We start from the raw sequence: 57,671 nt of genomic DNA on the forward strand, positions 1-57,671 counted from the left end.
CAGAGATCACTGTGGGAGCGGGCTTGCCCGCGATGGCGTCAGCGACAACACCATCAAACCGAGGTACGCCTCCTCCCGCTGCAACGCCCGCGCCTGAACCACACCCGGCACAGCACAGCCCTCATGCACAGCTGTCATAAAATATTCAAGTGGGGGATACCGAAGGCTCACAGGTAGCAGCTGATATACAGCATTAGGTTCCTGGGTAATTTCATCATTGCGAGACGTTCAATTGCCGTGATTTGCCTGGCGGTCAGAAGATGGCTCGCCATGGCATCCTCTTCCTTATGCCAGGCCATTATCGGCATCAGGACATCCGTGGTAACGGTCGGGGGCAAATCGGTTTCGAATACCGCCAGGTCGCTGGCTTCTTCTCTTCCGTAAATCTGAAACTTCAAATCATATTTCATGGTTCGACCTTCCTGGTTATGTTTGCTGGCTTTGTCTGCCGGGTATTCGAGTTCAAACTACTAGGACGCTTAGGCGCTGGAGCTAGGACTATTCCCGATTGCGGTGTCGAAATTTCCTATTCTTTGATAGGACCGGGAGCCGCGACGGTGCCTCCACAAGGGGATCTGTGGTGTTGGCTGATTTGTGTGTCACGCCCGGTTCACACGGTCATGTTTTAGTTTTCCTTTTTCAGGGAGAACACCATGAGCGAATTCAACCTCGGTCGCCGTCGTGTCATGCAAGCGGTCGGCGCCGGGATTCTGCTTCCCGGCCTCGCGCCGGCGGTGATTGCGTCGGTCAAGGACCGGCCGCAACTCACCGATGGCGTGCAGTCCGGCGACGTGCTGGGCGACCGGGCGATGGTCTGGAGCCGCAGCGATCGTGCGGCGCGGATGGTGGTGGAATGGGACACCCGCAGTCTGTTCAGCAACCCTCGGCGTTTTGTCTCGCCACTGGCGGATGCCCGCAGCGATTTCACAGCACGGGTCGAGCTTACCGGTCTGCCCGCCGACCAGGCGATTTTCTATCGCGTGCATTTCGAAGACGCTCAGAGTGGCGTCGCCAGCGAACCCTGGTTCGGTCACTTGCGCAGCGTGCCGCAGGCCCGGCGCGACATCCGCTTTGTCTGGAGCGGCGACACCGTCGGCCAAGGCTTCGGCATCAACCCGGACATTGGCGGCATGCGCATCTATGAAGCCATGCGTTTGCGCCTGCCAGATTTCTTTATCCACAGCGGCGACACCATCTACGCCGACGGTCCGGTCCCGGCGCAGCTGACCACCGAAGGCGGTCGCGTGTGGCGCAACATCACCAGCGATGCCAAGAGCAAAGTCGCCGAAACCCTCGATGAGTATCGCGGCAATTACCGCTACAACCTGATGGACGACAACGTCCGTCGCTTCAACGCTGAAGTGCCGCAGATCTGGCAGTGGGACGACCACGAAGTGGTGAACAACTGGTCGCCGGGCAAGCAACTCGATGAGCGCTACAAGAGCAAGGATATCCACAGCCTGGTAGGCCGCGCACGTCAGGCGTGGCTGGAATATGCACCGATGCGGTTGCAGAGCGCCGACGGTGGCGGGCGGATTTATCGCAAGCTCGGTTATGGGCCGATGCTGGATGTGTTTGTACTCGACATGCGCAGTTATCGTGAGGCCAATGATGACAACCTCGGCGCAGCCAAACCCTTTCTCGGGCGTGAGCAACTGGACTGGCTCAAGCGTGAATTGAAAGCCTCCAGTGCCCAGTGGAAAGTCATTGCCGCCGACATGCCGATCGGCCTCGGCGTGCCCGATGGCGAAGTCAGTCCTGGCGTGGCGCGCTGGGAGGCGGTTGCCAACGGTGATCCGGGCGCCGCTCAGGGGCGTGAACTGGAAATCGCCGAACTGCTCGGTTTTTTGCGGGCGCAACAGGTGCGCAATTTTCTGTTCCTGACCGCGGATGTGCATTACTGCGCGGCGCATCACTATCATCCGGATCGTGCCGCGTTTCAGGACTTCGAACCGTTTTGGGAATTTGTTGCCGGGCCGTTGAATGCGGGGAGTTTCGGACCTAATCCGCTGGATAAAACCTTCGGTCCTGAAGTGGTGTTCGAGAAGGCACCGCCGGCGCAGAACACCTCGCCGTTTGCCGGGTTTCAGTTTTTTGGCGAGGTGAATATCGAGGGGGCGACGGGGGAGATGAGTGTGGTGTTGCGGGATCTGGATGGGGTCAGTGTGTTTGAGCAGAAATTGCAGCCGCTAGAAGGGTAACGGACGACGCCTGGATCCTGTGGGAGCTAGCTAGCTAGCTTGCTCGCGATGTCGGTTTTACATTCAACAGGTCTGTTGGATGTTGCACCGCAATCGCGAGCAAGCTCGCTCCCACAGGGACTGGGGGGTGTCAGTAAACGTCGCGGCGGTAGCGACCTTGCTCGATCAGGCGGTCCACCTCTTCAATCCCGAGCACTTCGTTGAGCACGTGATCCACCCCTGATGCCATCCCCTGCAAGCTGCCGCAGATGTAAATCACGGCACCGTCGGCCAGCCATTGCTTGAGCAGATTGGCCGATTCACGCAAGCGATCCTGCACATAGATCTTCTCGGCTTGATCCCGCGAAAACGCCAGGTCCAGACGCTCGATGTCCCCGGAGATCAGCCACTCTTCCAGCTCGGCGCGACACAGGTAGTCATGCTCGCGATTGCGCTCGCCAAACAGCAGCCAATGGCGAGTCTGCCCATCGGCAATCCGCGCCTTGAGCAAACTGCGCAGCCCGGCAAGGCCCGTGCCGTTGCCCAGCAGGATCATCGGCAACGGTTCGACCGGCAGATGGAAACCGCTGTTGCGTCGCACGCGCAAGCTGATGGTGCTGCCCAGCGGCGCGTGTTCGGTCAGCCATCCGGAGCCGATACCCAGGCGGCCGTCGGGATGCAGTTCCTGGCGTACGATCAGTTCCAGCACGCCGTCGGCGGCAATCGAGGCGATGGAGTATTCGCGCATGGCCAACGGCACCAGCGCGTCCACCAGCGCTTGCGCGTGCAGACCGACAAGGTGCGTGCGGTTCTCGGGCAATTGTCGAGTGGCGAGTGCTTGTTCCAGCGATTGCGACAAGCCATCGAGCACCACCGCCGCCCGCCCGTCAATCCCAAGGCCATCGAGGAAATGCTCGATCGCCCACGAGCAGTTACGCGGCAACACTTCCACCAGATCACCGGCCAGCCAACTGCTGGTGGTCGGCGCGCTGAGGCCCAACAGGTACACCGGCGAACCGCTGCTGTCCGGGTTCATCAAGTCGCGGCGGCTCAGCGTCCAGTTGTCGTAGCTCGGCGCTTGCCAGGTGTCCACGGGCGCCTTTCCGGTCAGCAGACCGAGTTGCTGCTGCCAGTGACGCAAGGCGTAAGGGTCGCCGCAGTCGACTTCCACCGGCGCAAACAGGTGCTTGCCACCGTGTTCGCCGAGCCAGGCATGCAAGCGTCGGGCGAAACCACAGAAGTGCTGGTACTGGCGATCGCCGAGTCCGAGTACCGCGTAATTCAGGCTTTCCAGGCTCAATGCCCGGCCCAGCACCTTGCGTTCAAAACCGCGAGCGCTGTCCGGCGCTTCGCCGTCACCGAAGGTACTGACTACGAACAGCGCGTTACTGGAATCACGCAGATCTTGCTCGCTGACATTGGCCAGCGGCTGAACCTTCACCGGCAGGCCTGCTGCTTGCAGTTGGCCGGCGGTCTGCCACGCCAGTTGTTCCGCAAAGCCACTTTGGCTGGCGAAGCCGATCAGCCACGCCGGAACATCGCTGTCCGGTTGTTCAAGGCCTTTGCGGGCGTCCTTGATGTGTTTTTTCTTGCGTCGACGATCCAGGTACAGCAACCAGCCAGTGATGAAAAACAGCGGCATGGTCAGCGCGCTGAGCGTCAGGACGATCCGTCCGACAATCCCGAAGTAACTGCCGACGTGCAGCGCGTAGATGCTCGTCAGCAGTTGCGCCTTGAAGCTTTTGTCGCTGTAGCGGTCATGGCGTTTGACGAGGCCAGTGGCCGGATCGAGGGTGATCTGGTTCAGCGCGCGGTCGTGTGGCGAGGAGTTCAGCAGGTAAAACACGGTCGCCGGTTGCCCGGCCACTGGCGGCATGCGGATGTTGTAGGCGCTCAGTGCCGGACCGGCAGCGCTGTAGATGCTGCTCCACATCGCGGCGTAATCGGCGGTCGGTGCCGGGCCTTCTGGCGCCGGGCCACGATTGCGAACCCGCTCGTTCTGCGGTGAGTCGGAGAGCAATCGGGTCAGGCCCTTGTTGTACCACTCGTAAGACCAGGACAACCCGGTCAGCGCCGCCAGCAGGTAAAACACCAGACACCAGGTGCCGGCCACCGAGTGCAAATCCCAGTTGAAGCTGCGGCCCGTTTTCTTCCAGTCGAGGGTCAGCCAGGCGCGCCAGCTTGTCCATTGGCGCGGCCAGCGCAGGTAAAGGCCGGACAGGCAGAAAAACACCAGGATCAGCGTACAGGCGCCGGTGATTTGCCGACCGGTATCGCCCATGGCGAGGAAGCGGTGCAGTTGCAGCATCAGGCCGAAGAAATCCTGGCCGGTGGCGTCGCCCAGGAACTCGGCGGTGTACGGATCGAAGTAGCGCATCTCACCGCGACGCTCGCCCGGTGGCGGGGTAAAGGACACCCGCGCGGCGTTGCCACTGTCGGTGTCGACCCAGATCATCGCGACTTTCTTGCCCGACGCGCCTTCGATTTTTTCCACCAGTTCAGCCGGCGGCAGCACGCCGGCGACCTGTTTCTCGACCTGCAACACCGACGGGTTGAGTGCGCGCAGGATTTCATCCTCAAACGACACTGTCGCCCCGGTGATGCCCATCAGGGCCAGGACCAGCCCGGCACTGATACCGAAAAACCAGTGCAACTGGAACAGGGTTTTCTTCAACACGTCACTCGCCTTGTTCGTTCAAAAATTGTCATCACGGCGCGCATTATGCCGTGGGCTGTCGAGAAGCATTCTTTTTTACGCACAAAAGCCCCGTTCATGTGGATGAACGGGGCTTTGATCTCACACTTGCATCAGAAGTGGAAGTTGGCGCTCAGCAGGGCAGTACGGCCCGCCGCCACGTGGGCGTAGTGCGTCTGGAACACCTGGTCGAAGTAACGCTTGTCGGTCAGGTTCTGCACGTTGAGTTGCAGGTCGACGTTTTTGGTCAGGCGGTAGCTGGCCATCGCGTCGTAGCGCCAGTAGGAAGGGATCTCTACCGAGTTGGCGATGTTGCCGAACTGCGAATCGACGAACGTGGCGCCGGCACCAATGGTCAACTTTTCCGGAACCACGTCATAGGTTGACCACAGGGTGAAGTTGTTTCGCGGGGTGCTCGGCATATGGTTGCCTTCATCGGCGGCGAGGGTGGTTTTGACCACTTCGCTTTCCATGTAGGTGTAGCCGCCATAGACCTTCCAGTTACGGGTCAGCTTGCCGGTGTACGTCAGTTCCAGGCCGTTGACCTGCTGCTCGCCGTCCAGCACTTGGGTGGTGGCGCCGTCCGGATCGTCGATGCGGGCGTTGGTTTTCTCGGTGCGGAACAGTGCCGCGGTCAATGACAGGTCATCTCCGAAGAAGTCCCACTTGGTGCCGATCTCGTAGTTGCGGTTCTTTTCCGGGTCGAGGTCGCTGTTGTTGGCGGCCAGTTCCAGGCTGCCATTGCCGCTGGTTTCGCCTGCGGGGTTGCTGGAGGTCGAGTAAGCCGCGTAAATGCTGCCGTTTGGCAATGGGTTGTAGACCACGCCGATCTGGTAGTTGATCAGGTCGCTGGTGTTCTCGCGATCGAAGCTCCCCGCCCGTGTGGTACGGCCAGCATTAGCGAAGCCGCTGGATTGGGTCTTGTAGTTGTCATACCGCAGACCCAGGTTCAGCGACCATTGTTCGTTGAACTTCAGCGTGTCGAACACGTAGGCCGCGGCGGTTTTGGTGTCGGTGTCGGTGAACGCGGCGCTGTCGGTAATCGTGCCGTTCCAGTTGTCCCCAGGCGTCGGGTTGTACAGGCTGGTGCAGTCGCCGGAGCGGAAAAGTGCCGGGTTGCACGTCGTGCCGCTGGCGGCCGAAGTCAAGATGTACGGGCGGTTGTGGGTGTCTTGATAAGAGAACTCAAGACCGGTCACCAGGCTGTGTGCGATGGCGCCAGTGTCGAATTTGGCGCTCAGGTCGGTCTGGTTGACCCAGCCGCTGGACGTCGAATTACGGTTCTTGGTGCCACGGTACACACTGCCCTTGGCGACGTTGCCCTTGCTGTCGTCCGGGTTGGTAACGATGTAGTCCAGGGTCGAACGGGACATGCGGAAGCTGTTGGACACGGTCAGGTCTTCATTCAGATCGTGCTCGATCTTGAAGGTGCCGCTGTCATTGGTGGTTTCGCGATAGTCGCGATTGCTCACGCCGTAGAAGTTGTCGCGGTCGACATGCACCGGTTTGTCGACGTTGTACTTGCTGCGGGCCGGGTTCAGGGTCAGCGGAATGCCGTAGTCCGGCATGTCGTCGGTTTCGACGTGGTAGTAGCCGAGGGTCACGCGGGTATCGGTGCCCAGGCCGAAAGCGAACGTCGGCGCCACACCCCAGCGGCTGACATCCACGGTATCGCGCCCGGCGACATTGGCTTCGTGCTTCATCAGGTTCAGACGGAAAGCCGAGGTGTCGGTCATCTGCTGGTTCAGGTCGAGGGTGGTGCGCTTGGTCTGATCCGAGCCCCAAGTGAAGCCGCCATTGTAGAAACTGCCCAGTTTGGCGGTCTTGCTCACCAGGTTCAGGCTGCCACCGGTGGAGCCGGCGCCGGTGAAGGCCGACCCCGGGCCTTTGCTGACTTCGATCGATTCAACGTTGAAGATTTCGCGGCTCTGGGACGCCGGGTCGCGCATGCCGTCGACGAACGTGTCGCTTTCAGCACTGAAGCCACGAATGATCGGACGGTCGCCCGCCGGGTTGCCGCCTTCGCCAGCACCGAAGGTAATGCCCGGTGTGGTGCGCAAGGCGTCGACCAGGCTGGTGGCGCCCGTGTCGCGGATCACCTGCTGCGGAATCACGGTGACACTTTTCGGTGTTTCGCGCAGCGGTGCGGTGTATTTCTTGTTGGTCGAGGTGTCGGTCTTGTAGGAGGTATCGTCCTGGGCTTCGCCGGTGATGGCAGTGGCGTCCAGGGAAATCGCATTGTTTGGCGCTTTTTCGGTCTTTTCGGCAGCGAAAACCATGTGCCCCGCAGAGCCGGCGGTGATTGCCACGCCTATCGCAGAAGCGAGCAAACGCGGTGAACTGACAGGTAATTGTGGTTGTTGGCGTGACATGTGAATTCCCCTCCCCAAGGATTTGAGGCCGCGGAATATAGGGTAATCGAGTATTCTTATCAATTGCGAAATATTGCTATTCGCACTGAATTTACAATCTTTACAATTTTCCCTTACGGTTTTTGCTGTTTCATTCGTCGCAGGGGTTTTACAGCGCCAATAAGAATCAATACCATTAGCGCCTCTTTGTCTTCAGGTGTATTCCCATGCTGCTGCACATCCCCGGCGTGTTCGCGAAAGAAGAAGTGCAGCGCATCCGTGAGGCTCTGGAGCGGGCGGATTGGGCTGACGGCAAGATCACCGCCGGCTACCAGTCAGCCAAGGCCAAACACAATCTGCAGCTGCCGGAAGGTCATCCGCTGGCCAAGGAGGTTGGCGCGGCGATGCTTGAACGGTTGTGGAAAAATCCGCTGTTCATGTCGGCGGCGTTACCGCACAAGGTTTTCCCGCCGTTGCTCAACTGCTACACAGCGGGCGGCAGTTTCGATTTTCATATCGACAACGCCGTGCGTCAGCCCAAAGGCAGCATCGAGCGTGTGCGCACGGATCTGTCGGCGACACTGTTCTTTAGCGAGCCTGAGGATTACGACGGCGGTGAACTGGAAATCCAGGACACCTACGGCACCCAGCGTGTGAAGTTGCCCGCCGGCGACATGGTGTTGTACCCCGGCACCAGTCTGCACAAGGTCAATGCCGTCACGCGCGGCACACGGTTCGCCTCCTTCTTCTGGACCCAAAGCCTTGTCCGCGAAGACAGCCAGCGCGCCCTGCTGTTCGAGATGGACGGGGCGATCCAGCAACTGACGCAGGACATGCCCGACCATCCCTCACTGATCCGCCTGACCGGCACTTATCACAACCTGTTGCGTCGCTGGGTCGAGGTATGAGTTTTCAACTGCGCCGTGAAGAAGTGCTCGACGGCGATCACCTCAAAGCCATGCTTAATGACAGTCCGGCACGTGCTGCTCAGGCGATCCTGATCGCTGCCCGCGAAGGGGTTCTCGATGCCCAAGCCTTGCTCGGCCAGATTCTGCTGGACGGCCAAGGGATCGAGCAGGACCAGCCGCTGGCCGTGCGCTGGTTCGAGATAGCCGCCCAGGGCGGGCATCTGATGGCGCGCAACATGCTCGGTCGTTGTCATGAACATGGTTGGGGGTGCTGCGCAGATGCCACGGTTGCAGCGCGACATTACCGGGTTGCAGCAGAAGCGGGTCTGGATTGGGCGATGTACAACTACGCCAATTTGCTGGCCACCGGGCGCGGGGTGGTCGAGGATCAGTTGCAAGCGCTGGAGCTCTACCGTCGCGCTGCTGAGCTGGGGCACGCGAAGTCGATGAATCTGCTCGGGCGTTATCTGGAAGAAGGGCGGGTTTGTCCGGCAGATCCGGTTGGCGCTGTCGATTGGTACCGACGTTCTGCGGTCGGCGGGGATTTTCGCGGGCAGTTCAGTTATGCCGCGGTGCTGGCGGATGAAGGGAAAATAAACGAGGCGCTGGAATGGTTGCGCAAAGCATTGGCCGGGGGCAATCTGAATTTTCTGCGGGTGGCGAGTAAGGCGCTGTTGAGCGCAACCGATGCGCAGATTCGCGACCTGGCGACCGATTATGCCCGTCGATACGCCGAACTGGAGCAGGAACTCCCGGCCCTGTAGGCGCTGCTCTTGAGACCATCGCTGGCAGGCCAGGTCCCGCAGGGAACTGGGTGCAATCCAGACAAAAAAAGCCCATGACACGTCATGGGCTTTTTGATGTCTGCGTGCAGCGTTTTACACGTAGAACGACTTCAGCGGCGGGAAGCCATTGAATTCGACGGCGCTGTAACTGGTGGTGTACGCACCGGTCGACAGCCAGTACAAGCGATCACCGATTGCCAGGTTCAGCGGCAGACCGTACTTGTAGTTCTCGTACATGATGTCGGCGCTGTCGCAGGTCGGGCCGGCGATAACCACTTCTTCCACTTCACCTTTCTTCTCGGTCCAGATCGGGAACTTGATGGCTTCGTCCATGGTTTCGATCAGGCCGGAGAACTTGCCCACATCCGTGTACACCCATCGCTCTACAGCGGTGCGGGATTTACGCGCAACCAGTACCACTTCGCTGACCAGGATGCCGGCGTTGGCGATCAGCGAACGGCCCGGCTCCAGGATGATTTCCGGCAGGTCGTCGCCGAAGTCTTCCTTGAGGAAACGGATGATTTCTTCAGCGTAGGTTTCCAGGCTGTTGGTGCGGGTGATGTAGTTGGCCGGGAAGCCGCCGCCCATGTTGATCAGCTTGAGGTGGATGCCGTCTTCTTCTTTCAGACGCTCGAAGATCACTTTGACCTTGGCGATCGCCGCGTCCCAGACACTGATGTCGCGCTGTTGCGAACCCACGTGGAACGAGATGCCGTAAGGCACCAGGCCCAGGTCGCGAGCGAGGATCAGCAGGTCCATGGCCATGTCGGTCTGGCAGCCGAATTTGCGCGACAGAGGCCAGTCAGCGGTGGTCGAGCCTTCGGTGAGGATGCGCACGTAGACTTTCGAACCCGGTGCAGCCTTGGCGATGTTGCGCAGGTCGGCTTCGGAGTCGGTGGCATACAGACGCACGCCCTTCTCGTAGAAGTAGCGGATGTCCTTGGATTTCTTGATGGTGTTGCCGTAGCTGATGCGATCCGGGCCGACGCCCTGGTTCATCACTTTGTCGAGCTCGTAGATCGAAGCGATGTCGAAGTTCGAGCCTTTCTCTTTGAGCAGGTCGATGATTTCGACGGCCGGGTTGGCCTTGACCGCGTAGTAGACCTTGGCGAATTCGAAGCCGGCGCGCAGATCGTCATAGGCCTGGCTGATCATCGCGGTGTCGATCACCACGAACGGGGTTTCTTGTTTGTCGGCGAAGGCCTTCATTTTGTTGAAAGTATCGCGCGCGAAATAGTCTTCGACGTTGATCGACATGCTGGGAACTCCTACTGGCAAACTAGATTAATCAATGGGTGCAAATGAACGTCCTCCGTATCCCCACTTTGGTTCGCCTACTTCCCAAGGCATGTCGCCGAAAGCAAAAAGGCCACGGGAGGCGGTGCTTCCCTTGGCCTTGCTGTCTCGTCGTCAGTACTTGAGCCGGATGGATCGTTTCCAGCATGGACGTTCGGCGCGAACTTTAGGGCGTGAGGGGCTTGAGATCAACAAAAAATGTCGCGTTTTTGCACACTTCCGTCGTGCGGTCCCGGACAGTTACTGATGTAACCGACCTGCATGACAGTGTGATGTTCCCCCGGCAGGGAGATTTCGGGTGTGTCAGGCGGGAGTTGTGTTTGCCCCAATCGCTAGCAGGCTAGCTCCCACAGGGGATTTGTGTTGTTGCACAGATTGCATGCACACCACAGATCCAATGTGGGAGCTAGCCTGCCAGCGATAGCGTCAGATCAGGCGACAGCGGTCTCGGCTGGCGAAACAATGCTGGTCTTGCCGCCACGGGACTTGCCTGAACTCAGATACTCGGCAATCGATTCCTGGGTCACTTCCCCGAGAAACACCCGCTCCGCATCCATCACCGGCAACCACGAGCGATTGAACTCGTACATCCGCGACAACAGAATGCGCAGATGCTCGTCATACGCCGCCGTGGCGTTGAACTCGCGCAGGTATTGCGCGCAAGTGCCGGTCTGACGGTGCAGGTCGCGACGTCGTACGTAACCGAGCGCTTTGTTCTCACCATCAGTGACCACCACGTAACGACGGTCCAGTTCGTCCATCAACTCCAAGGCCTCGGCCACCGGCGTTTCCGGGCTGACGGACGGCGCGTTGTCCGCCGCGTCTTCGGCCTTCACCAGCAACAGGCGCTTGAGCGTGCTGTCCTGGCCGACGAAGTTGCTGACGAAATCGTCCGCCGGGTGCGCGAGCAACGTGTCCGGGTGGTCAATCTGCAACAGCTTGCCGGCGCGGAAGATTGCAATCTTGTCACCCAGTTTGATGGCTTCGTCGATGTCGTGGCTGACCATGATCACGGTCTTGTTCAGCGCCCGTTGCATCTCGAAGAATTCGTTCTGGATCATCTCGCGGTTGATCGGGTCGACCGCGCCAAACGGTTCGTCCATCAACAGCAACGGCGCATCGGCCGCCAGTGCGCGAATCACGCCGATCCGCTGCTGCTGACCGCCAGACAGTTCACGCGGATAACGATTCAAATACTGCTTGGGCTCAAGCTTGATCATGCTCATCAACTCGCGGGCGCGGTCGTGGCACTTCTGTTTGTCCCAGCCCAGCAGGCGCGGAACGATGGTGATGTTTTCCTCGATGGTCATGTTCGGGAACAGACCGATCTGCTGGATCACATAACCGATGTTGCGGCGCAGAGTCACGGCGTCGAGGTCAGTGGTGTCCTCGCCGTTGATCAGAATCTTGCCCGAGGTCGGTTTGATCAGGCGGTTGATCATCTTCAGCGTGGTGCTTTTGCCGCAGCCCGATGGCCCGAGGAACACGCAGATTTCGCCTTCATTGACGGTCAGGCTGACCGAGTCCACGGCTTTCACATCTTTGCCGTTGCTTTGGAAGGTCTTGCTGAGGTTTTGAAGTTCGATCATTTCAGGAGTCCTTTTGGAGTCAGCGTGCGTTGCAGCCATTGCAGAAGCAGGTCGGCGAAGATGGCCAGGAGGCTGACCAGCACGGCGCCGACGATCAGCATCGACATGTCGCTGCGGCTGATGGAAGCGAGAATGAGTACACCGAGGCCGCCGGCGCCGATGGTCGCGGCGATGGTCATGACACCGATGTTCATGACCACGGCAGTGCGCACGCCGGCAAGAATTACCGGCACGGCAATAGGCAGTTCGACCATGCGCAGGCGCTGGCCGAAGGTCATGCCGATACCGCGTGCGGCTTCGCGAATGCCCGGTTCAACACCGGTCAGGGCGAGGTAGGTGTTACGCATGATCGGCAGCAGCGAGTACAGAAACACCGCGGTGATCGCCGGCATCGGACCGAGGCCCTGGCCGAATTTCGAGTAGAACGGCAAGAGCAAGCCGAACAGGGCAATCGACGGCACGGTCAGCAGCACCGTGGCGCTGGCCTGCAAGGGGCCGGCGAGCGTCGGGAAACGCGTCATCAGAATGCCCAGCGGCACGCCGACCAGAATCGCCAGGGTCACGGCGATGCCGACCAGGGTGATGTGCTGCCAGGTCAGGTGCAGCACCAGCGGCCAGTCGAGATGGGAAAAGGCGTTGAGAAATTCCATGGCTTTTCCTCCTTAGTTGATGGGGTGCTGGCGCAGGAAATCGGCGGCAACGGATGAAGGGCTTTCGTGATCGACATCAACCCGCGCATTGAGCGCGCGCATGGTTTCGTCATCGAACAGCTCGGCCAGCGGTTTGATTTCTTCCGCCAGTTTCGGATGGGCATCGAGGTAAACCTGGCGCACCACCGGCGCGGCGGTGTAGTCCGGGAAGTAGTGCTTGTCGTCTTCAAGCAACTTGAGTTTGAAGGCGTTCAGGCGACCGTCGGTGGTGTAGACCAGACCGGCAAACACTTGGCCATTGCGCAGTGCGGTGTAGACCAGCCCGGCATCCATCTGCCGCGTGTTTTTGCGGGTCAGGTTCATGCCGTAGAGCTCGACCATGCCGGCCATGCCGTCGGAACGGTTGGCAAACTCGGTGTCCAGGGCGACCAGGTGGTTGGTCTTCGCCTCAGCTTGCATCACCGTGTTCAGCTCGCTGATGGTGTTGATCTGCGGATAAGCCTTCGCCGTGGTTTCCGGTAGCGCCAGAGCGTAGGTATTGCTGAATTTCGACGGGGTCAGCCAGACCAGGCCTTTTTTCGCGTCGAGTTCTTTCACCTTGGCGTAGGACTGGGCACTGTCGAGCTTTTCAGTGATGTGGTTGTAAGCCACCAGCGACACGCCGGTGTATTCCCAAATCAGATCCAGTTGGCCGCTTTCCTGAGCGCTGCGAGCGAGGTTGCTGCCCAGACCGCCCGTGACCTGGGCGTCGTAACCCTTGGCGCGCAGGTACTGTGAAGTGATTTCCGCGAGCAGGGTTTGCTCGGTAAACACCCGGGCACCGATGCGGATCACGGGTTTTTCAGCGGCTTGGGCAAATCCTGCGAACAGCAGGGCGCAGCCTAAAAATAAGCATATTTTTTTCATGAGTCTTCCTTTGCCGAGGCTTAAGACGGGCGCAAGCCGCGTTCGAGCCAGAGGCGGCTGGCGAGTGTCACCAGTCCGTCGAGCAGCAAGGCCAGCAGGGCGGTGCAAGCGGCGCCGAGCAGCAGTTGCGGCTGATTGTTCAGGGCGATGCCGGGGAAAATCAGGCTGCCCAGGCTGTTGGCGCCGATCAGGAACGCCAATGGCGCGGTACCGACGTTGATCGCCAGCGCCACGCGCACGCCGCCGATGATGATCGGCACGGCGTTTGGCAATTCAACCCGCCACAGCACTTGTGTCGGCGTCATGCCGATGCCGACGGCCGCTTCCTTGAGTGAACCCTGGACGTTTTTCAGGCCTTCATAGGTGTTGCGCACGATCGGCAACAACGAGGCGAGGAACAGCGCAAAGATCGCGGGGCCGCTGCCAATGCCCAGAATCCCCAGAGCAATGGCCAGTACGGCGAGAGGCGGCACGGTGTTGCCGATGTTGAAGATCTGCATGAAGCGTTCGGCGCGTCCAACCATGGTCGGGCGGCTGAGGAAGATGCCGGCGGGGATGCCCACAACAAGGGCGGCCAGCATGGAAACGAGGACGAGAATCAGGTGAGCTTGCAGGTAAAACAACAAATCGTCGCGGTAATGTTCGATCGTGTTGATGCCAATCCAGTGGACCAGCAGGGCCAGAAGGGCGACGACAACCGCACCTCCTATCAGCCCTTTGCCATAGCGAATAGCCACAGGCGGACTCCTTTTTTCTTTGTCGGCGAACGCAGTCCCGAGTGGCAATGCCATTCCTGGCTGCCGGGATTATCAACGTTCGCGAGAAGCAGCTCTTCATGCTGATGCAACCGCATGAGATCGAGCCATAAGCGCAGCCTCGTCAGGCTAACTTGCAGGTTCTTCAAACCCTGCTACGAGAGCTGTAACAGGGGAGTGGACGTCTCTACCTTTTAAAAGGTTCCATATTTAACAGCAGATAGCCACCCTTGATGTCCGATCACGTCCCTGTAGGAGCCGGTTTGCTGGCGATGGGCGCGCCTCGGTCTGCCAGATACACCGAGGTGATGCCATCGCCAGCAAGCCGGCTCCTACAAAGTTCCTCGCGTCCGGGCGGGCGGTGGTCCGTGACAGTCGGTTTGCGCTATACTCGCCGCCCTTTTTTGAATCACCGCCAGGCGATTTCCCATGACCAAACAGGCCGCCGAAGTCGCGAAACGCCGCACTTTCGCCATTATTTCCCACCCCGATGCCGGTAAAACCACCATCACCGAGAAGCTCTTGCTGATGGGCAAGGCGATTGCGATTGCGGGCACGGTGAAGTCTCGCAAGTCCGACCGCCATGCCACCTCCGACTGGATGGAAATGGAAAAGCAGCGGGGTATCTCGATTACCACGTCGGTCATGCAGTTCCCGTATCGCGATCACATGATCAACCTGCTCGACACCCCGGGCCACGAAGACTTCTCCGAAGATACCTACCGCACCCTGACGGCGGTCGACTCGGCATTGATGGTCCTCGACGGCGGTAAGGGTGTAGAACCACGGACCATCGCGCTGATGGACGTTTGCCGTCTGCGTGACACGCCGATCGTCAGCTTCATCAACAAACTCGACCGTGACATCCGCGACCCGATCGAACTGCTCGACGAAATCGAAGCGGTCCTGAAGATCAAGGCTGCACCCATCACTTGGCCGATCGGTTGCTACCGCGACTTCAAAGGCGTTTATCACCTCGCCGACGACTACATCATCGTGTACACCGCCGGTCACGGCCATGAGCGCACCGATGTGAAAATCATCGAGAAGCTCGACTCCGATGAAGCCCGCGCGCACTTGGGCGACGAGTACGATCGCTTCGTTGATCAACTGGAATTGGTGCAAGGCGCCTGCCACGAATTCAACCAGCAGGAATTCCTCGACGGCCAACTGACACCGGTGTTTTTCGGTACCGCGCTCGGCAACTTCGGTGTCGATCACGTGCTCGACGCCGTGGTCAACTGGGCGCCGAAACCGTTGGCCCGGGTCGCCAACGAGCGCACCGTGGAACCGGTTGAAGAGAAATTCGCCGGCTTCGTGTTCAAGATCCAGGCGAACATGGACCCGAAACACCGCGACCGTATCGCCTTCATGCGTATCTGCTCCGGCAAATACGAGAAGGGCATGAAGATGCGCCACGTGCGCACCGGCAAGGATGTACGGATCGGCGATGCGCTGACCTTCTTCTCTTCCGAGCGTGAGCAACTGGAAGAAGCGTTCGCCGGCGACATCATCGGCCTGCACAACCACGGCACCATCCAGATCGGCGACACCTTCACCGAAGGCGAAGTCCTGGGCTTCACCGGCATCCCGCACTTCGCCCCGGAACTGTTCCGTCGTGTGCGTCTGCGTGACCCGCTGAAATCCAAGCAACTGCGTCAAGGTTTGCAGCAGTTGGCGGAAGAAGGCGCGACCCAGGTGTTCTTCCCCGAGCGCAGCAACGACATCATCCTCGGCGCCGTCGGTGTGCTGCAGTTCGATGTGGTCGCCAGCCGCTTGAAAGAGGAATACAAGGTCGAGTGCTCTTACGAGCCGATCACCGTGTACTCCGCACGCTGGATCGATTGCGACGATAAGAAAAAGATGGAGGAATTCCGCGTCAAGGCTGTGGAAAACCTCGCAGTCGACGGCGGTGGTCACCTGACCTACCTGGCCCCGACCCGCGTCAACCTGGCACTGATGGAAGAACGCTGGCCGGACGTGAAATTCCGTGCGACGCGTGAACATCACTAAGCGCTGAGCTGCAAAACCCAAAAGCCCCGGTCGCGAAAGTGCCGGGGTTTTTTCATGCTCGCCACAATCCCCTGTGGGAGCCAGCCTGCTGGCGATAGCGGAGTGACATTCAACACAATCATTGAATGAAAGAATGCCATCGCCAGCAGGCTGGCTCCCACAGGGATCAGCGTTGTTGGTGGGTTTGGGTATAAACATTATTCCAAACCAGTCTTCCCATTCACGGCGTTTCCCGCGCATCGTCAGGGTCTATCTGGAGAACGCGCCCCATCGGAACCGGATGTCTATCAGTGCCGTCGGGCTTCCACGTTTCACCTGCAAAAGGATGGAATCGGCCATGAGCATTTTTCAACGCATTGTGTTGTTGCTGAAGGTTTTGGTAATGCTGTCGGTTGGCATGTCAGCGGCTAGGGCGGAATGCCCGGATCACGGTGAACAGGCGTCGAGCGGGCAGGTGACGCACACCGGGCTGATGATCGCCGCGTCCGAATCGGAACCCGGCGACCAAGGCCAGGGCGGCAGCGCGGACGATGATGACTCGACCACCGAAGATCCCGATGCCGATACCGATGAAGATGAAGGGGCTTAAGTAGCAGGCAAAAGAAAACCCCTTCTCCCCTGACAGATGCGCAGCCAGGGCAGAAGAGGTTTTGAACAGTTCACCTGTCCCATGTGGGAGCGAGCTTGCTCGCGATGGCGGTGTGTCAGTGTCAGTTATGCTGATTGACACTCCGCCATCGCGAGCAGGCTCGCTCCCGCAGGTTTTTTCAGATCACTGTCATGCCGCGCCGTCGAGGAACTGCTCGGCGTAGTGGCATGCCACCTGGCGGTTATCAAGAGGGCGCAGGGCCGGCTCTTCCGTGCTGCAGCGCTCGGTCGCGTACGGGCAACGCTTGTGGAAAGCGCAGCCCGACGGCGGGTTCAACGGGTTGGGCAACTCGCCGACGATCTTGATTTTCGGCTTGTTGGGATCCGGGTGAATGGTCGGCGTGGCCGACAGCAAGGCCTGGGTGTACGGGTGCAGCGGACGGGCATAGATGTCGTTCTTCGGTCCCATTTCCACCGGGCGACCGAGGTACATCACCATCACGTCATCGGCAACGTGTTGCACCACGGCCAGGTTGTGGGAGATGAACACGTAGGCGGTGTTGAACTCTTGCTGCAAATCCATGAACAGGTTCAGCACCTGCGCCTGGATCGACACGTCCAGCGCTGAGGTCGGTTCGTCCGCCACCAGCACTTTTGGCTGCAACATCATCGCGCGGGCGAGGGCGATCCGCTGGCGCTGACCGCCGGAGAACATGTGCGGATAACGCTGGTAGTGCTCTGGGCGCAAACCCACCTGCTTCATCATTGCCTGCACTTTCTCGCGACGTTCCGAGGCGCTCAGGCTGGTGTTGATCAGCAGCGGTTCGGCGAGTTGGTCACCGACTTTCTGCCGAGGGTTCAATGAGGCGTACGGGCTCTGGAACACCATCTGCACGTCTTTGCGAAGTTGCTTGCGTTGAGCCTTGTCAGCACCGGCAACTTCCTGCCCGGCGATTTTCAAGGAGCCGGAGGACGGCTCTTCGATCAGCGTCAGGGCGCGGGCCAGGGTGGATTTGCCGCAACCCGATTCGCCCACGACGGCGAGGGTCTTGCCGGCTTCCAGTTCGAACGACACGCCGTTCAGGGCGCGGACGGTCGCATGGCCCTTGAACAGGCCACGGGACACTTCGTAGTGACGGGTGAGGTCGCGGGCGGTAAGTACGACGGCCATTACGCCACCTCCTGGTTCAGCGGGTAGAAGCAGCGGGCGAGGCTGTTGCTTTTCGGGTCGAGGGCCGGACGTTGCGCACGGCAGTTGTCCTGCACATACGGGCAGCGCGGCGACAACAGGCAACCTTGCGGACGGTCATAACGACCGGGAACGATGCCCGGCAGGGTCGACAGACGCGTGGCGCCGAGGCTGTGTTCCGGAATCGCCTTGAGCAGCGCTTCGCTGTACGGGTGCGCCGGAATATCGAACAGCTGCGGCACCTGACCGACTTCGACCGCCTGGCCGGCGTACATCACGCACACGCGCTGGGCGGTTTCGGCCACGACCGCGAGGTCGTGGGTGATCAGCACCAGGCCCATGTTCTGCTCTTTCTGCAACGCCAGCAGCAGGTCCATGATCTGCGCCTGAATCGTTACGTCGAGGGCGGTGGTCGGTTCGTCGGCGATCAGCAGTTTCGGCTCGCCGGCAATCGCCATGGCGATCGCAACACGCTGGCTCATACCGCCCGACAATTGATGCGGGTAGGCGTCCATACGGCTGGCGGCGCCCGGGATTTCGACTTTTTCCAGCAGTTCGATGGCGCGGGCGCGGGCTTGCTTGCCGGACATTTTCAGGTGCAGGCGCAGCACTTCTTCGATCTGGAAACCGACGGTGTAGCTCGGGTTCAGCGCGGTCATCGGGTCCTGGAAGACCATGGCCAGGTCTTTGCCGACAATTTGCCGACGCTGACGGTTGCTGAGCTTGAGCATGTTCTTGCCGTCGAAATTCAGGGCGTCGGCGGTGACGATCCCCGGATGTTCGATCAGGCCCATCAGCGCCATCATGGTCACGGATTTACCCGAACCCGACTCGCCAACGATGGCCAGTACTTCGCCCTTGTCCACGGAAATGTCGAGACCGTCGACCACCGGAACGGCGTTCTTGTCGCCGAAGCGAACGTTGAGATTCTTGATTTCTAACAGTGACATTTGAATCTCCTCAGGCGGCGTTCTTGAGTTTCGGGTCCAGCGCATCGCGCAGGCCGTCGCCCATCAAGTTGATTGCCAGCACGCTGAGCAAAATGGTCAGACCAGGCAGGCTTACCACCCACCAGGCGCGTTCGATGTAGTCGCGAGCCGAAGCCAGCATGGTGCCCCACTCAGGGGTTGGCGGTTGTACGCCAAGACCGAGGAAACCCAGGGCCGCGGCATCGAGAATCGCCGAGGAGAAACTCAGGGTGGCCTGAACGATCAGCGGCGCCATGCAGTTGGGCAGCACGGTGATGAACATCAGGCGCGGCAGCGTTGCGCCGGCCAGGCGCGCGGCAGTCACGTAGTCGCGGTTCAGCTCGCCCATCACCGCAGCGCGGGTCAGACGAACATAGGACGGCAGGGACACCACGGCGATCGCGATCACGGTGTTGATCAGGCCAGGGCCGAGGATGGCGACGATCGCCACAGCCAGCAGCAGCGACGGCAGGGCCAGCATGATGTCCATCAGACGCATGATGGTCGGGCCGAGCAGGCGCGGGAAGAACCCGGCGAACAGACCGAGCAGGATGCCCGGGATCAGCGACATCACCACCGACGACAAGCCGATCAGCAACGACAGGCGCGAACCCTGGATCAGGCGCGACAGCAGGTCGCGACCCAGTTCATCGGTGCCGAGCAGGAACTGGATCTGCCCGCCTTCCAGCCAGGATGGCGGGGTCAGCAGGAAGTCACGGTATTGCTCGCTCGGGTTATGCGGGGCAACCCACGGCGCGAAGATCGCGCAGAAGATCACCAGCAACATGAACATCAGGCCGGCGACGGCACCTTTGTTCTTGGAAAACGCTTGCCAGAATTCTTTGTACGGGGACGGGTACAGCAGGCTTTGATCGACTGTTACCGCTTGATTTGTAGTTGAAGCTGGAGTGGTCATGGTCATGATCTCAGCGCTGGTGACGGATGCGTGGGTTGGCGAAGCCGTAGAGGATGTCCACGATAAAGTTCACCAGAATCACCAGGCAGGCGATTAACAGGATGCCGTTCTGCACCACGGGATAATCCCGTGCGCCAATGGCTTCGATCAGCCATTTGCCGATGCCGGGCCAGGAGAAGATGGTTTCGGTGAGGACCGCACCGGCCAGCAATGTGCCGACTTGCAGGCCGACCACAGTCAGTACCGGAATCAGCGCGTTGCGCAGGCCGTGCACGAACACCACGCGTGATGGCGACAGGCCTTTGGCGCGGGCGGTACGGATGTAGTCCTCACGCAGCACTTCGAGCATCGACGAGCGGGTCATCCGCGCAATCACCGCCAGCGGGATAGTGCCGAGCACGATGGCCGGCAGGATCAGGTGATGCAGGGCATCGAAGAACGCTCCGACGTCATCGGCCAGCAGCGTGTCGATCAACATGAAGCCGGTGCGCGGCTCGATGTCATAGAGCAGGTCGATCCGCCCGGACACCGGGGTCCAGCCCAGGGACACCGAGAAGAACATGATCAGGATCAGGCCCCACCAGAAGATCGGCATCGAATATCCCGCCAGGGAGATGCCCATCACCCCATGGTCGAACAGGGATCCTCGCTTGAGTGCCGCGATCACCCCGGCCAGGAGGCCCAGGATGCCGGCGAACAACAGGGCGGCCATGGACAATTCCAGGGTCGCGGGGAATAGAGAGCTGAACTCGTTCCACACGCTTTCACGGGTACGCAGGGATTCTCCGAGATCGCCGTGAGCCAGTTTACCGATGTAATCCAGGTATTGGGCATACAGCGGTTTGTTAAGACCTAGGCGTTCCATTGCCTGAGCATGCATTTCGGGGTCGACTCGTCGTTCGCCCATCATTACTTCCACGGGGTCGCCAGGAATCATGCGAATCAACGCGAAAGTCAGCAAGGTGATGCCGAAGAACGTGGGGATCAATAACCCCAATCGGCGGGCAATAAAACTAAACATCGTGTGGTGTACCTCATCAGCCGGTTAGGCGTGCCTGGTGTCCCTGGAGTCAGGGACACCGGGAGTTTTCTTATCTACTTCACCTGGGTGGTGGCGAAGTTATTAGTGGTGAGGGGGCTAATGTGATAGCCCTCTACGTTGTTGCGCATTGCGGTGAACATTCTAGTGTGCGCCATGCTGATCCATGGCTGGTCCTGGTTAAAAATAACCTGAGCCTGTTCATACAGCGCTGCCCGCTCGGCCGGATCGGTTTTTTCGCGAGCCTGGTCGATCAGCGCCTGGAACTTGTCATTGCACCAGCGCGCGTAGTTTTCGCCGTTCTTCGCGGCTTCGCAACTGAGCATAGGCGTCAGGAAGTTATCCGGGTCGCCGTTATCGCCCGCCCATCCGGCGGAAACCATATCGTGCTCGCCGTTTTTCGCGCGTTTGAGCATTTCGCCCCATTCCATCACGCGGATGTCGATCTTGATCCCGACCTTGGCCAGGTCAGCCTGCATCATCTGTGCGCCGAGCATCGGGTTCGGGTTGGTCGGGCCGCCACCGTTGCGGGTGAACAGGGTGAAGGTGGTGCCTTCCGGTACGCCGGCTTCCTTGAGCAGGGCGCGGGCCTTGTCCAGGTCGCGGGGTGGGTTTTTCAGGCTGTGGTTGTAGCCCAGCAGCGTGTCCGGGAACGGGTTGACCGCCACGGTCGCATTGCCTTTACCAAACAGCGCGTTGACATAAGCCTCTTTGTCGAAGGCGATGTCGATGGCTTTGCGCACCCGCACATCACTCATGTATTTGTGCGTGGTGTTCATGGCGATGTACGAAACGGTCATCGCGTTCAGTTCGTCGACGCTCAGCTTGGCGTCTTTCTTGATGCTCGGGATGTCATCCGGCTTCGGATACAGCGCGACCTGGCACTCGTTGGCCTTGAGCTTTTGCAGGCGCACGTTGTTGTCGGTGGCGATGGCCAGGATCAACGAGTCCGCCGGCGGCTTGCCACGGAAGTAATCCGGGTTGGCCTTGAAGCGAACCTGAGCGTCCTTGGCGTAACGCTGGAAAATGAACGGGCCGGTGCCGACCGGTTTGTTGTTCAGGTCACCGGTCTTGTTCGCCTTGAGCAACTGGTCGGCGTACTCGGCAGGGTAGATCGAGGAAAACGCCATGGCGATGTCGGCCAGGAACGGCGCTTCGCGGCGGGTCAGGGTGAAGGTGACGGTGTTGTCGTCGATCTTCTCTACGCTTTTGAGCAGTTCCTTGAAGCCCATGCTTTCAAAGTACGGGAAGCCAACGCTCGACAGTTTGTGCCACGGATGATTCGGGTCCAGCTGACGCTGGAAGCTCCAGACCACGTCGTCGGCGTTCATGTCGCGGGTCGGCTTGAAGTATTCGGTGGTGTGGAACTTGACGCCTTTACGCAGGTGGAACGTGTAGGTCAGGCCGTCGTCGCTGATATCCCAGGACTCGGCCAGCGCCGGAATCACTTCCGTGGTGCCGGGCTTGAAGTCCGCCAGGCGGTTGAAGATGGTTTCGGCCACCGCATCGGCTGTGACTGCAGTCGTGTACTGAACCATGTCGAAGCCTTCCGGACTGGCTTCGGTGCAAACCACCAGGGGTTTGGCCGAGACGCCAACGGCAACACTCAGCAACGCGGCAGCGATGGCCGCACGTAGGGGAAGCATTTTCATCAAGAACCCTCTGCAATCGGTTGAACAGGAAAAAACCGAACGGCCGACTCCTCATGAGTCAGCCGTCGGCTGGCGCTTTTTACAAAATTTTGAACGGGATGGTGGTCACGAGACGGAACTCGTTGATGCTGCCGTCAGCCTGGTTATCGCTGGCGCGGTGGGTGGTGTAGGTCGCGCGGACTGTGGTGGCCTTGAGCGGGCCGCTCTGTACGGCGTACGAGGTACCGATGCCGTATTCATAGTGGTTCTCGCCGTCCATATTACGTACGTCGTAGGCGGTACCGGTGTAGTGCGTACCGTCGATGCCCCAGCCGCGAGCCTGGTAGATGTTGAACTTCAGCCCCGGCACGCCGTATTCGGCCATGTTGAGGCCGTAGGCGATCTGGAAGGACTTCTCGTTCGGGCCGTTGAAGTCGGACAGCAGGGAGTTGGCCAGGTAAATGCCGTTGGTTTCATGCAGGTAGTCGAAGTACTCGTTACCGTTCACTTCCTGATAAGAGAACGTCAGGCTGTGGGCGAGGTGAGTCAGGCCCAACGACAGCGAGTAAGTGTCGTTGTCGATCTCACCCATCAACTTTTTGCCTTCGTCGACGGTTTTGTAATAGTTCAGGCCGGTGGTCAGGCTCAGGATCGAGCTGTCCCCCAGTTCGTGAGTCGCGCCAAAGTAGTACTGGTTCCAGAAGTCTTCGACGTTGCTCGCGTACAGGCTGGTTTTCAGGCTTTTCAGCGGCTGATAGTTCAGACCTGCGGTGTTTACGTGGTCGGTTTCAGCGCCATTTGCCGAGTACTCGGACGTGAATTTGGTCAGGCTCTGCTCGGTACGAGGCGATACGCGGTCGAAGGTGCCGAGGTCGAACGACAGGTTGTCGAACTCTTCGCTGTGAATGGCCACACCTTCAAAGCTCGAAGGCAGCGGACGGTTGCCGATGACGTCGACGATCGGGCTGCTGAAGTTCTGGCGGCCGGCGGTCAGGGTGGTGTTGGAGATACGCGCCTTGACGTTGGCCAGGCCCAGTTTGCTCCACTGATCTACCGCGTCGCCGTTGGTGTGAGCCAGGGTACGGTTGGAACCGCCCTTGATGTCTTCACGGCTACGATCAAGCGCAATCGCGTTGTACGCCGCCACTTCAGTGCTGAAACCCACGGTGCCTTGGGTGAAACCCGAGGTGTAATTCAGGATGGTGCCCTGAACCCAGTTGATACGGCGCGTGCCGTTCAGGGTCTCGCCGTGGCGCTCGTATTTGTAGGTAGCGCCTCGCTGTTTATCTTCGTTGGCGTACCAGTTACGGGTGCTGCCCGACAGGCTCTGGCCATCAATGAAGCCCTTGGCTTCCGACTGTGCATTGGTGCTTGCCAATTGGGTCGGAACGAAGTCCTGGCTCTGGGATTCTGCGTAGGCCGTGGCGGTAACGCTGCTGATGGCCAGGGCCAATAACGCGGTGCTGCTCAGTTTCATGGGTGAAGCTCCTTTCTTTCTTTTTTAATGCCGGTCTTTTTTTGTGATCCGGCTATTGGTTTTGAAACGCATACAAGGCTTCGCAAACGTTTGCTTTCGGCCTGATCGGCAAACAACGGCAATACGCTTGCGTGAGGGCGGAATCCGCCCCCAGCGTTTTTGGCTAATCGGTTATTGGTCGATACTGACGCCCGAGAACACGTTGCGGCCGAAAGGACTCACCTTGAATCCTTCGACTTTGGCGCTCAACGGCTGGTTGACCGTCGAGTGGGCGACAGGCGTGATCGGCACTTGCTGCTTGAGCAACTGCTGAGCCTGTTTGTAGAGCACGGTGCGCTGGTCACGGTCGGTGACGACCTTGGCCTGCTTGATCAGCTTGTCGTAAGCCGGATCACACCATTGGGAGTAGTTGTTGCCGCCAATGGCGTCGCAGCTGTAAAGCGTGCCGAGCCAGTTGTCCGGATCCCCGTTGTCACCGGTCCAGCCAATCAGGCTGACGTCGTGCTCGCCATTCTTGGTGCGCTTGATGTACTCGCCCCATTCGTAGCTGACGATCTTGACCTTGAGGCCGATCTTCGCCCAGTCCGCCTGAAGCATCTCGGCCATCAACTTGGCGTTGGGGTTGTAGGGACGCTGAACCGGCATCGCCCACAAAGTGATTTCGGTGCCTTCCTTCACGCCGGCAGCCTTGAGCAGTTCCTTGGCTTTTTCCGGGTTGTAGGCGGCGTCCTTGATGGTGTCGTCGTAGGACCATTGGGTCGGTGGCATGGCGTTTTGCGCGAGTTGCCCGGCCCCTTGGTAAACGGCATTGAGAATGCCTTGCTTGTTTACCGCCATGTCCAGCGCCTGGCGCACTTCGAGCTGGTCGAATGGTTTGTGGCGCACGTTGTAGGCGATGTAACCGAGGTTGAAGCCGGGCTTCTCGATGAGCTTGAGTTTTGCGTCGTTCTTCAGCGCTTCGACATCGGCAGGACGTGGGTGCAGGGTGATCTGGCACTCATTGGCCTTGAGCTTCTGCACCCGCACAGAGGCGTCGGTGTTGATGGCGAAAATCAGGTTGTCGAGTTTGACCCGGCTCGGGTCCCAGTACTGCTTGTTGCCGCTGTAACGGATGTTGGAATCTTTCTGGTAGCTCTTGAACACGAACGGCCCGGTGCCGATCGGCTTCTGGTTGATGTCGCTCGGTTTGCCTTCGGCCAGCAGCTTGTCGGCGTACTCGGCGGACAGGATGGCGGCGAAGCTCATGGCGATGTTCTGGATGAACGCGGCGTCAACGCTGTTGAGCGTCATGACCACGGTCAGCGGCCCGGTCTTCTCGACCTTGGCGATGTTCTTGTTCAGGCTCATCCCGTTGAAGTACGGGAATTCGGTTGGATAAGCCTTACGGAAAGGTTGCTGCGGATCGAGCATGCGGTTGAAGGTGAACAGCACGTCGTCAGCGTTGAAATCACGGCTCGGCGTGAAGTACTTGGTCGTGTGAAATTTCACCCCTTCGCGCAGGTGAAAGGTGTACTTGAGGCCGTCCTCGGAAATATCCCAGCTTGTTGCCAGGCCTGGTACGACGTTGGTGGCGCCTTTTTCGAACTCTGCCAGTCGGTTGTACAACGGCTCGGCGGCGTCGTTGTCGGTCGCGGTCGTGTACTGCGCAGTGTCGAAGCCAGCCGGGCTGCCTTCAGAGCAGAACACCAGGCTGTTGTTGGCGGCCTGGCTGATGGAAGTGGCGGCCAGCAGGCCGGTGCCCAGTAATGCGGATAAAACCAAGGTATGGCGCATGACGCTCCCTTTTCTCTTTCGCTAAGTGTTTTCAATGAGCCGCTCCCGTCCGGGGACGTGGAGGCATCACTGATCTCAAGCCATGGCGTGCAACAAAACCGAGAGCCCACACATGAATTGGTCAGATCCCGACGGTATGAGCCGTGGGTCTGGCAGTAAATGCGTAAAGTCCTAAAGACTCGTAGGAAAGTTCAACGCATCCGACACCGCCGTCGTAATACTCGGCGGAAATGGATGTAGGCTGTTTCCTAATTTCTCGGCAGAAAAAAGCAACGGCGACGTCAAAAACGTCGCCGTTGCCAAATCTTATTTGCTGACGCTAACGCCGTAGAAGGAGTTCAAGCCGAACGGGCTGATCTTGAAATCCTGCACTTCGTTGCGCATGGGTTGGAACACCGTCGAGTGAGCGATAGGTGTCATCGGAACAGCGTCTTTGAGGACGTGCTGCGCCTGCTTGTACAGTTCGGTGCGCTTGCCCTGATCGGTCGTGCGCTTGGCTTCTTTGACGATGCCGTCGAACTTCTTGTCGCACCACTTGGAGAAGTTGTTGCCTTCCAGCGAGTCGCAGCCGAACAGCACGTTGAGCCAGTTGTCCGGGTCACCGTTGTCGCCGCTCCAGCCAATCAGCATCGCGCCGTTTTCGCCGCCTTTGGAGCGCTTGATGTACTCGCCCCACTCGTAGGTCACGATCTTGGCCTTGATGCCGACCTTGGCCCAGTCGGACTGCAGCATTTCAGCCATCAGTTTGGCGTTCGGGTTGTACGGACGCTGCACCGGCATCGCCCACAGGTTGATCTCGGTGCCTTCCTTGACGCCCGCTTCCTTGAGCAGCTCTTTGGCTTTCTCAGGGTTGTACGGCGCATCCTTGATGGTGGTGTCGTAAGACCACTGGGTCGGCGGCATGGCGTTGACCGCCAGTTGACCTGCACCCTGGTAAACCGAGTCGATGATCTGTTGTTTGTTGACGGCCATGTCCAGTGCCTGACGCACTTTCAGTTGGGCCATCGGGTTCGGCTCGGTGCTGCCCTTGATCTTGTCCATCACGTTGTAGGCGATGTAACCCAGGTTGAAACCAGCCTGGTTAGGCACCTTCAACGTCTTGTCTTCCTGCAGCGCCTTCAGGTCGGCCGGACGCGGGAACAGAGTGATCTGGCACTCGCCCTTTTTCAGCTTCTGAATACGTACCGACGGGTCGGTGGTGATGGCGAAGATCAGGTTGTCGATCTTGACGTCTTCAGGCTTCCAGTAGTCCTTGTTCCCGGTGTAGCGGATGTTGGAGTCTTTCTGGTAGCTCTTGAACACGAACGGACCCGTGCCGACCGGCTTCTGGTTGATGTCGGCGGCTTTGCCTTCTTTCAGCAGTTGAGCGGCGTACTCGGCGGACTGCACCGAGGCGAAGCTCATGGCCATGTTCTGGATGAACGCGGCATCCACTTCTTTCAACGTGAACTTGACGGTGTGGTCGTCGACTTTATCGATCTTGGTGATGTTGGTGTCCATCCCCATGTCGGTGAAGTACGGGAATTCGGTCGGGTACGCCTTACGGAACGGATCATCCTTGTTAATCATGCGATTAAAGGTGAACAGCACGTCGTCGGCGTTGAACTCGCGAGTCGGTTTGAAATACGGGGTGGTGTGGAACTTGACGCCTTCACGCAGGTGGAAGGTGTAAGTCAGGCCATCAGCGGAGATGTCCCACTTGGTCGCCAGACCAGGAATAACGGCGGTGCCGCCGCGCTCGAACTGGGTCAGACGGTTGAACATGGTTTCTGCAGAGGCGTCGAAGTCGGTTCCGGTGGTGTACTGACCAGGATCAAAACCAGCCGGGCTCCCTTCGGAGCAAAACACCAGGTTAGTCGCCGCTTGGGCGAAAGGTGCGGCAGCTAACAAGCTGGCGCCGACTAAAAACGGAATGACCGCGTGTTTAAGCATGTTGGCCTCATGATTTGTTGTCATTTTTGGAATTAGAGGACGACCTCGTGAGCCGTGCCTGCGGATACTTATGCAGGGGCCATACCCAATGCAAGATCCTGAACGACCACAGGCCTTAAACAGTGGCACGAACGTACCTTAATGTCGCATATGTATAAATTCACGCGCATTTGATCGTTTGCGCAGGTTTTTTTCAGTGCAAATCGCGCACCGGTGAGGGGCAACCGGGGCGCGTGGCGCACCCGGTTGGAGCGTGGTGTTACTTATTTATACCCACACCATAGAAGGGCGTGAGGCCGAACGGGCTGATCTTGAAGTCGGTGACTTCCTTGCGCAGAGGCTGGAACACCGTGGAGTTGGCGATCGGCGTGATAGGTACTTGTTGCTTAAGGATTTGTTGTGCCTGTTGATACAGTTTGACCCGCTGCTGTTTGTCCGTGGACACCTTGGCTTGCTGGACGAGTTTGTCGTAAGCCGGGTCGCACCACTTGGCATAGTTGCTGCCCTTCACGGCCGCGCAGCTGTAGAGCACGCCGAGCCAGTTGTCGGGGTCGCCGTTGTCGCCGGTCCAGCCGTAAATCATCGCGTCGTGTTCGCCATTTTTGGCGCGTTTGATGTACTCGCCCCATTCATAGCTGACGATGTTGGCCTGGATACCGACCTTCTCCCAATCCTGCTGGATCATCTGTGCCGACATCCGCGCGTTGGGGTTGGAGGCACGCTGCACGGTCATGGCCCACAAATTAATGGTCGTACCGGGTGCAACCCCTGCTTCTTTCAGTAGCGCCCTGGCCTTTGTCGGATCGTGGGGCGCGTCCTTGATGTTCGGGTCATACGACCATTGCGCCGGTGGCAGTGCGTTTTGCGCCAGTTGCCCGGCGCTCTGGTAGACAGCTTTGATGATCGCCGGTTTGTCGATCGCCATGTCCAGGGCCTGACGCACCTTGAGCTGGTCCAGCGGCGGGTGCGTCACGTTGTAGGCCAGGAAGCCGAGGTTGAACCCGGCCTGTTTGAGCACGCGCAGGTTCGGGTCCTTCTCCATCACTTCGATGTCGGCCGGACGCGGGTAACCGCTGACCTGGCATTCGCCGGTCTTGAGTTTCTGCAAGCGCACGGCGGCGTCCGGAGTGATCGAGAACACCAGGTTGTCGATTTTCACGTCCTCGGCTTTCCAGTACGCCTTGTTGGCGACATAGCGGATCTGCGAGTCCTTCTGATAGCGCTTGAACACGAACGGGCCGGTGCCGACAGGTTTCTGGTTGATGTCGGCTGCCTTGCCTTCCTTTAACAGTTGCGCGCCGTACTCGGCCGATTGCACCGAAGCGAAACTCATCGCCAGGTTCTGGATGAAGGCGGCGTCAATGTTGTTCGGGCTGAAGCGCACGGTGTGCTCGTCGATTTTGTCGACGCTCTTGATCGTTTTGTTCAGGTCCATGTCGGTGAAGTAGGGTGATTCGGCGGGATAGGCTTTGCGGAAGGCGTTTTCCGGGTCGAGCAGGCGCTGGAAGGTGAACAGCACGTCGTCGGCGTTGAAATCCCGGGTTGGAGTGAAATAGTCGGTGGTGTGGAATTTCACGCCGTTGCGCAGGTGAAAGGTGTAGCTGAGGCCGTCAGTCGAGACATCCCAGCGTGTGGCCAGGCCGGGTTCGACTTCGGTGCCGCCGCGTTTGAATTGGGTGAGGCGGTTGAAGACGGTTTCGGCCGAGGCGTCGAAGTCAGTGCCGCTGGTGTATTGGCTGGGGTCGAAGCCGGCGGGGCTGGCTTCGGAGCAGTAGACCAGGGTGGTGGCGGCTTGGGCGAATGGGGCGGTGGTGGCGATGGCCAGGGCGAGCAGGAGTGGTTTGACGGTGGTTCTTTCCATGGAGTCCCCGAGGGTTTGGGCGGTGATGTTTTCCGCAGAGTAGCGTCGTAGACGGGGTGGGCGGAAATATCTGTTTTTGAGGTCGACCCCTCTATCTCGGTATATTCAGGCTGTTTGTCGGATGTGCACACATTCAATGTGTAGGTGCTGGCTTGCTGGCGATGGCGGCCTCATAGCCGGCCATTTTCTTTCAGGTGTACATATCCATTCCTGCGGTAACGGCCGCCTATGGTTTCGCCCTTACGGCGAGTCCCTTTTGTCAAACGCCACAAAAGGAACCAAAAAGTCTCGCCCCGAGCGTCCAGCCCCTCGCTAAGGCTCGGCGTTCCCTCGCTCCGGTCCTGCTCCGTGGGCCCGCCGCCATCGGCCATCCATGGCCGGGGGCGGCTAGCCCGGCATCCATGCCGGGCTGCCCACTGCGCAGAACCTCCACTCGGCCTTCCGAAGGGGCGGGCAGATCAAATTCAAAAGCGCAACGCGAGCTAACGCTCGGCCTCGTGGTTTGGCGGGTGTACGCCGATCCATTGTAGGAGCCGGCTCCTACAGGATCGTGTGAACCACTCCCTTCTGTCAGGCAGTCCCACCGCTGACTTTTGCCTGGCCACAAAAAAACGGCGATCACTCAAGTGATCGCCGTTTTTTTGTGCAGGTTATCGAATCACTGCATCAACACTTCAATCGACCCATCCGCCGTCATGCTGACCTGGCTGGTGCCGGCCTCGACTTCCGGGGTCACCGGCGCGGCATCCATGCTCGCCGCTTTCATCATCATCGGCCCGCGCATGTACGGTTGTGGGTAGCCGTTGCTGTTGAGGTTCAGGTTGACGATTTTGTAACCCTTGCCACCCAGCGCATCGGTGGCCAGTTGTGCGCGGGACTTGAAGGCGGTCACGGCGTCTTTCAGCAGCGCGTCTTCGCTGGCCTTGCGGGTTGGCGTGGCGATGGCGAAGTCCATGCCGCCCATTTTCAGGTCGGTCAGCAGTTCGCCAGTCAGTTTCGACAGTGCGGCGAAGTCCGAGCTCTCCAGGCGCAGTTCGGCGCGTTCACGCCAGGCGGTGATTTTCTGGCCCTTGGTGTCGTAGATCGGGTAGCTGTTGCGACTGCCCTGGCGCAGGGTGATGTCTTTGACTTGCTTGGCCTGGGCCAGTGCCTTGTTCATGGTGGTGCTGACGTCGGCGGCGAGTTTGGCCGGGTCGGTGTTTTGTTCTTCGGTGTAGAGGGTCACGATCATCAGGTCGCGGGCGACTTCCTGACTGACTTCGGCGCGCAGGGAAATCTGGTTGTAATGCAGCTCGTCGGCGGCCTGGGCCGGGAGGCTGGCGACGGTGCCAACGCTGAGGGCGAGAAGGGCGGCGCTGCGGCGGAAAGTGTGCATGAAAACTCCTTGGACGATGCGCAGGGGTTAGGTCCGAGCCTGCGTGAAACCATCAGACTCTAGCTCTAATGATCCGGTTCGCCCAGTTACAACTTCTATACAGATGGATTGACGGTAGCCGCTGCGCGGCCAATCGCGAGCAGGCTCGCTCCCACATTGGAATGCGTTCACCTGTGGGAGCCAGCCTGCTCACGAAGGCGGCCTTATAGACGCAGCTGGTTTTTCTGCCATGTGGCCGTTTGCCGCACTTTTGCCTGTCAGCCCCCGTGCTTGGTTATACTCCGTGCGATCCGCCTGGAGCGCTCATCAGGAGAGCTCATGCTCGCCCCCGTTCAAATCACTTCTGCAACCCGCCAGAATCTCTGGCGGCTGACGTTCATTCGCACCTTGGTGCTGGCCGCTCAGGCCGGTTCGGTGGGCCTGGCTTACTGGCTCGACTTGCTGCCGCTGCCCTGGTTTCAACTGGCCGCGACCCTCGGTTGCTCGATGTTGCTGTGCGCGTTCACGGCGATTCGCTTGCGCACCTCATGGCCCGTCACCGAACTCGAATACGCCGTGCAACTGGCCTGCGACCTGTTTATCCACAGCGCCTTGCTGTATTTCTCCGGCGGTTCGACCAACCCCTTTGTCTCTTATTACCTGGTGCCGCTGACCATCGCCGCCGTGACACTGCCGTGGCGTTATTCAGTGATTCTGTCGGGCATCGCGCTGACGATGTACACCTTGCTCCTGGCGGGTTTCTATCCGTTGCAAACCTTCCCGATTGCCCGGGAAAACCTGCAGGTCTACGGGATGTGGCTGAGCTTTGCCCTCGCGGCGGCGGTGATCACCTTCTTTGCCGCGCGCATGGCCGAAGAGCTGCGCCGGCAGGAAGAGCTGCGCGCTATCCGTCGCGAAGAAGGCCTGCGTGATCAGCAATTGCTGGCCGTCGCGACCGAGGCCGCCGGTGCCGCCCATGAACTGGGTACGCCGCTGGCGACCATGAGCGTGCTGCTCAAGGAAATGCGTCAGGACCACCACGACCCGATGTTGCAGGACGACCTCAGTGTGCTGCAGGATCAGGTCAAACTCTGCAAAGAAACCTTGCAGCAGCTGGTTCGGGCGGCCGAAGCCAATCGCCGCTTGGCGGTAGAAATGCAGGACGTCACCGACTGGCTCGACGAAGCGCTGAACCGCTGGCACCTGATGCGTCCGGAAGCCAGTTACCGCTTCCAGCGCCTGGGCCAGGGCACCGTGCCGCGCATGGCGCCGCCACCGGACCTGACCCAGGCGCTGCTGAATTTGCTCAACAACGCCGCCGATGCGTGCCCCGAAGGGCTGCAAGTGTCGCTGGACTGGAATGCCGAGGACTTGACCATCAGCATTCGCGACCACGGCGCCGGTGTGCCGCTGGCCATTGCCGAACAGATCGGTAAACCGTTTTTTACCACCAAGGGCAAAGGTTTCGGCCTGGGCCTGTTTTTGAGCAAGGCCAGCGTGACACGCGCCGGCGGCTCAGTGAAACTCTACAGTCATGAGGAAGGCGGCACGCTCACCGAGCTGCGCCTGCCCCGTGTCGCCCGAGGAGACGAACATGAGTGAAGAGATCCAAGTCGAAGGCGAAGAACTGCCGCATTTGCTGCTGGTAGATGACGACGCCACGTTCACCCGCGTGATGGCGCGTGCCATGGCCCGCCGCGGTTTTCGCGTCAGCACCGCCGGTTCCGCCGAAGAAGGCCTGACCATCGCCCAGGCCGATATCCCGCATTACGCCGCGCTGGACCTGAAAATGGACGGCGATTCGGGCCTGGTGTTGTTGCCTAAACTGCTCGAACTCGATCCGGACATGCGCGTGGTGATCCTCACCGGTTACTCGAGCATTGCCACCGCCGTCGAGGCGATCAAGCGCGGTGCCTGCAACTACCTGTGCAAACCGGCGGATGCCGACGACGTCCTCGCCGCGCTGCTCTCCGAGCACGCCGACCTCGACACCCTGGTGCCGGAAAACCCGATGTCGGTGGACCGCTTGCAGTGGGAACACATTCAGCGCGTGTTGACCGAACACGAAGGCAACATCTCCGCCACCGCCCGCGCCCTGGGCATGCACCGGCGCACGCTGCAGCGCAAACTGCAAAAGCGTCCCGTTCGTCGCTGAACCTGCGCTGAACGAATGCCGGCCGTGCCTCGCGACAAACCGAGCCGATCCTCTATGATCGGTTCGTGTGTGTTCTTTTCTTTATCGAGCCTTTTCCATGAATCAGAACGCTGAATATTCCGCGGTCAACGACGCGGTGCGCGGGCAGTTTTTTCGCAAAGTCTGGGCGATGATCACGCCTTACTGGCGCAGTGAAGAGAAGGTCAAAGCCTGGACGCTGCTGATCGCGGTGATTGCGTTGTCACTGATCAGCGTGGGCATCTCGGTGTGGTTCAACACCTGGTACAAGGATTTTTACAATGCGCTGCAGCAAAAAGACGAAGCGGCGTTCTGGCGGCTGATTCTTTATTTCTGCGGGATTGCGGCGGTGGCGATTGTCGGTGCCGTGTACCGGCTCTATCTGACGCAGATGCTGACCATTCGCTGGCGTGCCTGGCTCACCGAAAAGCATTTCGCCCGTTGGCTCGGCAACAAGAATTACTACCAGCTGGAACAGGGTGGATACACCGATAACCCGGACCAGCGGATTTCCGAAGACCTTAACAACTTCACCTCGAATACCCTGGAACTGGGCATTGGTTTGCTGCGCAACATTGTCAGCCTGGTGTCGTTCTCGATCATTCTGTGGGGTGTTTCGGGCAGCATTGAAGTGTTCGGTTTTACCATTCCCGGCTATATGTTCTGGTGTGTGCTGGTGTATGCCGTGATCGGCAGCTGGCTGACCCATTTGATCGGTCGGCGCTTGATCGGCCTCAACAACCGACAACAACGCTTCGAAGCTGACCTGCGTTTCTCCATGGTCCGGATTCGCGAGAATGCCGAAAGCATCGCGTTGTACAACGGCGAGCCCAATGAAAACCGTCGCTTGAGTGACCGCTTCGGGCTGGTCTGGCATAACTTCTGGGACATCATGAAGGTGTCCAAGCGTCTGACGTTCTTTACCGCAGGTTACCAACAGGCCGCCATCATCTTTCCGTTCATGGTCGCCGCGCCACGTTACTTCGCGGGCAAGATCGAACTGGGCGAGCTGATGCAAATCAGTTCGGCGTTCGGCAATGTGCAGGAGAGTTTCAGCTGGTTTATCAGTGCGTACCAGAACCTTGCGTCGTGGCGCGCCACTTGTGATCGTCTGCTGAGTTTCCGTCAGGCCATGACCGACAATGAAGAACGTGCGCCAGCCATTGACGTGCAGAATCAAGGTGATGCATTGAAGGTGCATAACCTGGACCTCGACCTCGCGGATGGTCGTCACCTGCTGACCAAAGCCGACATGACCGTGGAGGAGGGCGAGCGCGTAATGCTCAGCGGCCGTTCCGGCAGCGGCAAGTCCACGTTACTGCGGGCGATGGGGCATTTGTGGCCGGCGGGCCACGGCAGCATTCGTCTGCCGGCGGCGCGCTATCTGTTCCTGCCGCAAAAGCCTTATTTGCCGATTGGCACGCTGCGCGAGGCGTTGAGTTATCCACAGCCTGGCGAGACCTATCCGCACGAGCGTTACGTCCATGTGTTGGAAACCTGCCGTTTGCCGCACCTGGTTTCGCGTCTGGATGAAGCGAATCACTGGCAGCGCATGCTCTCACCGGGTGAGCAGCAACGTCTGGCCTTTGCCCGTGCGCTGCTTTATGCACCGCAATGGCTGTACATGGATGAGGCGACCTCGGCGATGGATGAAGAGGATGAGGCGTCCTTGTATCAGGCGCTGATCGATGAGATTCCGGGGCTGAGCATCCTCAGCGTCGGGCATCGCAGCAGCCTGAAACGCTTCCACCCGCGGCACGTGCGCATCGACAACGGTCATTTGGTGGACCAAGCCGTAACCGTATAACCACCACCTAACCTGTGGGAGCGGGCTTGCCCGCGATGGCCTCGACGCGGTTCACCCACTGAACCGCGTTATCGTTCATCGCGGGCAGCCACGCTCCTGCAGGGGGCGATGGTGATCGTACAACGGCGTTAAGCTATGATGCGGTTTAAGCCGAACTTTTCGAGACAGACGTTCACCATGGAAAACCCGATCGACGCACCACGCCTCCCTCGCAAGCGCCGCAGCCTCGCACAGGAACTGGTGACGGTGCTGTCCGAGCAGATTCGCGATGGTCACCTCAAGCGCGGCGACAAATTGCCCACCGAGTCGGCGATCATGGATGCCCATGGCGTCAGCCGCACGGTAGTGCGCGAGGCGATTTCCCGTTTGCAGGCAGCCGGGCAGGTGGAAACCCGTCACGGCATCGGCACCTTCGTGCTCGACACGCCGAGCCCGAGCGGTTTCCGTATCGATCCGGCCACCGTGGTGACGCTGCGTGATGTGCTGGCGATTCTGGAACTGCGCATCAGCCTCGAGGTGGAATCCGCCGGCCTCGCCGCACAACGCCGCAGCCCTGAACAGTTGGCGTTGATGCGCACCGCGCTGGACGCCTTGAATGAAAGCGCGGCACACGCCAGCGATGCCGTGGCCTCGGACTTTCAGTTCCACCTGCAAATCGCGCTGTCGACCGGCAACCGTTATTTCACCGACATCATGACCCACCTGGGCACCAGCATCATTCCGCGGACCCGCCTGAACTCGGCGCGCCTGGCCCATGATGACCAGCAACACTACATGAGCCGTCTGAGCCGTGAGCACGAAGAGATTTACGATGCGATTGCGCGCCAGGATTCCGATGCGGCGCGGGCGGCGATGCGTTTGCATCTGACGAATAGCCGGGAGCGGTTGCGTCATGCTCATGAAGAGGCAGAAGCGCAGCGCTGATTGCGGTTTTCAGATATCACGCCGGGTCCGTTTCGTAGTCGACGTACTCGACCGTGTTATCAATCAACACTTTGAATTTTTTGCGGGTGATTACCCAATCCTTTCCGGGAATCATTTCAAATTCGACGAAATCTCCGACGTTCACATGGAGGTCGAACTCCATGGGCATCTCCAGAGCGGCATAATTGGTTCTGGCCGGAAATGTAAATCGGTGTTTTATTTTCATGGACGTTCACCTGAGCAGTAATTGAGTAACCGATTTAGCGTCTTCCAGCGATTACTCAAAACTGTAAGAAATACCAGTTCCGATGAACGGCCATTCTCCAATCTTTAGCAATTGCGGTGTCTCGCCGAATGCCATCGCGAGCAGGCTCGCTCCCACAGGGGATCTACTGTGAACACACGATCAAATGTGGGAGCTAGCCTGCTGGCGATAGGGCCGTCAGCCTTGATGCTAAATTAACAGGCTGAGCGCAGGATCGAACGATCCACCCTCACCGCCAATCCAGCCACCCCAGCCTTGGCATCAAATGCCACATACCCATGTTCATCCACCACCGCCCGAGCAATCGGCACTCCCTTGGCCAACAACTCCAACGGCGCCCCCTTCAGCGATTGCCCCGAGGCCAGTTCCAGTTTCAATTTGATAGTCATCATCGATCTCCTTATCAGGCAACGTTGCCAGTGGGTTTGTAATCCTTGAGCAGCAAATAAGTGCTCCAGCCCCACCAGTCATCCACGGTGGCGGTGTCGTTCAGGTTGTTGACGTCCTTGCGTCGCAGCACCTTGTTGCCCTCGACCCGGAACAGTGGCGAGAAGTTGGTCGCCAGGTTCAGTACGGCTTGCAGATCAGGCAGCTTTTTCAAGGCGCCGAAATTGGCGGCCGACGGGGCGATTCCACTGAGATACGCAGCGAACACTTCATCCGCAGACACCTGAACCGCCTGATTCACCTGGGCGCGATTGGCGCTGTCGATCGCGTCGAAGTAGCGCTTGTCCCCATACGCACGCCATTGATCGCCATTGCCATTGCGCACGTTGAGGCCGAACTTGCTGTCTTCGTCGTGCATGAAACGCGTGATCAACGAACCCAGATCGCTCGGTGTAACCACCGCTGCCAATTGTTTGCGCGGCACTCGCAGGTGGCCGGCGGAAAACAGGTCGGTCAGGTAGTGATCGGCAAAAGCGTTCATCGCATAGGCCAGTTCCAGCTGCTTTTCATCGCCGCTGGCGTGGGCCCGCACCGCTTGTTGCACCGCGGCGGTGTGCCCGGCGATATAGGCCGGCAGCGCCCATTCGGCGAAGTGATCGGCATTGTTGGCGGCCAGTTTCAGATAACGTCCCAGCGGGAACAACGCCGAGACGAAACTGCCGCCGCCGGTGATCTTGTTCCACTCTTCCGACAACGTATCACCGAGGGCGTCATAAGCCTCGTGAGGTTGTTTACCGTCCTTGATCGCCTGCTTGATCGCGGCGATTTCCTTTTGCATGACACCGAGGATCAGCTTGGCCTCAGCGTTAGAAGCAGGCAGCACCGCCAGCGAGTTAAAGGCGTTGGAAAAGCGCTGGATTCGGTCGGCGACCGTCGCGCCTTCGCTGATCGGTTGATCGGGAATTCCATAGAAATCACCCCCCAACGCAACGACCTGGCCGTAGGTCAGTGCCAGCCCATTGGGCAAATGCAACTCCACCTGCGCAGCCGGGATAGCCGGTGCGTCCTTGACGAAACGCAGCAGTGTGCTGTCGCCGATGGCGGTGTGTTCACCACCCTCGAACCTCAGCTGTGGCTTGCCTTTCAGGGCATTTCCAGAGGCTGTGGACAGAGGTGTGGGAAGGGGAGTCGCAGAGCTGTGATGATCAGCAATCTGCAAGATGACATGTTGGTTTCCCCCGATGAGAGGAATGCCATGCTCGGTAAAAAGATCATCCAGGTCGGCAATGACCTGTTTTGGTTTTTCCTTCGGCTGTGCGTATAGACCTGACATTTCTATCTCCTTGATATGTCGTCGGTACGATCAAAAAATGACTGTATGCATATACAGTCATCTGGATCATAGGTGAGAAATTTCCTACGTCAAGAAAATACCTTTCCGACTCGAATTCTGCGGTTGGCGATGAAATGCAGTTGACGGTTATTATTTAAGTTGTACGATGACCTACAACTTCGGCGCAGGCTGAACGATTTCCTCACACACAAACGTGCTACCCAGGGTGTTCGAATAATGAATCCACAAGAACTGAAGTCCATCCTCTCTTCCGGTCTGTTGTCTTTCCCGGTTACCGATTTCAATGCTCAGGGCGACTTCAATCGCGCGGGCTACATCAAGCGTCTCGAATGGCTGGCCCCATACGGCGCCTCGGCTCTGTTCGCCGCAGGCGGCACCGGTGAGTTCTTCTCTCTGGCGGCCAGCGAATATTCGGAAATCATCAAGACGGCCGTCGACACCTGCGAAACCAGCGTGCCGATTCTGGCCGGTGTGGGCGGTTCGACCCGTCAAGCCATCGAATACGCACAGGAAGCCGAGCGTCTGGGCGCCAAAGGCCTGTTGCTGCTGCCGCACTACCTGACCGAAGCCAGCCAGGACGGCGTTGCCGCCCACGTTGAAGCCGTGTGCAAATCGGTGAAGATCGGCGTGGTGGTTTACAACCGCAACGTCTGCCGCCTGACCGCGCCGTTGCTGGAGCGTCTGGCCGAGCGCTGCCCGAACCTGATCGGCTACAAGGATGGCCTGGGCGATATCGAATTGATGGTGTCTATCCGTCGTCGCCTCGGCGATCGCTTCAGCTACCTGGGCGGTTTGCCGACCGCCGAAGTTTACGCAGCGGCCTACAAGGCACTGGGCGTACCGGTTTACTCCTCGGCGGTGTTCAACTTCATCCCGAAAACCGCGATGGATTTCTACCACGCCATCGCCCGTGAAGATCACGCCACCGTCGGCAAGATCATCGACGACTTCTTCCTGCCGTACCTGGACATCCGTAACCGCAAAGCCGGTTACGCGGTGAGCATCGTCAAGGCGGGTGCGAAAATTGCCGGCTATGACGCAGGTCCTGTGCGTGCGCCGCTGACCGATCTGCTGCCGGAAGAGTACGAAGCTCTGGCCGCGCTGATCGACAAGCAAGGTGCGCAGTAACACACCCGATTAAACAAGGCCGCTGAGCAATCAGCGGCCTTTTGCGTGAGGAGATTCCCAAGTGGCAGATGCAAAGCGTTTTGATAACTACATCAACGGTGAATGGGTGGCGGGCAGTGAATATTGCGCCAACGTCAACCCGTCCGAACTGACCGACACCATCGGTGAATACGCCAAGGCTGATCTGGCCCAGGTCCACGCCGCCATCGACGCTGCTCGCGCTGCGTTCCCGGCATGGTCCACTTCGGGCATTCAGGCACGTCACGACTCGCTGGATAAAGTCGGTACTGAAATCCTCGCTCGCCGCGAAGAGCTCGGCACTTTGCTCGCCCGTGAAGAAGGCAAGACCTTGCCTGAAGCCATCGGCGAAGTGACTCGCGCCGGTAACATCTTCAAGTTCTTCGCCGGTGAAACCCTGCGCCTGTCTGGTGACTACTTGCCGTCGGTACGTCCGGGCGTCAACGTCGAAGTGACCCGCGAAGCCTTGGGTGTGGTTGGCCTGATCACCCCGTGGAACTTCCCGATCGCCATCCCTGCGTGGAAAATCGCCCCGGCCCTGGCCTATGGCAACTGCGTCGTGCTGAAACCGGCGGATCTGGTGCCGGGTTGCGCCTGGGCGCTGGCCGAAATCATCTCCCGCGCAGGCTTCCCGGCGGGCGTGTTCAACCTGGTGATGGGCAGCGGTCGTGTAGTTGGCGATGCGCTGGTGCAGAGCCCGAAAGTCGATGGCATCAGCTTCACCGGTTCCGTCGGTGTCGGTCGTCAGATCGCGGTCAGCTGCGTCTCGCGCCAGGCCAAGGTTCAGCTGGAAATGGGCGGCAAGAACCCGCAGATCATTCTCGACGACGCCGACCTCAAGCAAGCGGTCGAGTTGTCGGTACAGAGCGCGTTCTACTCCACTGGCCAGCGTTGCACCGCTTCGAGCCGCTTCATCGTCACTGCCGGGATTCACGACAAATTCGTTGAAGCCATGGCCGAGCGCATGAAGTCGATCAAGGTCGGCCACGCGCTGAAAACCGGTACCGACATCGGTCCGGTGGTTTCGCAAGCTCAGCTTGAACAGGACATGAAGTACATCGACATCGGCCAGTCCGAAGGTGCGCGTCTGGTCAGCGGCGGTGGTTTGGTAACGTGCGACACCGAAGGCTACTACCTCGCGCCAACGCTGTTTGCCGACAGCGAAGCCGCGATGCGCATCAGCCGCGAAGAGATCTTCGGCCCGGTGGCCAACATCGTTCGCGTGGCGGATTACGACGCGGCACTGGCCATGGCCAACGACACCGAATTCGGTCTGTCGGCGGGCATCGCCACCACATCGCTGAAGTACGCCAACCACTTCAAACGCCACTCCCAGGCCGGGATGGTGATGGTCAACCTGCCGACGGCGGGCGTGGATTACCACGTTCCATTCGGTGGGCGCAAAGGTTCATCCTATGGATCGCGCGAGCAGGGTCGCTATGCGCAAGAGTTCTACACGGTCGTAAAAACCTCCTACATCGGTTCCTGATTCACCGCCGTACCTGTGGGAGCTGGCTTGCCAGCGATAGCATCACCGCGAAGTGACTGACACTGCGCGGTGCCTGCATCGCGGGCAAGCCCGGCTCCCACAGGAAGTCAGCGCCTACAAAACATCGTTATTACCCGCATAAAAATAATCAGTGGGAGTACATCTACATGCAATCGACCCAAAAGCCGACTCACGTCCGCTATTTGATCCTGCTCATGCTGTTTCTGGTGACCACGATCAATTACGCCGACCGGGCGACCATCGCCATCGCCGGCTCCAGCCTGCAAAAAGACCTCGGCATCGACGCGGTCACCCTCGGTTATATCTTCTCTGCATTCGGTTGGGCCTACGTGGCCGGGCAAATTCCCGGTGGCTGGCTGCTGGACCGTTTTGGTTCGAAAAAAATCTATGCGCTGAGCATCTTCACCTGGTCGCTGTTCACCGTGCTGCAGGGCTATGTCGGCGAGTTCGGCATGTCCACGGCAGTGGTTGCGCTGTTCATGCTGCGCTTCCTGGTGGGCCTGGCCGAAGCGCCATCCTTCCCCGGTAATGCACGCATCGTCGCGGCCTGGTTTCCGACCGCTGAACGTGGCACCGCTTCGGCGATCTTCAACTCGGCGCAATACTTTGCCACTGTATTGTTCGCGCCGCTGATGGGCTGGATCGTCTACAGCTTCGGCTGGCAGCACGTGTTCATCGTCATGGGCGTGATCGGCATCATCTTCTCGGGCATCTGGCTCAAGGTTATCCACAGCCCACGCCAGCACCCGATGATCAACGACGCCGAGTTCAAGCACATTGCCGACAACGGCGGCATGGTCGACATGGACCAGGACAAAGGCAAAGGCAAGAAGGTCGACGGTCCGAAGTGGGACTACATCCGCCAGTTGCTGACCAACCGCATGATGCTCGGCGTGTACCTCGGCCAATACTGCATCAACGGCATCACCTACTTCTTCCTGACCTGGTTCCCGGTGTACCTGGTGCAAGAACGCGGCATGACCATCCTCAAGGCCGGTTTCATTGCCTCGTTGCCGGCGATCTGCGGCTTCATTGGTGGTGTGCTCGGCGGGGTGATTTCCGACTACCTGCTGCGCAAAGGCCATTCCCTGACCTTTGCCCGCAAGGCGCCGATCATCGCCGGTTTGCTGGTCTCCAGCAGCATCGTGGCCTGCAACTATGTGGATGTTGAATGGATGGTCGTGGGCTTCATGGCCCTGGCATTCTTCGGCAAAGGCGTGGGTGCGCTGGGTTGGGCGGTGGTGTCCGACACCTCGCCGAAACAGATCGCCGGGCTCAGCGGTGGCCTGTTCAACACCTTCGGTAACATTGCGTCGATCACCACGCCGATTGTCATCGGCTACATCATCAGCTCCACCGGCTCGTTCAAATGGGCGCTGGTGTTTGTCGGTTGCAACGCACTGGTTGCAGTGTTCAGCTACCTGGTGATCGTCGGTCCGATCAAACGTGTGGTGCTCAAAGAGCCACCGGTCAACGGCCCTGAAACAAACAACAAATTGTCACAAGCGCATTCCTGAGGAGCGGCGTCATGCAGTTGATTGAACATTCCGACTCGCCGCGCTACATCCGCCTGCACGAGCGGGACAACGTCGTGATCGTGGTCAATGACCAAGGCGTCCCGGCAGGCACCGAGTTTCCCGATGGCCTGGTGACGGTGGACTTCGTGCCGCAGAGCCACAAAGTCACCCTTGAGGACATTCCCGAGGGCGGCCAGGTGATTCGTTACGGCCAGACCATTGGCTACGCGTTGCAGCCGATTCCGCGCGGCAGTTGGGTCAAGGAAGATCAACTGCGCATGCCCACCGCGCCACCGCTGGACAGCTTGCCGCTGTCCACCGAAGTGCCGGCCGCGCAGGCACCGCTGGAAGGTTTTACGTTCGAGGGTTATCGCAATGCCGACGGCACTGTCGGCACGCGCAACATTCTCGGGATCACCACGACGGTGCAGTGCGTTACTGGCGTTCTGGATCATGCGGTCAAACGCATCAAGGACGAGTTGCTGCCCAAGTATCCGAACGTCGATGACGTGGTCGCGCTGACTCACAGCTACGGCTGCGGCGTGGCGATCACCGCCACCGACGCGTACATCCCGATTCGCACCGTGCGCAATCTGGCGCGCAACCCGAACCTGGGCGGCGAAGCGCTGGTGATCAGTCTGGGCTGCGAGAAATTGCAGGCTGGGCAGGTGATGCACGAGAACGACAGCTCGGTGGATTTGAGCGAGCCGTGGTTGTATCGCTTGCAGGATTCGAGTCACGGTTTCACCGAGATGATCGAGCAGATCATGGCGCTGGCCGAGACCCGTTTGAAGAAGCTCGACCAACGTCGCCGGGAAACCGTGCCGGCGTCCGAGTTGATCCTTGGCATGCAGTGCGGCGGCAGCGATGCGTTCTCCGGCATCACCGCCAACCCGGCGCTGGGTTACGCCTCTGACCTGTTGCTGCGCGCTGGCGCGACCGTGATGTTTTCCGAAGTCACCGAAGTGCGCGACGCGATTTACCTGCTGACTTCCCGCGCCGAAACCGAGGAAGTGGCTCAGGAGCTGGTACGGGAAATGGACTGGTACGACCGATACCTGGCCAAGGGCGAAGCGGATCGCAGCGCCAATACCACGCCGGGTAACAAGAAGGGCGGGTTGTCGAACATTGTCGAGAAGTCCCTCGGGTCGATCGTCAAATCCGGCAGCAGCGCGATCAACGGCGTGCTGGGCCCTGGCGAACGTTTCAAGCGCAAGGGGCTGATTTTCTGCGCGACCCCGGCCAGTGATTTTGTCTGCGGGACGCTGCAGTTGGCGGCCGGGATGAACCTGCATGTGTTCACCACCGGTCGCGGTACGCCGTATGGTTTGGCGATGGCGCCGGTGGTGAAGGTATCGACCCGGACCGAACTGGCGCAGCGCTGGCCTGACCTGATCGACATCGATGCCGGGCGGATCGCGACCGGGCGCGCTTCGATCGAGGACCTTGGCTGGGAGTTGTTTCACTACTACCTGGATGTCGCCAGCGGCAAGAAGCAGACGTGGGCGGAGCAGCATAAGCTGCATAACGACATCACGTTGTTCAACCCGGCGCCGATCACCTGAGACCGCGTTATCGTTCATCGCCAGCAGGCTGGCTCCCACAGTGATCTTCGGTGTTCACACAGTTTGTGCAACAAAGAAGATCTCCTGTGGGAGCGAGACCGGCTTGCCGGCGATGGCGATCTACCAGACGCCAACGTCCTCGGTGGCTTATCATTAGCCAACTAACGACACCCTCAAGGTTCTCCCCGGCATGCTGGCAATTTTCCTCGAAACCCTGAACATCACCGCGCCGGTGTTTGCCATGCTGTTTCTGGGTGTGCTGCTCAAGCGCATCGACTGGATCAACGACAACTTCATCCACACCGCGTCGGCCCTGGTGTTCAACGTCACCATGCCGGCGTTGCTGTTTCTGGGCATCCTGCATGCCGACCTGCACGCCGCACTGCAACCGGCGCTGCTGATCTATTTCTCGATTGCGACGCTGGTGTGTTTCGCCATCGCCTGGGGCTGGGCGATCTGGAAGTGTCCGCGTGAAGACCGCGGGATTTACACCCAGGGCGCCTTTCGCGGCAACAATGGCGTCATTGGTCTCGCATTGGCGGCAAGCATGTACGGCGATTACGGGATTTCCCTCGGGGCGATTCTCGCGGCGCTGGTGATTCTGTTTTACAACACGCTTTCGACCATTGTGCTGGCGGTCTACAGCCCGGTGATCAAGTCCGACCCGTGGAGCATCTGCAAAAGCGTGATGATCAACCCATTGATCATCAGCGTGTTTGCGGCGGCGCCGTTTGCGTATTTCAAGATCGGTTTGCCGGGCTGGCTGGAGACGTCCGGCCAGTATTTGGCGCAAACCACGTTGCCGTTGGCGTTGATCTGCATCGGCGGCACGCTGTCGCTGGCGGCCATGCGCAAGAGCGGCAATATTGCGCTCAGCTCCAGCCTGGTAAAGATGATCGGCCTGCCGGTGCTGGCGACGCTGGGCGCTTGGCTATGGGGCTTTCGCGGGGCGGAGTTGGGGATTCTGTTCCTGTACTTCGGCAGCCCGACCGCCGCGGCCAGTTTTGTCATGGCGCGTCAGGCCAACGGTAATCATGAACTCGCGGCAGCGATCATTGTGATCACCACGTTGATGGCGGCGGTGACCACCAACATCGGGATCTTCCTGCTGCAGTGGGGCGGGTGGATCTAGCTTCACGATTTTCAGTGATCCTAAGGGCCTCATCGCGGGCAAGCCCGCTCCCACAGTGATCTTCAGTGTTCACACAATTAGTGCAGCAAAGAAGATCCCCTGTGGGAGCGGGCTTGCCCGCGATAGCGATTTCAATGTCACTGCAAAAGCCAGACTGTTACTCGGGCTTCTGATAGCTATCGATCACTTCCTGCGCCGCCCGAAACGCATCGATCGCCGCCGGCACGCCCGCATACACCGCGCAATGCAGCAGTGCCTCGCGAATCTCTTCCACCGTGCAGCCGTTGTTCAGCGCGCCGCGCACGTGACCTTTCAACTCTTGCGGGCACTTCAGCGCGGTCAGCGCGGCAAGGGTGATCAGGCTGCGGGTTTTCAGTGGCAACCCTGCGCGATTCCACACACTGCCCCAGGCGTGTTCGTTGACGAAATCCTGCAGCGGCTGGGTGAACTCGGTGGCATTGCCCAAGGCGCGATCGACGAAAGCGTCGCCCATCACTTGGCGGCGGACTTCAACGCCGGGTTTTTTATGGTCGGTCATGGCAATTCCTTCTTGTGGTGTTGGCGACGCCAGGCGCGTAGCGACGTGAACAGCAAGAACGCCACAAGCGTCGGCAGGACGAAAAACAGCATCAGGTGTTCAAGCTTGCCGGCCAGCGGCATGCCGGTGGTGAATGACACCACGTGCAGACCGTAAGCCAGGTACAAGCCCAAAAACAGCAGACCTTCGGCGCGGGTCACCCGGTAGCCGGAATAGAACACCGGCAGGCACAGCGCCGCGACGCCGAGCATCACCGGCAAATCGAAATCCAGCGCGTTGGGCGAGACCGACAACGGCGATGGCGCGATCAGAGCAGTGACGCCCAGTACGCCCAACAGGTTGAACAGGTTGCTGCCGATCACGTTGCCGACGGCGATGTCGCGCTGACCCCGCAATGCCGCAATTAATGAGGTCGCCAGTTCCGGCAACGAAGTGCTGACGGCGACGATGGTCAGGCCGATGATCCGCTCCGACAGCCCCAGGTCCGTAGCGACCGACACCGCCGCGCCCAACAGCAAATGCCCGGCGTAGATCAGCATCGCCAGGCCGGCGACGATCATCAGCAGACTGCTGACCCACGGCACTTGGGGGCCTTCGTGGAGTGGCGATTGCGGGCGGACCGAGTGCCGCGACTGGCGCAGCAACAAGCCCAGATACAGCACCAGCGCCGCCAACAGCATCACGCCGTCGGCCCGGGTCAGTTCTTCATTCCACGCCAGAACGAACACCAGCAGGCTGGCGCCGATCATCAGCGGAATGTCCAGGCGCACCAGTTGCCGCGAGACCCGCAGCGGGATGATCAGCGCCGAGAGCCCGAGGGTGACGAGAATGTTGAAGATGCTGCTGCCGATCACGCTGCCGACGGCGATGTCGGCGTTCTGCGCCAGCGTGGCTTGCAGGCTGACGGCCATTTGCGGGGCGCTGCTGCCGAGGGCGACGATGGTCAGGCCGATGATCAGCGGTCGGACATGCAGGCGCGCGGCCAGGCGCACGGCGGCGCGCACCATCAGCTCGGCACCGGCGATCAGTAGAACCAGGCCGCTGAGCAGTTCAATCATGCTGAGCAGGGGGATGTCGGCAAGTCCGAAAATGGTCGGGGCTCCGTCAGTCAGTCGAGGGCTTGCACGCGAACCCGTGCGGTGCCGCTTTTAAGCATGCCCAGTTGCTCGGCGGCTTCATGAGACAAGTCGATCAGACGTCCGCGAGTATGCGGCCCGCGATCATTGATGCGGACGACGCAGGACTTGTCGTTTTTCAGATTAGTGACCTTCACCCGTGTACCAAAAGGTAGTTGGCGGTGGGCGGCGGTCAGGGAATTCTTGTCGAAACGCTCACCACTGGCGGTGCGTTTGCCTTGGTGTCTGGCGCCGTAATAGGACGCCACGCCTGTCTGGTCGTAGCCGTGTGGATCGACGACATCGGTGCTGGCGCAACCGGCGAGCAGAGAGAGCAGGGCGCAGGCACCCAATAGACGCTTCATTCAAGGTCTCCCGAAAACAAATGTGGGAGCCATCCTGCTGGCGATCGCGGAGTATCAGACACGGGTATGTTGAATGTCAGACCGCAATCGCCAGCAGGCTGGCTCCCACAAGGGGTGGAGCCAGATTTGACGGCTGGCTCCATTCTCATCAGCCTTCGAGCTTGCTTTTCAGCAGTTCGTTGACTTGTTGCGGGTTGGCCTTGCCTTTGGAGGCTTTCATGGCCTGACCGACGAAGAAGCCGAACATCTTGCCGCGTTTGGCTTCGTCTGCCGCGCGGTATTGCTCGACCTGCTCGGCGTTGGCCGCAAGCATTTCGTCCAGCACCGCCGAGATCGCGCCGCTGTCGGTCACTTGCTTCAGACCGCGCTTGTCGATGATCTCGTCTGCGCTGCCTTCACCGTTGGCCATCGCTTCAAACACCACTTTGGCGATCTTGCCGGAGATGGTGTTGTCCTTGATGCGCAACAGCATGCCGCCCAGCTGCTCGGCCGAAACCGGCGATTGATCGATGTCCAGGCCTTGTTTGTTCAACAGGCTGCCCAGTTCAACCATGACCCAGTTGGCCGCCAGTTTGGCGTCGCCGCCGATGCTCGCGACTTTCTCGAAGTAATCGGCTTGCTCGCGGCTGGTGGCCAGGACGCTGGCGTCGTAGACCGACAGACCGAACTGCTCCTGGAAGCGCTCGCGTTTCTGCGGTGGCAATTCCGGCAGCGTGGCGCGCACGTCGTCGAGGAACGAGTTCTCGATGACCACCGGCAGCAGGTCCGGATCGGGGAAGTAACGGTAGTCGTTGGCTTCCTCTTTGCTGCGCATCGGACGGGTTTCGTCCTTGTTCGGATCGTACAGGCGGGTCTGCTGGATCACCTTGCCGCCGTCTTCGATCAGCTCGATCTGACGCTGCACTTCGGTGTTGATCGCCTTCTCGATGAAGCGGAACGAGTTGACGTTCTTGATCTCGCAGCGCGTGCCGAACTCAGCCTGACCTTTCGGGCGGATCGACACGTTGCAGTCGCAGCGCAGCGAACCTTCGGCCATGTTGCCGTCGCAGATGCCCAGATAGCGCACCAGCGCGTGGACGGCCTTGACGTAAGCCACGGCTTCCTTGGCGCTGCGCATGTCCGGCTCGGAAACGATTTCCAGCAGCGGCGTGCCGGCGCGGTTCAGGTCGATGCCGGTGGCGCCGTTGAATTCTTCGTGCAGGCTTTTACCGGCATCTTCTTCCAGGTGCGCGCGGGTGATGCCGACACGTTTGACCGTGCCGTCTTCCAGCGCGATGTCCAGGTGGCCCTTGCCGACGATCGGCAATTCCATCTGGCTGATCTGGTAGCCCTTGGGCAGGTCCGGGTAGAAATAGTTTTTACGGGCGAACACGTTGTGCTGGCCGATCTCGGCATCGATAGCGAGGCCGAACATCACTGCCATGCGCACCGCTTCCTGGTTCAGCACCGGCAGTACGCCAGGCATGCCGAGGTCAACCAGGCTGGCCTGGGTGTTCGGCTCGGAACCGAATGTGGTGGAACTACCGGAAAAGATTTTCGACCGGGTGGTGAGCTGGGTATGAATCTCCAGCCCGATCACGACTTCCCATTGCATGTGTTTCTCCTCAGAAGCCGGTTGGGGTGCGGGTGTGCCAGTCAGTGTTCAACTGGTACTGGTGCGCAACGTTGAGCAAGCGGCCTTCCTGGAAATACGGGGCGAGCAATTGCACGCCGACCGGCAGACCATCGACGAAACCGGCAGGCATGGACAGGCCCGGCAGACCGGCGAGGTTGGCGGTGATGGTGTAGACGTCTTCCAGGTACGCAGCGACCGGGTCGCTGTTCTTGGCGCCGAGCTTCCAGGCCGGGTTCGGCGTGGTTGGGCCGAGGATGATGTCGACCTCGTTGAAGGCGGCCATGAAGTCGTTCTTGATCAAGCGACGAATCTTCTGCGCCTTCAGGTAATAGGCGTCGTAGTAACCGGCGGACAGCGCGTAGGCGCCGACCATGATCCGGCGCTGCACTTCCGCACCGAAACCTTCGCCACGGGAACGCTTGTACAGGTCTTCGAGGTTTTTCGGGTCTTCACAGCGATGGCCGAAACGCACGCCGTCGAAACGCGACAGGTTGGAAGAGGCTTCTGCCGGGGCGATCACGTAGTACGCAGGAATCGCGTGCTGCATGTTCGGCAGGCTGATTTCCTTGATCACGGCGCCGAGCTTTTTCAGCTCTTCGACACTGGCCATGACCAGGTCGGCGATACGCGGGTCCAGGCCTGCGCTGAAGTATTCCTTCGGCACGCCGATGCGCAGACCTTGTAGCGAGCCGTTGAGGCTGGCGCTGTAATCCGGCACGGGTTCGTCGATGCTGGTGGAATCCTGCGGATCGAAACCGGCCATGCCTTGCAGCAGGATCGCGCAGTCTTCGGCCGTGCGGGCCAACGGGCCGCCCTGATCGAGGCTGGAGGCGTAGGCGATCATGCCCCAGCGCGAAACGCGACCGTACGTCGGTTTCAGGCCGGTGAGGTTGGTCAGTGCAGCGGGCTGACGGATCGAGCCGCCGGTGTCGGTGCCGGTAGCCGCCGGCAACAGGCGCGCCGCGACCGCCGCAGCGGAACCGCCGGACGAACCACCCGGAACGTATTCCAGGTTCCACGGGTTTTTCACCGGGCCGTAGTAGCTCGACTCGTTGGCCGACCCCATGGCGAATTCGTCCATGTTGGTCTTGCCCAGGGTCACCGCGCCGGCAGCTGCCAGTTTGGCAACCACGGTGGCGTCGTACGGTGCTTTAAAGTTGTCGAGCATCTTCGAGCCGCAGCTGGTGCGGATGCCTTGGGTGCAGAACAAGTCTTTGTGGGCGATCGGCGCGCCGAGCAGGGCGCCGCTCTCACCGTTGGCCCGGCGTGCGTCAGCGGCTTTCGCCTGCTGGAGCGCCAGGTCTTCGGTGAGGCTGATGAAGCTGTTGAGCTGAGGATCGAGCTGGGCGATGCGCGCCAGCAGGACTTTGGTCAGCTCTTCGGAAGAAAACTTTTTATCGGCGAGACCGCGGGCGATCTCGGCCAGAGTCAATTGATGCATTGCAGGCTCTTTCCCTTTAGTCGATGACTTTCGGAACCAGGTACAGGCCGTTTTCGACCGCTGGTGCGATGGACTGATACGCCTCGCGATGATTGGTCTCGGTCACGACGTCTGCACGCAGGCGCTGGCTGGCTTCCAGTGGGTGGGCCAGCGGCTCGATACCGTCGGTATTGACCGCCTGCATTTCGTCGACCAGCCCCAGAATGCTGTTCAGGGCCGAAGTAATATGTGGAAGATCGGCATCATCGAGGCCAAGGCAGGCCAGATGAGCGATTTTTTCCACGTCGGAGCGTTCAAGCGCCATTGCGATTCTCCAGTGGAAAACAGAACGGACGGCGTCCGTGTGTTAGATTGTCGGAACACTACCGCATTTCTACGGTCATAAGGCCGCGATTGTGGGGGTTGGTGCACAGAAAAGCGGCCAATTTAACATATTGGCGCCTTGCCCAAAATCCCTGTCGTTGTTAGAGTTTGCCGCACTTTTTTACCCACGCGTTGCCTAGGGTCCCTTTCCCATGTTCAAGAAACTGCGTGGCATGTTTTCCAGCGATCTTTCCATTGACCTGGGCACTGCCAACACCCTTATTTACGTGCGCGAGCGCGGAATCGTCCTGAATGAGCCATCGGTTGTGGCTATTCGGACACACGGTAACCAGAAAAGTGTCGTTGCTGTCGGCACCGAGGCCAAGCGCATGCTCGGCCGTACGCCGGGCAACATCGCGGCCATTCGTCCGATGAAGGACGGCGTGATTGCCGACTTCAGCGTCTGCGAAAAGATGCTGCAATACTTTATCAACAAGGTTCACGAAAACAGCTTCCTGCAGCCTAGCCCTCGTGTGCTGATCTGCGTTCCATGCAAATCCACTCAGGTTGAGCGTCGTGCCATCCGTGAATCGGCCCTTGGTGCCGGTGCGCGTGAAGTGTTTCTGATCGAAGAGCCGATGGCAGCTGCGATCGGTGCCGGCCTGCCGGTTGAAGAAGCACGCGGTTCGATGGTGGTCGATATCGGTGGCGGTACCACTGAAATCGCGCTGATCTCCCTGAACGGTGTGGTTTACGCCGAATCCGTACGGGTGGGTGGCGACCGCTTCGATGAAGCGATCATCACCTACGTACGTCGCAACTACGGCAGCCTGATCGGCGAATCCACCGCCGAGCGCATCAAGCAGGAAATCGGTACAGCCTACCCGGGCGGCGAAGTTCGCGAAGTCGACGTTCGTGGCCGTAACCTGGCTGAAGGCGTTCCACGCGCATTCACCCTGAACTCCAATGAAGTGCTGGAAGCTCTGCAAGAGTCGCTGGCCACTATCGTTCAGGCCGTGAAAAGTGCACTGGAGCAATCGCCGCCGGAGCTGGCTTCCGATATCGCCGAGCGTGGCCTGGTACTGACCGGTGGTGGCGCCTTGCTGCGTGACCTCGACAAGTTGCTGGCCCAGGAAACCGGTCTGCCGGTGATCGTTGCCGAAGACCCGCTGACCTGCGTTGCTCGCGGCGGTGGCCGTGCATTGGAAATGATGGATAAACACACCATGGATCTGCTGTCCAGCGAGTAAGTCGCCGGATCGCTTCTATGCTGTTGAGCGCGCAGGCGGCACTTTGCAGTGCTGCCTGTTTGCGTTTACCTTCTGTCAGTCTGTATCCAGGCCGGTCTGCCGTATGAATAAACAAAACATTTGCCTGGGAGGAGCGGCTTATTAAACCGCTTTTCACCAAAGGGCCTTCACTGGGCGTGCGCTTGTTGGTGCTGGTCGTGCTATCGGTCGCGCTGATGGTGGTCGATGCCCGCTTCACACTGCTCAAGCCAGTGCGTAGCCAGATGTCGCTAGTGTTGATGCAGTCTTACTGGATCACCGACCTGCCGCAGCGGCTATGGCAAGGTGTGGCCAGCCAGTTTGGCAGCCGTACCGAGCTGGTCGCCGAAAACGAAAAACTCAAGACCGAAAACCTGCTGCTGCAGGGGCGCATGCAAAAGCTTGCCGCCCTCACCGAGCAGAACGTTCGGCTGCGCGAGTTGCTTAATTCCTCCGCACTGGTCAACGAGAAGGTCGAAGTGGCCGAGTTGATCGGCATGGACCCTAATCCCTTCACCCATCGCATCATCATCAATAAAGGTGAGCGTGACGGTGTGGTGCTCGGTCAGCCGGTGCTCGATGCCCGCGGCCTGATGGGCCAGGTGGTCGAGTTGATGCCGTACACCTCCCGTGTGCTGTTGCTCACCGACACCACCCACAGCATCCCGGTGCAGGTGAACCGTAACGGTCTGCGAGCCATTGCCAGCGGCACCGGCAATCCGGAACGCCTGGAACTGCGTCACGTGGCCGACACGGCGGATATCAAGGAAGGCGATCTGCTGGTCAGCTCCGGTCTCGGCCAGCGATTCCCGGCGGGTTACCCGGTGGCGACGGTCAAGGAAGTGATTCACGATTCCGGCCAGCCGTTCGCCATTGTCCGCGCCGTACCGACCGCTGCATTGAACCGTAGCCGATACCTGTTGCTGGTGTTCAGCGACACCCGTACGCCGGAAGAGCGCGCAAACGACGCCGCCCAAGCCCAGGAAAGCCTCGATGCGCAAGGCGGTGGGCCAATCATTCCTGCCACCGTGCCGAAACCTGCTGCCGTGATTGCACCTGCCGTTGCAGCCCCTGCCGCTCCAGCGACTGCACCTGCCGCTACGACCCCGGCCAAACCTGCTGCCGCACACCCTGCCGCCGCCAAGCCGCCCGCGACTGCACCTGCCGCCAAACCACCGGCGACGCAGCCCGCTGTCGTGAAGCCTGCTACCAAACCGCCTGTCTCTGCACCGGCTACCACTGGGGGAAGAGAATAATGGCCGGTGCTACCGCCTCCCGAAACGACTGGATGGTCTGGCTGACATTCGCCATCGGCATGTTGCTCAGCGTTTCGCCGCTGCCGCAGTTCATGGAAATCCTCCGTCCGCTCTGGCTCGCCTTGCTGCTCGCGTTCTGGGCGTTGGCATTGCCGCAGAAAGTCGGGATGGTCACTGCGTGGTGCCTGGGCCTGGCTGAAGATGTGCTCTACGGCACGTTGCTGGGCCAGAACGCGCTGATCCTGACGCTAATCACCTTCCTGGTGCTGTCGCTGCAACAGCGGCTGCGGATGTTCCCGATGTGGCAACAGAGCCTGGTGATCCTGGTGATCTTCGGCCTCGCACAGCTTGTTCAACTCTGGCTCAGCGCCTTGACCGGCAACCGTCAGCCCACGTTGGCGCTGGTCTTGCCGGCACTGGTCAGCGCGCTGCTCTGGCCGTGGATCAGCTTCGGTTTGCGTGGTCTGCGTCGACGCTACAAAATCAATTAAATCGGTCAGGCATTTGCCCATAACCTCGACAGGGAGATGTCTTGATGAAACCGCTTTATCTCGCCTCCGGCTCTCCGCGTCGGCGTGAACTGCTCACGCAGATCGGCGTGCCGTTCTCCGCCATCAGCGCGGACATCGACGAAACCCCTTTGAATCATGAATCGCCGTCGGCCTATGTCGAGCGCCTCGCGCGCGGCAAGGCTGAAGCCGGACGCGGCACGGTCGTGTCCGACGCAGCATTCTGCGTGCTGGGCGCCGATACCGCCGTGGTGCTCAACGGGAAAATTCTTGGCAAACCGGTGGACGAAGCCGACGCGTGCGCCATGCTTATGATGTTGGCAGGGCAAGAGCATGAAGTGCTGACCGCCATTGCCGTGCTTGACGGTGAGCGTTGCGAATCGCGTGTTGTACGCAGCCTGGTGCGTTTTCGCCCCATCGGCCGCGATGAAGCGGCGGCCTACTGGGCCAGCGGTGAACCGCAGGACAAGGCCGGCGGCTATGGCATTCAAGGACTGGGCGCGGTGTTTGTCGCCGGTCTCGATGGCAGCTACTCGGCGGTGGTCGGACTGCCGCTGTGCGAAACCGCTGAGCTGCTTGGCCATTTCGGCATACCCTGTTGGCAAACCCTTAACGCGCGCTGAGCGTCGTACTGACAAGATGCGGCCATTATCGTGAACATGCCTGAACGAGACCCTGCCATGAGTGAAGAGATCCTGATCAACATCACGCCGATGGAATCGCGCGTGGCGGTGGTTGAAAACGGTGTCCTGCAAGAGGTCCACGTCGAGCGTACGCAAAAGCGCGGGATCGTCGGAAACATCTATAAAGGCAAAGTCGTGCGGGTGTTGCCCGGCATGCAGGCGGCGTTCGTCGACATCGGTCTGGACCGCGCCGCGTTCATTCATGCCTCGGAAATTTCCCTGCGCGAAGGCCCGGCGGTCGAAAGCATCAGCGCGCTGGTCCATGAAGGCCAAAGCCTGGTAGTGCAAGTCACCAAGGACCCGATCGGTTCCAAAGGTGCGCGCCTGACCACACAACTTTCAATTCCTTCGCGTTACCTGGTGTACATGCCGCGTACTGCGCATGTCGGCATTTCGCTGAAGATCGAAGACGAAGCCGAGCGCGAGCGTCTCAAGCAAGTGGTTACCGATTGCGTGGCCAAAGAAGGCATCAAGGAAGCGGGTGGTTTTATCCTGCGTACCGCCGCCGAAGGCGCCGGGGCCGATGAAATCCTCATGGACATCCGTTACCTGCGCCGGCTCTGGGATCAGATCAACGAGCAGATCAAAACCATCGGCGCGCCGAGTGTCATCTACGAAGACCTCGGCCTGGCACTGCGCACCTTGCGCGACCTGGTCAGCCCGAAAATCGAGAAGATCCGCATCGACTCCCGGGAAACCTTCCAGAAAACCACGCAGTTCGTTGCCGAACTGATGCCGGAAATCGCGGATCGCCTGGAGCATTATCCGGGCGAGCGGCCGATCTTCGACCTGTACGGCGTCGAAGACGAAATCCAGAAAGCCCTTGAGCGCAAAGTGCCGCTGAAGTCTGGCGGTTACCTGGTGGTGGACCCGGCGGAAGCCATGAGCACCATCGATGTCAATACCGGGGCGTTCGTCGGTCATCGCAATCTCGAAGAAACCATCTTCAAGACCAACCTCGAAGCCGCGACCGCCATCGCTCGCCAGCTGCGCCTGCGCAACCTGGGCGGGATCATCATCATCGACTTCATCGACATGGAAGACGAAGAGCACCAGCGCCAGGTGCTGCGCACCCTGGAGAAACAACTGGAGCGCGACCACGCCAAGACCAACATCATCGGCATCACCGAGTTGGGCCTGGTGCAGATGACCCGCAAGCGCACCCGCGAAAGTCTCGAACAGGTGCTGTGCGAACCGTGCAGCAGTTGCCAGGGGCGCGGCAAGCTCAAGACGCCGGAAACGGTCTGCTACGAAATTTTCCGCGAAATCCTCCGTGAGGCTCGCGCCTATCAAGCGGAAGGCTATCGTGTATTGGCGAACCAGAAAGTCGTCGACCGTTTGCTCGATGAAGAATCGGGCAACGTCGCCGAACTCGAAGGTTTTATCGGACGCACCATTCGGTTCCAGGTGGAAACCATGTATTCCCAGGAACAATACGACGTGGTGCTGCTCTGAATCGCTGTATTTGCACCCGACTAGAACAGCTGGCCTCAGCTTTTTGCAGTACTTTTGCCATGGGAGCCAACTGACATGGACCGTCTGACACGCATTTTGGCCGCACTGACCCGCTGGGGTCTGGGCCTGTGCGCGTTGGCTTTGGTGCTGATGGCACTTTACGTCAGTCTCGGTCGCGAGCTGACACCGCTGGTGGCCGAGTACCGGGCCGAAGTCGAAACCAAAGCCGGCGCTGCCTTGGGCATGCCGCTGCACATCGGTGAGCTGGAAGGTAACTGGAGCGGCTTCGCGCCGATTATGCTGGCTCACGACGTGATGGTCGGCGAGGGCGCCAATGCCCTGCGCCTGGATCAGGTGCGCGCGGTACCGGACCTCTGGGCCAGCCTGCTGGCCCGCGAAGTGCGCATCGCTCATCTGGAACTCAACGGTCTGAAGATCAGCCTCAAGGAAGGCGAGGACGGTCGTTGGGCGCTGGAAGGCTTGCCGGTGCAGCAGGATCAGCCGCTGGATCCGGAACAACTGCTCAATCGCATGCAGATGGTCCAGCAGTTGTCGGTGCTCGACAGCCAGGTGACCTTGCAGCCACTGGATCACCCGCCGCTGACCTTGACGTACGTTGGCCTGAATCTGAAAACCGGCGTTTCCCGGCAGCGCCTCGATGCGCGGCTGACCCTGCCCGACGGGCAGCCGGTCGCTATGAGTGTGCGCACCCGCATTCGCGCCAGCCAGTGGCAGGACGGCGCAGCGGATGCGTACCTGAGCCTGCCGCAAAGCGACTGGTCGAAATGGCTGCCCGAACGCGTGACCCGGCAGTGGAACTTCTCCGAGTTCAAGGCCGGCGGCGAACTCTGGGTCAACTGGGATAAAGGCGCTCTGCAAAGCGGCGCGATCCGTTTGAACGCGCCTCAGCTCAAGGGCGCTTACGCCGAGCGCAAGCCGATCCAGATCAACAATCTGGCGCTGAACGGCTTCTTCCAGCGCGGCACCGAAGGCATCCTGGTGACCCTGGACTCCCTGGCGATGAACTTTGGCGAAACGCGCTGGGAATCGCACCTGCAACTCAAACAGAGCCTGGCGACTGACAAGGCCGAAGAACTCTGGCATCTGCAAGCCGACCGTCTCGACCTCACCCCGCTGACCCCGCTCCTGAATGCCCTGGGGCCATTGCCCGAAGGTGTTGCCACCGCCGTCGAGCGGCTCAAGGTGACCGGTGGTTTACGCAACGTGCTGATGGACTTCCGGCCCAACGCCACCGACGACAGTAAGATCAGCTTCGCCGCCAACCTCGATCGGGTGGGTTTTGACGCCTATCACGGCGCGCCGGCGGCGAGAAATGTCAGTGGCAGCATCAGTGGTGACCTCGGCCATGGCGAGTTGCGCATGGACAGCAAGGATTTTTCCCTGCATCTGGACCCTATTTTCGCCAAGCCATGGCAATACATTCAGGCCAACGCCCGGCTGACCTGGAAGCTCGACAAAGAAGGTTTCACGCTGATCGCGCCGTACCTGAAGGTGCTGGGCGAGGAGGGCAAGATTGCCGGCGATTTCCTGATCCGTCTGCACTTCGATCACACCCAGGAAGATTACATGGACCTGCGGGTCGGTCTGGTGGAGGGCGATGGCAAATACACCGCCAAGTACCTGCCGCAAGTGCTCAGCCCGGCGCTGGATGAATGGTTGCGTACAGCGATTCTCAAGGGAGCGGTGGACGAGGGCTTCTTCCAGTATCAGGGCTCGCTGAATCATGGCGCCGCCGACACCGCCCGCAGCATCAGCCTGTTCTTCAAGGTGCACGATGCCGAGCTGGCGTTCCAGCCAGGCTGGCCGTCTGTGAGCAAGGTCTCGGGCGACGTGTTCATCGAAGACAGCGGTGTGCGGATTCTGGCCAGCCAAGGCCAGTTGCTCAACACGCAGGTCAGCGACATCTACGTCAATATTCCCCACGTGCCTGCCGGGCAAACCACCCATCTGTTCCTCGACGGCGCGTTCGCCGGCGGGTTGGGCGATGGCGTGAAAATTCTGCAGGAAGCGCCGATCGGCACCGCAGCGACCTTCGCTGGATGGGAAGGCGAGGGCGATCTGCAAGGCAAATTGAAACTGGATATTCCACTGGTCAAAGGCGAGCAACCGAAAATTCTCGTCGACTTCAAGACGGCCAAGGCACGTTTGAAGTTGGCCGAGCCACCGCTGGAGCTGACTCAGCTCAAGGGCGATTTCCGGTTCGACAGCGACAAAGGTTTGAGCGGCCAGAACATCACGGCGCGAGCGTTTGACAAACCGGTCAGCGCCCAGATTTTCGCCGACGGCAGGCCGGGCAACATCAAGACACGCGTCACCGCTTCAGGCCAGGTCGAGGTCAAGAAGCTGACCGATTGGCTGAGCGTCACGCAGCCGTTGCCGGTGTCCGGCCTGATCCCGTATCAACTGCAACTGAACCTGGACGGCGCAGACAGCCAGTTGATGGTCAATTCCAGCCTCAAAGGCGTG

The 57,671-nt window shown here is 59.7% G+C and carries 47 protein-coding genes (1 of these 47 running past the window's edge); 20 read left to right on the top strand and 27 right to left on the bottom strand.

From position 1 onward, the window contains the following. Positions 1–167: 167 nt before the first annotated feature. The gene (locus Q7W83_RS03965) at positions 168–410 is read right to left on the bottom strand and encodes a pyocin S6 family toxin immunity protein (RefSeq protein ID WP_150633936.1); all 243 of its coding nucleotides are present in this window, start codon (positions 408–410) and stop codon (positions 168–170) included. 243 nt (positions 411–653) lie between these two features. On the opposite strand from Q7W83_RS03965, the gene Q7W83_RS03970 reads away from it, so the two are divergent. Next, positions 654–2,201, top strand: a complete 1,548-nt coding sequence (locus Q7W83_RS03970; RefSeq protein ID WP_150633937.1) for an alkaline phosphatase D family protein — start codon at positions 654–656, stop codon at positions 2,199–2,201. A gap of 130 nt (positions 2,202–2,331) precedes the next feature. Here Q7W83_RS03970 and Q7W83_RS03975 read toward each other — a convergent pair whose 3' ends face one another. Together Q7W83_RS03975 and Q7W83_RS03980 are read right to left on the bottom strand one after the other, a co-directional pair. Beyond that, positions 2,332–4,857, bottom strand: a complete 2,526-nt coding sequence (locus Q7W83_RS03975) for a PepSY domain-containing protein (protein WP_473655697.1) — start codon at positions 4,855–4,857, stop codon at positions 2,332–2,334. 131 nt (positions 4,858–4,988) lie between these two features. Then, on the bottom strand, positions 4,989–7,247 hold the full coding sequence (locus Q7W83_RS03980) for a TonB-dependent receptor (protein ID WP_473655698.1): 2,259 nt from the start codon (positions 7,245–7,247) through the stop codon (positions 4,989–4,991). Between the two features lie 206 nt (positions 7,248–7,453). Here Q7W83_RS03980 and Q7W83_RS03985 point away from each other — a divergent pair, with 206 nt between their 5' ends. Both Q7W83_RS03985 and Q7W83_RS03990 read left to right on the top strand, forming a co-directional pair. Continuing rightward, complete coding sequence (locus tag Q7W83_RS03985; protein ID WP_150633940.1) at positions 7,454–8,134, top strand: Fe2+-dependent dioxygenase; 681 nt, start codon at positions 7,454–7,456, stop codon at positions 8,132–8,134. Then, on the top strand, positions 8,131–8,898 hold the full coding sequence (locus Q7W83_RS03990; RefSeq protein ID WP_473655699.1) for a tetratricopeptide repeat protein: 768 nt from the start codon (positions 8,131–8,133) through the stop codon (positions 8,896–8,898). The genes Q7W83_RS03985 and Q7W83_RS03990 overlap by 4 nt, the downstream gene beginning before the upstream one ends. Before the next feature lie 114 nt (positions 8,899–9,012). Here the strand turns inward: Q7W83_RS03990 and Q7W83_RS03995 are convergent, their stop codons facing one another. The 5 genes from Q7W83_RS03995 to Q7W83_RS04015 form a co-directional block, all read right to left on the bottom strand. After that, positions 9,013–10,176 (bottom strand): type III PLP-dependent enzyme, encoded by a 1,164-nt coding sequence (locus tag Q7W83_RS03995; RefSeq protein WP_008148964.1) that lies wholly within the window; start codon positions 10,174–10,176, stop codon positions 9,013–9,015. A 470-nt stretch (positions 10,177–10,646) separates the two neighbouring features. Then, the gene (locus tag Q7W83_RS04000; protein ID WP_150633942.1) at positions 10,647–11,804 is read right to left on the bottom strand and encodes an osmoprotectant ABC transporter ATP-binding protein OsmV; all 1,158 of its coding nucleotides are present in this window, start codon (positions 11,802–11,804) and stop codon (positions 10,647–10,649) included. Next, positions 11,801–12,454, bottom strand: coding sequence for an ABC transporter permease (locus Q7W83_RS04005; RefSeq protein ID WP_007942812.1), 654 nt, complete (start codon positions 12,452–12,454; stop codon positions 11,801–11,803). Before Q7W83_RS04005 ends, Q7W83_RS04000 begins: the two co-directional genes overlap by 4 nt. Positions 12,455–12,466: 12 nt before the next feature. Beyond that, on the bottom strand, positions 12,467–13,360 hold the full coding sequence (locus Q7W83_RS04010) for a glycine betaine ABC transporter substrate-binding protein (protein WP_150633943.1): 894 nt from the start codon (positions 13,358–13,360) through the stop codon (positions 12,467–12,469). A gap of 20 nt (positions 13,361–13,380) precedes the next feature. After that, the gene (locus Q7W83_RS04015) at positions 13,381–14,097 is read right to left on the bottom strand and encodes an ABC transporter permease (RefSeq protein ID WP_054049992.1); all 717 of its coding nucleotides are present in this window, start codon (positions 14,095–14,097) and stop codon (positions 13,381–13,383) included. 447 nt (positions 14,098–14,544) lie between these two features. On the opposite strand from Q7W83_RS04015, the gene Q7W83_RS04020 reads away from it, so the two are divergent. Both Q7W83_RS04020 and Q7W83_RS04025 read left to right on the top strand, forming a co-directional pair. After that, positions 14,545–16,128, top strand: coding sequence for a peptide chain release factor 3 (locus Q7W83_RS04020; RefSeq protein WP_150633945.1), 1,584 nt, complete (start codon positions 14,545–14,547; stop codon positions 16,126–16,128). 337 nt (positions 16,129–16,465) lie between these two features. Next, positions 16,466–16,717 carry a hypothetical protein gene (locus tag Q7W83_RS04025; RefSeq protein ID WP_473655700.1) on the top strand — a complete coding sequence of 84 codons (252 nt, stop codon included), beginning with the start codon at positions 16,466–16,468 and terminating at the stop codon, positions 16,715–16,717. A gap of 189 nt (positions 16,718–16,906) precedes the next feature. Here Q7W83_RS04025 and Q7W83_RS04030 read toward each other — a convergent pair whose 3' ends face one another. The 10 genes from Q7W83_RS04030 to Q7W83_RS04075 form a co-directional block, all read right to left on the bottom strand. Continuing rightward, on the bottom strand, positions 16,907–17,887 hold the full coding sequence (locus Q7W83_RS04030) for a peptide ABC transporter ATP-binding protein (protein WP_150633947.1): 981 nt from the start codon (positions 17,885–17,887) through the stop codon (positions 16,907–16,909). Further along, positions 17,887–18,855 (bottom strand): ABC transporter ATP-binding protein, encoded by a 969-nt coding sequence (locus tag Q7W83_RS04035; protein WP_473655701.1) that lies wholly within the window; start codon positions 18,853–18,855, stop codon positions 17,887–17,889. The genes Q7W83_RS04030 and Q7W83_RS04035 overlap by 1 nt, the downstream gene beginning before the upstream one ends. 10 nt (positions 18,856–18,865) lie before the next feature. Then, positions 18,866–19,795: an ABC transporter permease subunit gene (locus Q7W83_RS04040; RefSeq protein ID WP_473655702.1), complete on the bottom strand. Its 930-nt coding sequence runs from the start codon at positions 19,793–19,795 to the stop codon at positions 18,866–18,868. A 4-nt stretch (positions 19,796–19,799) separates the two neighbouring features. Then, on the bottom strand, positions 19,800–20,810 hold the full coding sequence (locus Q7W83_RS04045) for an ABC transporter permease subunit (RefSeq protein WP_150633950.1): 1,011 nt from the start codon (positions 20,808–20,810) through the stop codon (positions 19,800–19,802). 74 nt (positions 20,811–20,884) lie between these two features. Then, the gene (locus Q7W83_RS04050) at positions 20,885–22,480 is read right to left on the bottom strand and encodes an ABC transporter substrate-binding protein (RefSeq protein ID WP_150640010.1); all 1,596 of its coding nucleotides are present in this window, start codon (positions 22,478–22,480) and stop codon (positions 20,885–20,887) included. A 79-nt stretch (positions 22,481–22,559) separates the two neighbouring features. Further along, entirely contained in the window at positions 22,560–23,936 is a 1,377-nt protein-coding gene (locus Q7W83_RS04055; protein ID WP_473655703.1) for an OprD family porin, read from the bottom strand. 171 nt (positions 23,937–24,107) lie between these two features. Then, a complete protein-coding gene (locus Q7W83_RS04060) occupies positions 24,108–25,709 on the bottom strand; it encodes an ABC transporter substrate-binding protein (RefSeq protein ID WP_150633953.1) in 1,602 nt (533 codons plus the stop codon). Positions 25,710–26,015: 306 nt separating this feature from the next. Then, the gene (locus Q7W83_RS04065; RefSeq protein WP_150633954.1) at positions 26,016–27,641 is read right to left on the bottom strand and encodes an ABC transporter substrate-binding protein; all 1,626 of its coding nucleotides are present in this window, start codon (positions 27,639–27,641) and stop codon (positions 26,016–26,018) included. A 259-nt stretch (positions 27,642–27,900) separates the two neighbouring features. Next, on the bottom strand, positions 27,901–29,502 hold the full coding sequence (locus Q7W83_RS04070; RefSeq protein ID WP_473655704.1) for an ABC transporter substrate-binding protein: 1,602 nt from the start codon (positions 29,500–29,502) through the stop codon (positions 27,901–27,903). Between the two features lie 658 nt (positions 29,503–30,160). Then, positions 30,161–30,877, bottom strand: a complete 717-nt coding sequence (locus tag Q7W83_RS04075; RefSeq protein ID WP_473655705.1) for an SIMPL domain-containing protein — start codon at positions 30,875–30,877, stop codon at positions 30,161–30,163. A 318-nt stretch (positions 30,878–31,195) separates the two neighbouring features. Between Q7W83_RS04075 and Q7W83_RS04080 the strand changes: the two genes are divergently transcribed. The 4 genes from Q7W83_RS04080 to Q7W83_RS04095 all read left to right on the top strand — a co-directional run bounded on the left by Q7W83_RS04080 (position 31,196) and on the right by Q7W83_RS04095 (position 35,760). Continuing rightward, the gene (locus Q7W83_RS04080; protein WP_150633957.1) at positions 31,196–32,458 is read left to right on the top strand and encodes an ATP-binding protein; all 1,263 of its coding nucleotides are present in this window, start codon (positions 31,196–31,198) and stop codon (positions 32,456–32,458) included. After that, positions 32,451–33,011, top strand: a complete 561-nt coding sequence (locus tag Q7W83_RS04085) for a response regulator transcription factor (RefSeq protein WP_150633958.1) — start codon at positions 32,451–32,453, stop codon at positions 33,009–33,011. Before Q7W83_RS04080 ends, Q7W83_RS04085 begins: the two co-directional genes overlap by 8 nt. Positions 33,012–33,108: 97 nt before the next feature. After that, a complete protein-coding gene (locus Q7W83_RS04090; RefSeq protein WP_150654404.1) occupies positions 33,109–34,836 on the top strand; it encodes an ABC transporter ATP-binding protein/permease in 1,728 nt (575 codons plus the stop codon). Positions 34,837–35,013: 177 nt separating this feature from the next. Continuing rightward, positions 35,014–35,760, top strand: coding sequence for a FadR/GntR family transcriptional regulator (locus Q7W83_RS04095; protein WP_473655706.1), 747 nt, complete (start codon positions 35,014–35,016; stop codon positions 35,758–35,760). 16 nt (positions 35,761–35,776) lie between these two features. On the opposite strand, the gene Q7W83_RS04100 is transcribed toward Q7W83_RS04095, so the two are convergent. The 3 genes from Q7W83_RS04100 to Q7W83_RS04110 all read right to left on the bottom strand — a co-directional run bounded on the left by Q7W83_RS04100 (position 35,777) and on the right by Q7W83_RS04110 (position 37,745). After that, entirely contained in the window at positions 35,777–35,923 is a 147-nt protein-coding gene (locus Q7W83_RS04100; RefSeq protein WP_473655707.1) for a hypothetical protein, read from the bottom strand. 296 nt (positions 35,924–36,219) lie between these two features. Next, positions 36,220–36,414 carry a hypothetical protein gene (locus Q7W83_RS04105; RefSeq protein WP_473655708.1) on the bottom strand — a complete coding sequence of 65 codons (195 nt, stop codon included), beginning with the start codon at positions 36,412–36,414 and terminating at the stop codon, positions 36,220–36,222. Between the two features lie 14 nt (positions 36,415–36,428). After that, positions 36,429–37,745 carry a phospholipase gene (locus tag Q7W83_RS04110; protein WP_473655709.1) on the bottom strand — a complete coding sequence of 439 codons (1,317 nt, stop codon included), beginning with the start codon at positions 37,743–37,745 and terminating at the stop codon, positions 36,429–36,431. A gap of 237 nt (positions 37,746–37,982) precedes the next feature. Here Q7W83_RS04110 and kdgD point away from each other — a divergent pair, with 237 nt between their 5' ends. The 5 genes from kdgD (at position 37,983) to Q7W83_RS04135 (ending at position 44,636) form a co-directional block, all read left to right on the top strand. Continuing rightward, positions 37,983–38,894 (top strand): 5-dehydro-4-deoxyglucarate dehydratase, encoded by a 912-nt coding sequence (gene kdgD / locus Q7W83_RS04115; RefSeq protein WP_150633960.1) that lies wholly within the window; start codon positions 37,983–37,985, stop codon positions 38,892–38,894. Between the two features lie 61 nt (positions 38,895–38,955). Further along, a complete protein-coding gene (locus Q7W83_RS04120; RefSeq protein WP_150640013.1) occupies positions 38,956–40,401 on the top strand; it encodes an aldehyde dehydrogenase family protein in 1,446 nt (481 codons plus the stop codon). A gap of 167 nt (positions 40,402–40,568) precedes the next feature. Next, entirely contained in the window at positions 40,569–41,939 is a 1,371-nt protein-coding gene (locus Q7W83_RS04125) for an MFS transporter (RefSeq protein WP_150640014.1), read from the top strand. 11 nt (positions 41,940–41,950) lie between these two features. Beyond that, on the top strand, positions 41,951–43,504 hold the full coding sequence (garD, locus tag Q7W83_RS04130; RefSeq protein ID WP_018929532.1) for a galactarate dehydratase: 1,554 nt from the start codon (positions 41,951–41,953) through the stop codon (positions 43,502–43,504). Positions 43,505–43,694: 190 nt separating this feature from the next. Continuing rightward, positions 43,695–44,636, top strand: coding sequence for an AEC family transporter (locus Q7W83_RS04135; protein ID WP_473655710.1), 942 nt, complete (start codon positions 43,695–43,697; stop codon positions 44,634–44,636). 157 nt (positions 44,637–44,793) lie between these two features. Here Q7W83_RS04135 and Q7W83_RS04140 read toward each other — a convergent pair whose 3' ends face one another. From Q7W83_RS04140 to gatC, 6 genes are all read right to left on the bottom strand, one after another. Further along, positions 44,794–45,174, bottom strand: coding sequence for a carboxymuconolactone decarboxylase family protein (locus tag Q7W83_RS04140; protein ID WP_150633963.1), 381 nt, complete (start codon positions 45,172–45,174; stop codon positions 44,794–44,796). Continuing rightward, on the bottom strand, positions 45,171–46,232 hold the full coding sequence (locus Q7W83_RS04145) for a calcium/sodium antiporter (RefSeq protein ID WP_150633964.1): 1,062 nt from the start codon (positions 46,230–46,232) through the stop codon (positions 45,171–45,173). Before Q7W83_RS04145 ends, Q7W83_RS04140 begins: the two co-directional genes overlap by 4 nt. Positions 46,233–46,282: 50 nt before the next feature. Further along, entirely contained in the window at positions 46,283–46,654 is a 372-nt protein-coding gene (locus Q7W83_RS04150; protein ID WP_150633965.1) for a septal ring lytic transglycosylase RlpA family protein, read from the bottom strand. A gap of 148 nt (positions 46,655–46,802) precedes the next feature. Next, positions 46,803–48,248 (bottom strand): Asp-tRNA(Asn)/Glu-tRNA(Gln) amidotransferase subunit GatB, encoded by a 1,446-nt coding sequence (gatB, locus tag Q7W83_RS04155; protein WP_150640117.1) that lies wholly within the window; start codon positions 48,246–48,248, stop codon positions 46,803–46,805. A 10-nt stretch (positions 48,249–48,258) separates the two neighbouring features. Beyond that, positions 48,259–49,710 (bottom strand): Asp-tRNA(Asn)/Glu-tRNA(Gln) amidotransferase subunit GatA, encoded by a 1,452-nt coding sequence (gatA, locus tag Q7W83_RS04160; protein WP_150633239.1) that lies wholly within the window; start codon positions 49,708–49,710, stop codon positions 48,259–48,261. A 16-nt stretch (positions 49,711–49,726) separates the two neighbouring features. Then, positions 49,727–50,014: an Asp-tRNA(Asn)/Glu-tRNA(Gln) amidotransferase subunit GatC gene (gatC, locus tag Q7W83_RS04165; RefSeq protein WP_007941222.1), complete on the bottom strand. Its 288-nt coding sequence runs from the start codon at positions 50,012–50,014 to the stop codon at positions 49,727–49,729. Positions 50,015–50,225: 211 nt separating this feature from the next. Here gatC and mreB point away from each other — a divergent pair, with 211 nt between their 5' ends. The 6 genes from mreB to Q7W83_RS04195 all read left to right on the top strand — a co-directional run. Continuing rightward, positions 50,226–51,263 (top strand): rod shape-determining protein MreB, encoded by a 1,038-nt coding sequence (gene mreB, locus Q7W83_RS04170; RefSeq protein ID WP_002555108.1) that lies wholly within the window; start codon positions 50,226–50,228, stop codon positions 51,261–51,263. Between the two features lie 140 nt (positions 51,264–51,403). After that, positions 51,404–52,537: a rod shape-determining protein MreC gene (mreC, locus tag Q7W83_RS04175; protein WP_473655794.1), complete on the top strand. Its 1,134-nt coding sequence runs from the start codon at positions 51,404–51,406 to the stop codon at positions 52,535–52,537. After that, on the top strand, positions 52,537–53,028 hold the full coding sequence (gene mreD / locus Q7W83_RS04180; protein ID WP_150633241.1) for a rod shape-determining protein MreD: 492 nt from the start codon (positions 52,537–52,539) through the stop codon (positions 53,026–53,028). Before mreC ends, mreD begins: the two co-directional genes overlap by 1 nt. A gap of 44 nt (positions 53,029–53,072) precedes the next feature. Then, entirely contained in the window at positions 53,073–53,669 is a 597-nt protein-coding gene (locus Q7W83_RS04185) for a Maf family protein (RefSeq protein ID WP_150633242.1), read from the top strand. A gap of 57 nt (positions 53,670–53,726) precedes the next feature. Further along, positions 53,727–55,184, top strand: a complete 1,458-nt coding sequence (rng, locus tag Q7W83_RS04190; protein ID WP_010463355.1) for a ribonuclease G — start codon at positions 53,727–53,729, stop codon at positions 55,182–55,184. A 75-nt stretch (positions 55,185–55,259) separates the two neighbouring features. Then, positions 55,260–57,671, top strand: the 5' portion of a protein-coding gene (locus Q7W83_RS04195; RefSeq protein WP_473655711.1) for a YhdP family protein. The gene runs 1,392 nt beyond the window's last position; only the first 2,412 of its 3,804 coding nucleotides appear in the window; it begins with the start codon at positions 55,260–55,262; the stop codon falls past the right edge of the window.

The organism is Pseudomonas sp. 300, assembly GCF_055803035.1.

Coding starts and splice junctions, on each gene's coding strand:
- Q7W83_RS03965 (WP_150633936.1), bottom strand. CDS start 410: ATGAAATATGATTTGAAGTTTCAGATTTACGGAAGAGAAGAAGCCAGC.
- Q7W83_RS03970 (WP_150633937.1), top strand. CDS start 654: ATGAGCGAATTCAACCTCGGTCGCCGTCGTGTCATGCAAGCGGTCGGC.
- Q7W83_RS03980 (WP_473655698.1), bottom strand. CDS start 7,247: ATGTCACGCCAACAACCACAATTACCTGTCAGTTCACCGCGTTTGCTC.
- Q7W83_RS03985 (WP_150633940.1), top strand. CDS start 7,454: ATGCTGCTGCACATCCCCGGCGTGTTCGCGAAAGAAGAAGTGCAGCGC.
- Q7W83_RS03990 (WP_473655699.1), top strand. CDS start 8,131: ATGAGTTTTCAACTGCGCCGTGAAGAAGTGCTCGACGGCGATCACCTC.
- Q7W83_RS03995 (WP_008148964.1), bottom strand. CDS start 10,176: ATGTCGATCAACGTCGAAGACTATTTCGCGCGCGATACTTTCAACAAA.
- Q7W83_RS04000 (WP_150633942.1), bottom strand. CDS start 11,804: ATGATCGAACTTCAAAACCTCAGCAAGACCTTCCAAAGCAACGGCAAA.
- Q7W83_RS04005 (WP_007942812.1), bottom strand. CDS start 12,454: ATGGAATTTCTCAACGCCTTTTCCCATCTCGACTGGCCGCTGGTGCTG.
- Q7W83_RS04010 (WP_150633943.1), bottom strand. CDS start 13,360: ATGAAAAAAATATGCTTATTTTTAGGCTGCGCCCTGCTGTTCGCAGGA.
- Q7W83_RS04020 (WP_150633945.1), top strand. CDS start 14,545: ATGACCAAACAGGCCGCCGAAGTCGCGAAACGCCGCACTTTCGCCATT.
- Q7W83_RS04025 (WP_473655700.1), top strand. CDS start 16,466: ATGAGCATTTTTCAACGCATTGTGTTGTTGCTGAAGGTTTTGGTAATG.
- Q7W83_RS04030 (WP_150633947.1), bottom strand. CDS start 17,887: ATGGCCGTCGTACTTACCGCCCGCGACCTCACCCGTCACTACGAAGTG.
- Q7W83_RS04035 (WP_473655701.1), bottom strand. CDS start 18,855: ATGTCACTGTTAGAAATCAAGAATCTCAACGTTCGCTTCGGCGACAAG.
- Q7W83_RS04040 (WP_473655702.1), bottom strand. CDS start 19,795: ATGACCATGACCACTCCAGCTTCAACTACAAATCAAGCGGTAACAGTC.
- Q7W83_RS04045 (WP_150633950.1), bottom strand. CDS start 20,810: ATGTTTAGTTTTATTGCCCGCCGATTGGGGTTATTGATCCCCACGTTC.
- Q7W83_RS04050 (WP_150640010.1), bottom strand. CDS start 22,480: ATGAAAATGCTTCCCCTACGTGCGGCCATCGCTGCCGCGTTGCTGAGT.
- Q7W83_RS04055 (WP_473655703.1), bottom strand. CDS start 23,936: ATGAAACTGAGCAGCACCGCGTTATTGGCCCTGGCCATCAGCAGCGTT.
- Q7W83_RS04060 (WP_150633953.1), bottom strand. CDS start 25,709: ATGCGCCATACCTTGGTTTTATCCGCATTACTGGGCACCGGCCTGCTG.
- Q7W83_RS04065 (WP_150633954.1), bottom strand. CDS start 27,641: ATGCTTAAACACGCGGTCATTCCGTTTTTAGTCGGCGCCAGCTTGTTA.
- Q7W83_RS04070 (WP_473655704.1), bottom strand. CDS start 29,502: ATGGAAAGAACCACCGTCAAACCACTCCTGCTCGCCCTGGCCATCGCC.
- Q7W83_RS04075 (WP_473655705.1), bottom strand. CDS start 30,877: ATGCACACTTTCCGCCGCAGCGCCGCCCTTCTCGCCCTCAGCGTTGGC.
- Q7W83_RS04080 (WP_150633957.1), top strand. CDS start 31,196: ATGCTCGCCCCCGTTCAAATCACTTCTGCAACCCGCCAGAATCTCTGG.
- Q7W83_RS04085 (WP_150633958.1), top strand. CDS start 32,451: ATGAGTGAAGAGATCCAAGTCGAAGGCGAAGAACTGCCGCATTTGCTG.
- Q7W83_RS04090 (WP_150654404.1), top strand. CDS start 33,109: ATGAATCAGAACGCTGAATATTCCGCGGTCAACGACGCGGTGCGCGGG.
- Q7W83_RS04095 (WP_473655706.1), top strand. CDS start 35,014: ATGGAAAACCCGATCGACGCACCACGCCTCCCTCGCAAGCGCCGCAGC.
- Q7W83_RS04100 (WP_473655707.1), bottom strand. CDS start 35,923: ATGGAGTTCGACCTCCATGTGAACGTCGGAGATTTCGTCGAATTTGAA.
- Q7W83_RS04105 (WP_473655708.1), bottom strand. CDS start 36,414: ATGACTATCAAATTGAAACTGGAACTGGCCTCGGGGCAATCGCTGAAG.
- Q7W83_RS04110 (WP_473655709.1), bottom strand. CDS start 37,745: ATGTCAGGTCTATACGCACAGCCGAAGGAAAAACCAAAACAGGTCATT.
- kdgD (WP_150633960.1), top strand. CDS start 37,983: ATGAATCCACAAGAACTGAAGTCCATCCTCTCTTCCGGTCTGTTGTCT.
- Q7W83_RS04125 (WP_150640014.1), top strand. CDS start 40,569: ATGCAATCGACCCAAAAGCCGACTCACGTCCGCTATTTGATCCTGCTC.
- garD (WP_018929532.1), top strand. CDS start 41,951: ATGCAGTTGATTGAACATTCCGACTCGCCGCGCTACATCCGCCTGCAC.
- Q7W83_RS04135 (WP_473655710.1), top strand. CDS start 43,695: ATGCTGGCAATTTTCCTCGAAACCCTGAACATCACCGCGCCGGTGTTT.
- Q7W83_RS04140 (WP_150633963.1), bottom strand. CDS start 45,174: ATGACCGACCATAAAAAACCCGGCGTTGAAGTCCGCCGCCAAGTGATG.
- Q7W83_RS04145 (WP_150633964.1), bottom strand. CDS start 46,232: ATGATTGAACTGCTCAGCGGCCTGGTTCTACTGATCGCCGGTGCCGAG.
- Q7W83_RS04150 (WP_150633965.1), bottom strand. CDS start 46,654: ATGAAGCGTCTATTGGGTGCCTGCGCCCTGCTCTCTCTGCTCGCCGGT.
- gatB (WP_150640117.1), bottom strand. CDS start 48,248: ATGCAATGGGAAGTCGTGATCGGGCTGGAGATTCATACCCAGCTCACC.
- gatA (WP_150633239.1), bottom strand. CDS start 49,710: ATGCATCAATTGACTCTGGCCGAGATCGCCCGCGGTCTCGCCGATAAA.
- gatC (WP_007941222.1), bottom strand. CDS start 50,014: ATGGCGCTTGAACGCTCCGACGTGGAAAAAATCGCTCATCTGGCCTGC.
- mreB (WP_002555108.1), top strand. CDS start 50,226: ATGTTCAAGAAACTGCGTGGCATGTTTTCCAGCGATCTTTCCATTGAC.
- mreD (WP_150633241.1), top strand. CDS start 52,537: ATGGCCGGTGCTACCGCCTCCCGAAACGACTGGATGGTCTGGCTGACA.
- Q7W83_RS04185 (WP_150633242.1), top strand. CDS start 53,073: ATGAAACCGCTTTATCTCGCCTCCGGCTCTCCGCGTCGGCGTGAACTG.
- rng (WP_010463355.1), top strand. CDS start 53,727: ATGAGTGAAGAGATCCTGATCAACATCACGCCGATGGAATCGCGCGTG.